The sequence below is a fragment of the Bradyrhizobium sp. Ec3.3 genome (genome assembly GCF_000472925.1).
GTDB lineage: Bacteria > Pseudomonadota > Alphaproteobacteria > Rhizobiales > Xanthobacteraceae > Bradyrhizobium.
In genome coordinates, this window is the sequence record NZ_AXAS01000047.1 from 1 (window position 1) to 56358 (window position 56358).

General features: G+C 64.7%; 53 protein-coding genes and 1 pseudogene (1 of these 54 only partly in view). 36 read left to right on the forward strand and 18 right to left on the reverse strand.

Translation table 11 applies throughout. The features are described 5' to 3' along the window. The coding region (locus YUU_RS0133120) for an ABC transporter substrate-binding protein (protein ID WP_027526203.1) at window positions 1–561 on the forward strand (561 nt) is incomplete at its 5' end. 227 nt (window positions 562–788) lie between these two features. Further along, window positions 789–1151 (forward strand): DUF4440 domain-containing protein, encoded by a 363-nt coding sequence (locus YUU_RS0133125; protein ID WP_051390016.1) that lies wholly within the window; start codon window positions 789–791, stop codon window positions 1149–1151. 131 nt (window positions 1152–1282) lie between these two features. Here the strand turns inward: YUU_RS0133125 and YUU_RS0133130 are convergent, their stop codons facing one another. After that, window positions 1283–1684, reverse strand: a complete 402-nt coding sequence (locus YUU_RS0133130) for a DUF4864 domain-containing protein (RefSeq protein ID WP_027526205.1) — start codon at window positions 1682–1684, stop codon at window positions 1283–1285. Window positions 1685–1697: 13 nt separating this feature from the next. Beyond that, a complete protein-coding gene (locus tag YUU_RS0133135; RefSeq protein WP_027526206.1) occupies window positions 1698–2333 on the reverse strand; it encodes a TetR/AcrR family transcriptional regulator in 636 nt (211 codons plus the stop codon). Window positions 2334–2572: 239 nt separating this feature from the next. Between YUU_RS0133135 and YUU_RS0133140 the strand changes: the two genes are divergently transcribed. From YUU_RS0133140 to YUU_RS0133150, 3 genes are read left to right on the forward strand one after another with little or no spacing between them, the layout of a single operon-like run. Further along, window positions 2573–3064: a (2Fe-2S)-binding protein gene (locus YUU_RS0133140; RefSeq protein WP_027526207.1), complete on the forward strand. Its 492-nt coding sequence runs from the start codon at window positions 2573–2575 to the stop codon at window positions 3062–3064. After that, window positions 3061–4110, forward strand: coding sequence for a xanthine dehydrogenase family protein subunit M (locus YUU_RS0133145; RefSeq protein ID WP_027526208.1), 1050 nt, complete (start codon window positions 3061–3063; stop codon window positions 4108–4110). The genes YUU_RS0133140 and YUU_RS0133145 overlap by 4 nt, the downstream gene beginning before the upstream one ends. Then, window positions 4103–6364 carry a xanthine dehydrogenase family protein molybdopterin-binding subunit gene (locus tag YUU_RS0133150; protein ID WP_027526209.1) on the forward strand — a complete coding sequence of 754 codons (2262 nt, stop codon included), beginning with the start codon at window positions 4103–4105 and terminating at the stop codon, window positions 6362–6364. The genes YUU_RS0133145 and YUU_RS0133150 overlap by 8 nt, the downstream gene beginning before the upstream one ends. Window positions 6365–6499: 135 nt before the next feature. Here the strand turns inward: YUU_RS0133150 and YUU_RS0133155 are convergent, their stop codons facing one another. Both YUU_RS0133155 and YUU_RS0133165 read right to left on the reverse strand, forming a co-directional pair. Next, window positions 6500–8041, reverse strand: a complete 1542-nt coding sequence (locus YUU_RS0133155) for a lysozyme inhibitor LprI family protein (protein ID WP_027526210.1) — start codon at window positions 8039–8041, stop codon at window positions 6500–6502. Window positions 8042–8345: 304 nt separating this feature from the next. Beyond that, a complete protein-coding gene (locus tag YUU_RS0133165) occupies window positions 8346–8894 on the reverse strand; it encodes a cupin domain-containing protein (protein WP_027526212.1) in 549 nt (182 codons plus the stop codon). 147 nt (window positions 8895–9041) lie between these two features. On the opposite strand from YUU_RS0133165, the gene YUU_RS0133170 reads away from it, so the two are divergent. Both YUU_RS0133170 and YUU_RS0133175 read left to right on the forward strand, forming a co-directional pair. Then, a complete protein-coding gene (locus YUU_RS0133170; RefSeq protein ID WP_035664066.1) occupies window positions 9042–10370 on the forward strand; it encodes an aspartate aminotransferase family protein in 1329 nt (442 codons plus the stop codon). 73 nt (window positions 10371–10443) lie between these two features. Then, complete coding sequence (locus tag YUU_RS0133175; RefSeq protein ID WP_027526214.1) at window positions 10444–11709, forward strand: D-amino acid dehydrogenase; 1266 nt, start codon at window positions 10444–10446, stop codon at window positions 11707–11709. A 93-nt stretch (window positions 11710–11802) separates the two neighbouring features. Here YUU_RS0133175 and YUU_RS0133180 read toward each other — a convergent pair whose 3' ends face one another. Continuing rightward, on the reverse strand, window positions 11803–12453 hold the full coding sequence (locus YUU_RS0133180; RefSeq protein WP_027526215.1) for a helix-turn-helix domain-containing protein: 651 nt from the start codon (window positions 12451–12453) through the stop codon (window positions 11803–11805). Between the two features lie 177 nt (window positions 12454–12630). Here YUU_RS0133180 and YUU_RS0133190 point away from each other — a divergent pair, with 177 nt between their 5' ends. Genes YUU_RS0133190 through YUU_RS0133205 form a run of 4 tightly spaced genes read left to right on the forward strand, consistent with a single transcriptional unit; the run spans window position 12631 to window position 16077 of the window. Next, the gene (locus tag YUU_RS0133190; protein WP_027526216.1) at window positions 12631–13383 is read left to right on the forward strand and encodes an ABC transporter substrate-binding protein; all 753 of its coding nucleotides are present in this window, start codon (window positions 12631–12633) and stop codon (window positions 13381–13383) included. A 6-nt stretch (window positions 13384–13389) separates the two neighbouring features. Next, the gene (locus YUU_RS0133195) at window positions 13390–14043 is read left to right on the forward strand and encodes an amino acid ABC transporter permease (protein WP_027526217.1); all 654 of its coding nucleotides are present in this window, start codon (window positions 13390–13392) and stop codon (window positions 14041–14043) included. After that, on the forward strand, window positions 14040–14771 hold the full coding sequence (locus tag YUU_RS0133200) for an amino acid ABC transporter ATP-binding protein (RefSeq protein ID WP_027526218.1): 732 nt from the start codon (window positions 14040–14042) through the stop codon (window positions 14769–14771). Before YUU_RS0133195 ends, YUU_RS0133200 begins: the two co-directional genes overlap by 4 nt. A gap of 13 nt (window positions 14772–14784) precedes the next feature. Next, window positions 14785–16077, forward strand: coding sequence for an FAD-binding oxidoreductase (locus YUU_RS0133205; RefSeq protein WP_027526219.1), 1293 nt, complete (start codon window positions 14785–14787; stop codon window positions 16075–16077). 48 nt (window positions 16078–16125) lie between these two features. Here the strand turns inward: YUU_RS0133205 and YUU_RS59130 are convergent, their stop codons facing one another. From YUU_RS59130 to YUU_RS0133230, 5 genes are all read right to left on the reverse strand, one after another. Then, window positions 16126–16341 carry a hypothetical protein gene (locus YUU_RS59130; RefSeq protein WP_198031871.1) on the reverse strand — a complete coding sequence of 72 codons (216 nt, stop codon included), beginning with the start codon at window positions 16339–16341 and terminating at the stop codon, window positions 16126–16128. 93 nt (window positions 16342–16434) lie between these two features. Then, window positions 16435–18024 carry a gamma-glutamyltransferase gene (locus YUU_RS0133215; RefSeq protein WP_027526220.1) on the reverse strand — a complete coding sequence of 530 codons (1590 nt, stop codon included), beginning with the start codon at window positions 18022–18024 and terminating at the stop codon, window positions 16435–16437. Window positions 18025–18287: 263 nt separating this feature from the next. Beyond that, window positions 18288–19103 (reverse strand): arylamine N-acetyltransferase, encoded by an 816-nt coding sequence (locus YUU_RS0133220; RefSeq protein WP_027526221.1) that lies wholly within the window; start codon window positions 19101–19103, stop codon window positions 18288–18290. Window positions 19104–19223: 120 nt separating this feature from the next. Continuing rightward, a complete protein-coding gene (locus YUU_RS60455) occupies window positions 19224–19400 on the reverse strand; it encodes a hypothetical protein (protein ID WP_198031872.1) in 177 nt (58 codons plus the stop codon). Between the two features lie 10 nt (window positions 19401–19410). Next, the gene (locus tag YUU_RS0133230) at window positions 19411–19644 is read right to left on the reverse strand and encodes a hypothetical protein (protein WP_027526222.1); all 234 of its coding nucleotides are present in this window, start codon (window positions 19642–19644) and stop codon (window positions 19411–19413) included. Between the two features lie 260 nt (window positions 19645–19904). On the opposite strand from YUU_RS0133230, the gene YUU_RS0133235 reads away from it, so the two are divergent. The 5 genes from YUU_RS0133235 (at window position 19905) to YUU_RS52565 (ending at window position 28910) form a co-directional block, all read left to right on the forward strand. Further along, a complete protein-coding gene (locus YUU_RS0133235; protein WP_027526223.1) occupies window positions 19905–21923 on the forward strand; it encodes a sorbosone dehydrogenase family protein in 2019 nt (672 codons plus the stop codon). A gap of 7 nt (window positions 21924–21930) precedes the next feature. Further along, window positions 21931–22821: an SMP-30/gluconolactonase/LRE family protein gene (locus YUU_RS0133240; RefSeq protein WP_245288170.1), complete on the forward strand. Its 891-nt coding sequence runs from the start codon at window positions 21931–21933 to the stop codon at window positions 22819–22821. A gap of 128 nt (window positions 22822–22949) precedes the next feature. Then, entirely contained in the window at window positions 22950–23969 is a 1020-nt protein-coding gene (locus YUU_RS0133245) for a histone deacetylase family protein (RefSeq protein WP_027526225.1), read from the forward strand. A 207-nt stretch (window positions 23970–24176) separates the two neighbouring features. Beyond that, a complete protein-coding gene (locus tag YUU_RS0133250; RefSeq protein ID WP_027526226.1) occupies window positions 24177–27623 on the forward strand; it encodes an AAA family ATPase in 3447 nt (1148 codons plus the stop codon). A gap of 414 nt (window positions 27624–28037) precedes the next feature. Beyond that, window positions 28038–28910: a phytanoyl-CoA dioxygenase family protein gene (locus tag YUU_RS52565; protein ID WP_371260532.1), complete on the forward strand. Its 873-nt coding sequence runs from the start codon at window positions 28038–28040 to the stop codon at window positions 28908–28910. A 196-nt stretch (window positions 28911–29106) separates the two neighbouring features. Here YUU_RS52565 and YUU_RS0133260 read toward each other — a convergent pair whose 3' ends face one another. Next, window positions 29107–29496, reverse strand: coding sequence for a hypothetical protein (locus YUU_RS0133260; RefSeq protein ID WP_027526227.1), 390 nt, complete (start codon window positions 29494–29496; stop codon window positions 29107–29109). Window positions 29497–29665: 169 nt separating this feature from the next. Between YUU_RS0133260 and YUU_RS56995 the strand changes: the two are divergent. The 4 genes and pseudogenes from YUU_RS56995 to YUU_RS0133275 form a co-directional block, all read left to right on the forward strand. Continuing rightward, window positions 29666–29803 (forward strand): annotated as a pseudogene (locus YUU_RS56995) (IS5/IS1182 family transposase); the annotation flags it as partial. Between the two features lie 275 nt (window positions 29804–30078). After that, entirely contained in the window at window positions 30079–30918 is an 840-nt protein-coding gene (locus YUU_RS0133265) for a shikimate dehydrogenase (RefSeq protein ID WP_027526228.1), read from the forward strand. A 13-nt stretch (window positions 30919–30931) separates the two neighbouring features. After that, window positions 30932–31774: an amidohydrolase gene (locus tag YUU_RS0133270; RefSeq protein WP_027526229.1), complete on the forward strand. Its 843-nt coding sequence runs from the start codon at window positions 30932–30934 to the stop codon at window positions 31772–31774. A 22-nt stretch (window positions 31775–31796) separates the two neighbouring features. Further along, the gene (locus tag YUU_RS0133275; RefSeq protein WP_027526230.1) at window positions 31797–32948 is read left to right on the forward strand and encodes an ABC transporter substrate-binding protein; all 1152 of its coding nucleotides are present in this window, start codon (window positions 31797–31799) and stop codon (window positions 32946–32948) included. A 29-nt stretch (window positions 32949–32977) separates the two neighbouring features. On the opposite strand, the gene YUU_RS0133280 is transcribed toward YUU_RS0133275, so the two are convergent. From YUU_RS0133280 to YUU_RS0133295, 4 genes are read right to left on the reverse strand one after another with little or no spacing between them, the layout of a single operon-like run. Beyond that, window positions 32978–33505 carry a DoxX family protein gene (locus YUU_RS0133280; protein ID WP_035664068.1) on the reverse strand — a complete coding sequence of 176 codons (528 nt, stop codon included), beginning with the start codon at window positions 33503–33505 and terminating at the stop codon, window positions 32978–32980. Continuing rightward, window positions 33502–34293, reverse strand: coding sequence for a DNA-binding domain-containing protein (locus YUU_RS0133285; protein ID WP_027526232.1), 792 nt, complete (start codon window positions 34291–34293; stop codon window positions 33502–33504). The genes YUU_RS0133280 and YUU_RS0133285 overlap by 4 nt, the downstream gene beginning before the upstream one ends. Next, on the reverse strand, window positions 34283–35200 hold the full coding sequence (locus YUU_RS0133290) for a DUF692 domain-containing protein (RefSeq protein WP_035664071.1): 918 nt from the start codon (window positions 35198–35200) through the stop codon (window positions 34283–34285). The genes YUU_RS0133285 and YUU_RS0133290 overlap by 11 nt, the downstream gene beginning before the upstream one ends. Window positions 35201–35241: 41 nt before the next feature. After that, entirely contained in the window at window positions 35242–35547 is a 306-nt protein-coding gene (locus tag YUU_RS0133295) for a DUF2282 domain-containing protein (protein ID WP_027526234.1), read from the reverse strand. Window positions 35548–35870: 323 nt separating this feature from the next. On the opposite strand from YUU_RS0133295, the gene YUU_RS0133300 reads away from it, so the two are divergent. Together YUU_RS0133300 and YUU_RS0133305 are read left to right on the forward strand one after the other, a co-directional pair. Next, the gene (locus tag YUU_RS0133300) at window positions 35871–37982 is read left to right on the forward strand and encodes an adenylate/guanylate cyclase domain-containing protein (protein ID WP_027526235.1); all 2112 of its coding nucleotides are present in this window, start codon (window positions 35871–35873) and stop codon (window positions 37980–37982) included. Between the two features lie 121 nt (window positions 37983–38103). Then, window positions 38104–39048 carry a DUF6492 family protein gene (locus YUU_RS0133305; RefSeq protein WP_027526236.1) on the forward strand — a complete coding sequence of 315 codons (945 nt, stop codon included), beginning with the start codon at window positions 38104–38106 and terminating at the stop codon, window positions 39046–39048. Between the two features lie 11 nt (window positions 39049–39059). Here the strand turns inward: YUU_RS0133305 and YUU_RS0133310 are convergent, their stop codons facing one another. Both YUU_RS0133310 and YUU_RS52570 read right to left on the reverse strand, forming a co-directional pair. Next, window positions 39060–40124, reverse strand: coding sequence for an endo-1,4-beta-xylanase (locus tag YUU_RS0133310; RefSeq protein WP_027526237.1), 1065 nt, complete (start codon window positions 40122–40124; stop codon window positions 39060–39062). A gap of 11 nt (window positions 40125–40135) precedes the next feature. After that, window positions 40136–41125, reverse strand: coding sequence for a glycosyltransferase (locus YUU_RS52570; RefSeq protein WP_051390018.1), 990 nt, complete (start codon window positions 41123–41125; stop codon window positions 40136–40138). A 387-nt stretch (window positions 41126–41512) separates the two neighbouring features. On the opposite strand from YUU_RS52570, the gene YUU_RS0133320 reads away from it, so the two are divergent. After that, window positions 41513–42949, forward strand: coding sequence for a lipopolysaccharide biosynthesis protein (locus YUU_RS0133320; protein WP_027526238.1), 1437 nt, complete (start codon window positions 41513–41515; stop codon window positions 42947–42949). Window positions 42950–42958: 9 nt separating this feature from the next. Here the strand turns inward: YUU_RS0133320 and YUU_RS0133325 are convergent, their stop codons facing one another. Further along, complete coding sequence (locus tag YUU_RS0133325; protein WP_027526239.1) at window positions 42959–44632, reverse strand: Na/Pi cotransporter family protein; 1674 nt, start codon at window positions 44630–44632, stop codon at window positions 42959–42961. Window positions 44633–45159: 527 nt separating this feature from the next. Here YUU_RS0133325 and YUU_RS0133330 point away from each other — a divergent pair. From YUU_RS0133330 to YUU_RS0133390, 13 genes are all read left to right on the forward strand, one after another. Beyond that, window positions 45160–46518 carry an ABC transporter substrate-binding protein gene (locus tag YUU_RS0133330; RefSeq protein WP_027526240.1) on the forward strand — a complete coding sequence of 453 codons (1359 nt, stop codon included), beginning with the start codon at window positions 45160–45162 and terminating at the stop codon, window positions 46516–46518. 73 nt (window positions 46519–46591) lie between these two features. Continuing rightward, window positions 46592–47566, forward strand: a complete 975-nt coding sequence (locus YUU_RS0133335; RefSeq protein WP_156944639.1) for a carbohydrate ABC transporter permease — start codon at window positions 46592–46594, stop codon at window positions 47564–47566. Further along, on the forward strand, window positions 47563–48525 hold the full coding sequence (locus tag YUU_RS0133340) for a carbohydrate ABC transporter permease (RefSeq protein WP_027526242.1): 963 nt from the start codon (window positions 47563–47565) through the stop codon (window positions 48523–48525). The genes YUU_RS0133335 and YUU_RS0133340 overlap by 4 nt, the downstream gene beginning before the upstream one ends. Continuing rightward, a complete protein-coding gene (locus tag YUU_RS0133345) occupies window positions 48522–48722 on the forward strand; it encodes a hypothetical protein (protein WP_027526243.1) in 201 nt (66 codons plus the stop codon). The genes YUU_RS0133340 and YUU_RS0133345 overlap by 4 nt, the downstream gene beginning before the upstream one ends. Before the next feature lie 10 nt (window positions 48723–48732). Beyond that, window positions 48733–49830, forward strand: a complete 1098-nt coding sequence (locus YUU_RS0133350) for an ABC transporter ATP-binding protein (RefSeq protein WP_027526244.1) — start codon at window positions 48733–48735, stop codon at window positions 49828–49830. Then, entirely contained in the window at window positions 49823–50848 is a 1026-nt protein-coding gene (locus YUU_RS0133355; RefSeq protein WP_027526245.1) for an ABC transporter ATP-binding protein, read from the forward strand. Before YUU_RS0133350 ends, YUU_RS0133355 begins: the two co-directional genes overlap by 8 nt. Window positions 50849–50858: 10 nt before the next feature. Then, on the forward strand, window positions 50859–51482 hold the full coding sequence (dhaL, locus tag YUU_RS0133360) for a dihydroxyacetone kinase subunit DhaL (protein ID WP_027526246.1): 624 nt from the start codon (window positions 50859–50861) through the stop codon (window positions 51480–51482). Beyond that, window positions 51479–51871, forward strand: a complete 393-nt coding sequence (gene dhaM / locus YUU_RS0133365) for a dihydroxyacetone kinase phosphoryl donor subunit DhaM (RefSeq protein WP_027526247.1) — start codon at window positions 51479–51481, stop codon at window positions 51869–51871. Before dhaL ends, dhaM begins: the two co-directional genes overlap by 4 nt. Before the next feature lie 34 nt (window positions 51872–51905). Further along, window positions 51906–52214 (forward strand): HPr family phosphocarrier protein, encoded by a 309-nt coding sequence (locus YUU_RS0133370; protein ID WP_063621770.1) that lies wholly within the window; start codon window positions 51906–51908, stop codon window positions 52212–52214. A gap of 1 nt (window position 52215) precedes the next feature. Next, window positions 52216–53826, forward strand: a complete 1611-nt coding sequence (gene ptsP, locus YUU_RS0133375; protein ID WP_027526249.1) for a phosphoenolpyruvate--protein phosphotransferase — start codon at window positions 52216–52218, stop codon at window positions 53824–53826. Next, window positions 53823–54248: a hypothetical protein gene (locus YUU_RS0133380; protein ID WP_027526250.1), complete on the forward strand. Its 426-nt coding sequence runs from the start codon at window positions 53823–53825 to the stop codon at window positions 54246–54248. Before ptsP ends, YUU_RS0133380 begins: the two co-directional genes overlap by 4 nt. 24 nt (window positions 54249–54272) lie before the next feature. After that, window positions 54273–55256: a dihydroxyacetone kinase subunit DhaK gene (dhaK, locus tag YUU_RS0133385; protein WP_027526251.1), complete on the forward strand. Its 984-nt coding sequence runs from the start codon at window positions 54273–54275 to the stop codon at window positions 55254–55256. Window positions 55257–55619: 363 nt separating this feature from the next. Next, window positions 55620–56358, forward strand: the 5' portion of a protein-coding gene (locus tag YUU_RS0133390; protein ID WP_027526252.1) for an N-acetylmuramic acid 6-phosphate etherase. 164 nt of this gene lie beyond the right edge of the window; only the first 739 of its 903 coding nucleotides appear in the window; the start codon lies at window positions 55620–55622; its stop codon lies off the right edge, out of view.

Consider the following 56358-nt stretch of genomic DNA (forward strand, 5'->3'; position numbering starts at 1 on the left):
GCCATGCTTGAGGTCCCTGTGGTCGCGAGGCGGCTCGATCTGTTGCATCAATTGGCACCCACTGCGGCGACTATCGCACTGCTGACAAATCCAGCAAATCCATTTGAAAAGGCGGAACGCCGGGTAGTTGAAGCTGCGGCGCGATCTCTGGGGCTGCAACTGCATGTCGCTGAGGCGACNCTTCAAGATGAAATTGATGCTTCATTTCCGGATCTGGTCGCCCTAGGCGCCCGCGCGATTGTGATTGGGGCCGATGGATTTTATTTCAACCAGCGCAGGCAAATCGCAGCTCTGGCCGTCCGGTATGCCGTCCCTTCCGTCGCGGCATGGCGCGAGTACCCCGCAGCCGGCGGCTTGATAAGTTACGGGACCAACCCCGCCGACCTTTATCGTCTGGTAGGAATATATGTCGGTCGCATCCTCAGGGGAGAAAAGCCGGCCGATACGCCGGTGCAGCAGGCGACTAAGTTCGAGTTGGTTATCAATCTCAAAACCGCGAAGGCGCTTCGCGTCGAAATCCCGTGGCAGCTTCAGCAACTCGCCGACGAGGTAATCGAATAAACGAGCCGATGCCGGCTTTTGGCCCATCAGCGAAGTGGGCACGCGCCTCGTCGAGGTCCGGACACGGCGGTATAGCGGACTAGATTTGCTCACACCGAGTTCTTCGCATTTTGCCCCGAAAGAGACATAGCGTGCCAATTTTGATAGGCTAATCTGGTTCTTGGTAAGGACGAGGGGATCGACATCGTGGGTGCGTGGCGTGTTGTAGCTTCAGCAGGAGGATCGTTATGAACTCTGATGAGCGTCGACAGGCTATTGAACTGGAAATTCGCAACTTTGGAGCCGCCGCCGCCCGCAAGGATTATTTGGGTGTGGCTGGCTTCTTTACCGAAGATGCCAAGGTTCTGCCGCCGGGTGCGCCGATCCTTTCGGGAAGGAAGGCGATAGAGGAGTTTTGGCGCGCGGCACTCGAGCGGAGCGACCTCACATTCAAGACCACTGAGCTCGAGGTCGCCGGCGACACAGCCTACGAGATTGGCGAAACCGACACCGGGCAAGCAAAGGCAAAATACCTTGTTGTCTGGCTCAGATGCCCGGATGGCCGGTGGCGTCTGCATTGCGACATCTGGAACAACATGCCGACGAGCTAGAGCCGCACGGAGTATCAGCGCGATCGTCGATACTCTTGGTAGGGAATGGCCCTTCTCGGACCTCATCCAATGGCGGCATCTGCGGCGCTGTTGAAGGTTAGACGGACATCGCAGACACGAGAGTCCACGCCCTAGACCGCCTGTCCCGCCTTCAACAGCGAGCACCCCGTGATCTTGTAGCTGCCGTCGCTCTGCTGCTCGAGCGTGTAGAGCGCGTCCCAAGCTTCGTTGTTGGCATCGATGATGTCGACGTGCTGGCCGATCCAGTCGCCATCGACCTTGGTCTCGCCGAACTCAAAACTCTTGTGCCTATAGATCGGTGCGTAGGCATTCTCCACCATCGCCATGAAGATGTCGGCAGCCGGGAAGATCTTCTTGATCTCGGGTGCGGCATAGGAATAGGCGGCCGCGGCATCGTTGCGGGCAAAAGCCTGCTCCTGGGCGCGGATCACGCTCTTGGCGGCTGCGATGTCGTCGGCCTGCGCAGCGGTAAAACTCAGGAGGAACGTGATCAGCAACACCGCAATGCGCATCTCTGGCTCCGTACTATCGTTTTTTCTTCGCCGCCGGTTTTGTCTTTTTGACGGTCGCGCGCGGTGATGGTTTGGGCTGCACGCGAAGCCCGTCGACGAACACGTCGAGCAGCCTGAGCGCGGTCGATTGCCAGCCGGGCTGGTCGTGCATGTAGCACATGCCGAAGAATGCACGCAGCAGGTCCTCGGGACTGATGTCGGCCCGCATCTGGCCGGCTGCAACCGCGCGGTCGAGCAGTGAGCCGATGGCTTTGGTCAGGCGCTCGAACGAAAAGGCATGCAGCTCCGAGCCGCTCTGCACCGCGAGCGCCAGCGCTGCCGACATGCCCTTCTTGGTCGCGACGAACTCGACGTTCGAGCGCAGCCAGCGCCGCAGCGCATCGACCGGATCCTTTGCGCTTCTGAGTTGCTCGGCGAGCTCGCCGAGCTGCTCGACCTCGCGGCGATACACTGCCTCGAACAGCGCCTCGCGCGTCGGAAAATGACGATAGAGCGTGCCGATGCCGACGCCGGCGCGTTTTGCAACGGCTTCCAGGCTCGCCTCCGGCCCGCCCGCGCTGAACACGGCTTTCGCAGCCTCCAGCACGCGCTCGCGATTGCGCACGGCGTCGGCGCGGGGTTTCCGGATGTGGTCGACCTGCTCGTCCATGCAGACCAATCTAGATCACGATCTGGTTAGATTGAACCCTTTGCGTCACTCATCGCGTTGTTTGCGCACGGGGTTTTGACGAATTCCAGGAATTTTGCACCCTCTTGCTAAGTGGAGGGTGCCTCCGTATATCCGCTGGCACGCCGGCTCGATTTGCCTTCGGGTGGCGACAGATCGACTGCGGCCACGGCGGTGGCGCGCATGCGATCGACCATGTCCATATCTGATCGGAGCCCTGTATGACCCACTCCATCAGCCTCACCGTGAACGGTGCGCGGCGCGATTTTCAACTCGACGATCCCAGAGTCACGCTGCTCGATCTCTTGCGTGAGCGTCTGCAACTGACCGGAACCAAGAAGGGATGCGACCGCGGCCAGTGCGGCGCCTGCACCATCCTGGTCGACGGCAAGCGGATCAACTCCTGTCTCGCGCTCGCCATCAGCCATGACGGCGCCGACATCCTCACTATCGAGGGCGTCGCGCGCGGCGACCAGCTTCATCCCGTGCAGGCCGCCTTCATCGCTCATGACGGCTTTCAATGCGGCTTCTGCACGCCCGGCCAGATCATGAGCGCGATCGGGATGATGCGGGAAGCGCAGGCGGGCGATGATCCCGAACGTATCAGGGAATGCATGAGCGGCAACCTCTGCCGCTGCGGCGCCTATGCCGGCATCGTCGATGCGGTGCTCGAGGTGCAGACCAGTGAAGCCAATCAGAGGCGCTCCGCATGAAGCCGTTCGATTACGTCAGGCCCGCGACCATCGCCGAGGCCGTCACCGCCGCCGCGCAGCCCGGCGCGACCTACCTTGCCGCCGGCACCAATCTGCTCGACCTGATGAAGGGCGGCGTCAGCCGCCCGGATCGTCTGGTCGATGTCACGCATCTTCAGGGACTCGATAAGATCGAACACCTCGCCGACGGTGCGTTGCGCATCGGTGCACTCGTGCGCAATGCCGATCTCGCGCATGACGCGGCCTTCGCAAAGGCCCATCCGGCGATCGCCGAAGCGCTGCTGTCGGGCGCCTCCGCGCAACTCCGCAATGCCGCGACCGTTGGCGGCAATCTCCTGCAACGGACGCGCTGTGCGTATTTCTATGACCCCACCAGCCGCTGCAACCGGCGTGAGGCCGGCAGCGGTTGCGACGCACGCGGCGGCGAGAACCGGCTGCATGCCGTGCTCGGCTGGAGCGAGAACTGCATCGCGACCCATCCCTCTGATTTCTGCGTGCCGTTGGTTGCGCTCGACGCCATCGTCGAGATCGAAGGCAAAAGCGGCCGGCGCGAGCTGCCGCTCGATGAACTGCATCGCCTGCCGGGTGCTGCGCCCCAGCGGGAGACCGCGCTCGAGCCGGGTGATCTGATCGTGGCGGTGCGCTTGCCGGCTACGGCGCGCGATTTCGCAGGCCATGCGCGCTATCTCAAGGTTCGCGAGCGCACGTCGTATGCTTTTGCCGTGGTGTCCGCCGCGGCCGCGCTGAGGATCGAGAATGGCAAGATCCGCGAGGCCCGGCTTGCGCTCGGCGGTGTCGCTGCAAAGCCCTGGCGTGCCCGCGCTGCGGAAGCGGTGCTGAAAGGTGCCGCGCCTGAGCCGTCCGCTTTCAGCGAAGCCGCGCAAGCCGCGCTTACGGATGCAAAGCCATCCGGCGACAACGCCTTCAAGATCGAGCTCGCGCGCCGCATCGTCGTGCGCGCGCTGACCCTAGCCGCTGCTGGAACGCCCGCGCGCATTCCGGCGCTGCCGGCCTCTCCCTTTGCTTCCGGAGCCCTGCATGCCTGAGATCAGCCTCACCTCCGCACCCGCTCACATCCGCCACGGCTCGAACATCGGCCAGCCGCTGACCCGCCGTGACGGCGTTCTGAAGGTCAAGGGGCAGGCCGCCTACGCCGCGGACCACCATCCGCCGGGCATGCTGTTTGCCGTGATCGCAGTGTCGAGCATCGCGCGCGGCCGCGTGGCGGCACTGGATGTGGCGGCGGCCAAGGGCCACAAGGGCGTGGTCGACGTCATGACGTCGAAGCACCGGCCTGAGCTCGCGATCGACCCCGACATCAAGACCAACCCGTTCGTGTTCCGGATGGAGGTCCTGCAGAGCGACGAGATCCGCTACGCCAATCAGCCGATCGCCGTCGTGATCGCCGAGACGCTGGAGGCGGCGACCGAAGGCGCGGCGCTGCTGGCGCCGCGTTATGACGCGCTTGCACCGCGGGTCGGTCTCGATGCCGGCGAAACCTTTGCGCCGCCCGTCGTCGGCGTCGGCAATCCTGCGGAAGTGCAGCATGGCGATATCGATGCCGGGCTCGCTGCGGCCGCAAAGCGAATTGAGGCAACCTACGAGACGCCGCCGCAATATCACAACGCCATGGAGCCGCACGCGATCGTAGCTAGCTGGGATGGCGACACGCTCTCGATCGATACGCCGAGCCAGGCCATGGTGATGGCGCGCGCCCGCGTCGCCGAGCTGTTCGGCCTCGTGCCGGAAAAGATCAGGATTTGCAGCCCCTTCCTCGGCGGCGGTTTTGGTTCGAAAGGATTTTTGACGGGACCGCAGATCCTCGGCGTCATGGCGGCGAAGCTGGTCGGCAAGCCGGTGAAGCTCGTGCTGCGCCGTGAGCAAATGTATGGCCCGGTTGGCCATCGCGCGCCGACGCGGCAGCGCTTGCGGATGGGCATCGACGCGGAAGGGCGCTTCACCGCGATCGATCACCATGCGAAGACCGTGTCGAGCAGCTACGACGATTTCTACGAGCCCGCCGCGGACGCTTCGCATACGCTCTACGCGAGCCCCGCGATCAGGAGCTCGCACGAGGCGGCGCGCGTCGACACGGGCACGCCACTGTTCATGCGCGCGCCCGGTGAGGCAACCGGATCGATTGCGCTCGAAAGTGCGATCGACGAGATGGCGCTCGCCTGCGGCATGGACCCGCTGGCGTTTCGCCTGACAAACTATGCCGAGGTCGAGCCGACCACCGGCAAGCCATTTTCGTCCAAGGCACTGCGTGCCTGCTACGAGCAGGGCGCGGCGCGCTTCGGCTGGGCGAAGCGGCCGCTTGCGCCGCGGCAGATGCGTGATGATTCCGGCCTCCTTGTCGGCTGGGGCATGGGCACCGCGACCTTCCCGGCGCTGATGTTCCAGGCGGAGGCGCGCGCGGCGATCCGCCGCGATGGTACCGGCGTGATGGAGATCGGCGCGCATGACATGGGGCAGGGCGCCTGGACCGCGCTTGCCCAGATCGCCGCCGATGGCCTTGGCCTCGACGTCGATCGCGTCGAGTTTCGCTCCGGCACCTCGGACCTGCCCGACGGCGGCATTGCCGGCGGCTCGGCCCATACCGCGACCGCGGGCAATGCGATCCACAATGCCGGCGCCGCGGTGATTGCGAGGCTCGCCGATCTCGCCACTCGCGACGAGCGTTCGCCGCTGTTCGGCGCCGGCAATGCCGGCGTGGTTGCGCGCGATGGAAAACTGTTCCGTCGCGACGACGAGAGTCGTGGCGAAAGCTATGCCGATATCCTCGCGCGGGCCGGCCTAGCCGAGATCGATGCGCGCGGCACCGGCGCACCGAACCCGACGGCGCAAACCGACTATGCCATGCATGCGCATGGCGCCGTGTTTGCCGAGGTGAAGGTCGATTCCGAGCTCGGCCAGATTCGGGTCTCGCGCATGGTCGGCGCATTCGCCGCGGGCCGTATCATCAATCCGCATCTGGTGCGCAGCCAGCTCCTCGGCGGCATGATCTGGGGCCTGTCCTTTGCGCTGCACGAGGAAGCCATCACCGACCGGCGAACGGGGCGGATCATGAATGCTGATCTCGGCGAGTACCACATCCCCGTGAATGCCGACGTGCCGCCGATGGACGTGCTGACGGTCGAGGAGCACGATCCGCACGTCAACGCGCTCGGCATCAAGGGCGTCGGCGAGATCGGCATCACCGGCAGCGCCGGCGCGGTGGCGAATGCAGTTTGGCATGCGACGGGCGTGCGCGTGCGCCGTTTCCCGATCCGGATCGAGGAGCTGCTGACGCCGCTCTAGAGCCGTTTCCGTTCCGATTGAATCGGAACGGAGCTCTAGATTCTTGTTTTGACGCGTTTTCTTCACGCGAACCGGTGTCCACTTCGCTGGAAAACGCTCCGAGGCGGCGGGCGGGCCGGAATAGTTTCGGCCCGCCTAGCGGATCTCGCCCGGCATATTGTCGATGTCTGGGGAGGACGGGGCAGGAAACAGCCGTGCGGTCGAGGAGATGTCGAGCCGCCGCTTGCATTTCTGTTCGTCGGTGTCGTTCGCTCCGCTGCGCTTTTTTGCAAAATCGTCGTTGAGCCGGTTGACAATCAGCATGGCGTGGTCGCGCTCAAGCGTATCCGGATTCTTGCGCTTCTCATCCGACCGGAATGTCCCGTCACTGACGCCGCCGCTCATCTCATAGTCGCAGCCGGCCTTCCAGTCGCCCTGGTCCCATTTCCAGCCTTTGGCCTTCAACTGGCCGTCCTTGTCGATGGTGATTTTGATGACCGCATTGTAGGCGAGCCAGACGCCGGCAAGACCCGTGCGCTTGTCGTCAAAGCCTTCGAGCAGCGCGATACGCTCGCGTTGCAGGGCGTCGACATGGTCGCGCGCGTTTGCCGTGAAATGCATCTCCGAGGTCTGCTTCTCCCAGGCGGGGTGCAGGAATTCAGGATATTCTTCGGCCTGGGCGTGCACCCAATTGCGCTGGTCGTCCGTCAGTGCATGCCGTGTCGCGTCGTCGAGCCGCGGCAGCAACGCCTTCCAGGCCCGGTTCAGTCGCTGGTCGTTCTCGGCGAGATCCGGATCGGAGCAGATCTCCTCCTCCGTCGCGGTGTCCGGGCGCGTGCAGTCGAACGTCGGGACGACGAATGACGTATCGATCTTGTCTGTCGTGCCTGATTTGCCGCTCGCGAAATAAGTGCCAGTGATCTGCCAGAGATAATCGCAATCGTCGCGGTCCTCGCTCGAGCCGTCGTCGCCGTCGATCATGACGACGCGAAGCGTATCGCCCTGGCGCCGGATCTTGATCGCCGGCGGTCTTGCCGACTTGCTATTGGCATCGCCCGACTTCGCCTTGTCTCCGGTGTCCGAGGGCTTGGCAGCGGGTGGTGGGAGCGGGCCGCTCAGCCAGCCGCCCGTGCCGGACGTCACCGTGGCCTTCAATTTGCATTGGCGATGCTTGTCGCTGCCGTAATCGGCGTTCATGTCGACGGCGAGATCATAGCCGCCGTTCGCGGCCGGCGTGACGATCAGGCCGCCGAACGCGTTGGTCCATTTGCCGGCCAGCCCGCTGTGGCCGAATCCGATGGCGATCTCGTCGAGCACCCTCGTGCGCCGGCGGAGCGTTGCGATGAAATTGTCACGGAGCTCGGCCTCGTCGACCTCCTGCATGGTATCGGCGGCCCCGAGGATCATCTCGTTGAACCAGGCCTGGTCGCGCTTGATGAGCGGCCGGATATTGCCGGGTGTTTTGGCGAGCGCGGCATCGAACGATTTATCGATCGCGGCTACGAGCTTGTCGTAGCCGGCTTTCTTGCAGGCCGCCGCCGTCTTGATGCGGCTGCCGTCGCCATTGACCGCGCCGCACAGCACGATTCCCGTGGGCGCGCTGCTGCTGGCGCGGAGATAGTCGTCCATCGCCTGGCAGGTGGCCGGGGCAAGCGAAACCATCGCGGCGAAGAGGGCGAAACGGAAGGGCGCGGGCATGGGCGGGCAGCTCTTGGGTCCAAAGGGGATCACACCTGCCCCTTTGGTCGCCTGCCTTGTGCGCGGGGTTCAGCAGGAGCCGGACCAAGACGAAGCGGCCCCGGAGTGCCTAGGAGTCCGGGGCCATAACCTCAGCACCTTTGCGCCAGGTTGTTCGGCTACGGGGCGGACCCTAGGCGAGATTCGGTGCGCGGGAATTGAGATGGCTCAAACGTGATGGACGGCGGTTGCAGTTTATCCGGCGCATCACCGCGGACTGTATTCCTTGACCCTGCGCAAGCATAGCGGCGGGTCTGCCAGCACCTCAGAAGGTCGGCGGCGTGCAGGCCGAGATCACCTCGCACGGCTTGCCGCCTACGCAGCGGAAGCGGTGCGGCCTGCGGCTTTCGAAATAATAGGCATCGCCGGGATTGAGGATGCGCCGCTCGTCCTCGACGGTGACCTCGAGCTTGCCGGAGATCACCACGCCGCCCTCCTCGCCGTCATGCACGAGCGGCACGCGGCCGGTGTCGCTGCCGGGCTCGTAGCGTTCTTTCAGGATCTGCAAGCTCCGGCCGAACAGATTGTCGCCTACCTGGCGGTAGGAGATCGGCTTCTTGCCGACCTCGGTCAGCTCCTCCGTGCGGTAGAAGATCTTGCGCCGCTTTTCCGGCTCCAGCGCGAAGAACTCGGCGAGCCCCATCGGAATGCCGTCGAGGATGCGCTTGAGCGCGCCGACGGAGGGGTTCATCTGGTTGGATTCGATCAGCGAGATCGTCGAATTGGTGACGCCGGAGCGTTTGGCGAGCTCGCGCTGCGACAGCTTGTGGCGGGCCCGGATGAATCGCAGCCGTCCACCGATGTCGACGCTCATGGTGCAAATCCCTGTTGCAGGTGTTGCGGATCGCGCAAATATGGACCGGCAGCCCCAGCTAGATCAATGGGTTGCTGGCGCACAGAAAAGGACTTGTTGCGCTTTTAAAGCCGTGGCTCTGCTAGAGGGTCAGCAAAGGAGCGGCCCGTGACCCTTCACCAGATTCCGAACACCATCAAGACCGATTCGCACTGGATGCCGTTCACGGCCAACCGGCAGTTCAAGAAGGCGCCGCGCCTGTTCTCCTCGGCTGAGGGCATGCATTACACCAGCGTCGACGGCCGCAAGGTGATCGACGGTTCGGCGGGCCTGTGGTGCGTCAACGCCGGCCACGGCCGCAAGCAGATTGCGGCTGCGGTCGAGAAGCAGCTCATGACGCTCGACTTCGCGCCGTCATTCAATATGGGTCATCCGCTTTCGTTCGACTTCGCCGAGCGGCTCGCGGAGATCGCGCCTAAGGGCCTCGATCGTATCTTCTTCACCAATTCCGGCTCCGAGTCGGTCGACACTGCGCTCAAGATCGCGCTCGCCTATCATCGCGCCACCGGCCAGTCGAGCCGCACCCGCCTGATCGGCCGCGAGCGCGGCTATCACGGCGTCGGCTTCGGCGGCATGTCGGTCGGCGGCATGGTGGCGAACCGCCGCGCCTTTGCAACGCATCTGCCCGGCGTAGATCACATCCGCCACACCCATGATCTTGCCCGCAACGCCTTTGCCAAGGACCAGCCGGCGCATGGCGCCGAGCTCGCCGACGATCTCGAGCGCCTCGTCGCGCTGCACGGCGCCGAGACGATCGCCGCCGTGATCGTCGAGCCGGTGCCGGGCTCGACCGCGGTGCTGCCGCCGCCGGTAGGTTATCTCAAGCGCCTGCGCGAGATCTGCGACAAGCACGGCATTCTCCTGATCTTCGACGAGGTCATCACCGGCTTCGGTCGCCTCGGTACGCCGTTCGCCGCCAATTTCTTCGGCGTCACGCCGGACCTGATGACGACGGCCAAGGGCATCACCAACGGCACCGTGCCCTGCGGCGCCGTGTTCGCGAGCCGCAAGGTTCACGATGGTCTGATGATCGGCCCGGAGGGCCAGATCGAGCTGTTCCACGGCTACACCTATTCGGCACATCCTGTCGCCTGCGCCGCCGGCATCGCGACGCTCGACATCTACAAGGATGAGGGCCTGCTCACCCGCGGCGCTGACATCGCCGACTACTGGCGCGATGCGCTGCATTCGCTCAAAGGCCTGCCGAACGTCGTCGACATCCGCAATTGCGGCCTGATGGGCGCGGTCGAGGTCTCGCCCCGTGATGGTGCGGTTGGTGCGCGCGGCTATGACATCATGGTCGACTGCTTCAACACTGGCCTCTATCTGCGCATGAGCGGCGACTCCTTCGCGATGTCGCCGCCCCTGATCGTCGAGAAGAGCCACATCGACCAGATGGTCTCGATTCTCGGCGACGCCATCAAGCGCGTGGCTTGATAATTGCTCTCGCGGATCTCGACCCCTTGTTCTTGCTAGCGGCGCGACAAACGCCGCGGGAGTGGTGCGAAACGTGAAAGTCCTGATCCTCGGCAGCGGTGTCATCGGTGTCACCTCTGCCTACTACCTCGCGCGGGCCGGCCATGAGGTGACGGTCGTCGACCGTCAGGGCGAGCCGGCGCTCGAGACGTCCTTTGCCAATGCCGGCGAGGTCTCGCCCGGCTATTCCTCGCCCTGGGCCGGCCCCGGCGTGCCGGTGAAGGCGATCAAATGGCTCTTGATGAAGCACGGCCCTCTGGTGATCCGGCCGAAGATCGATCCCGTGATGTGGGTCTGGCTGCTCAAGATGCTGCGCAACTGCACGTCCGCGCGCTACGCCGTCAACAAGAGCCGGATGATCCCGATCGCGGAATATAGCCGCGATTGCCTGCGCGCTTTGCGCAAGGACATCGGCATTCAATATGACGAGCGCTCCAAGGGCACGCTCCAGCTCTTCCGCTACCAGGCGCAGCTCGACGGCACGGCTGAGGACATCGCCGTGCTGAAGCAGTATGGCGTGCCCTATGAAGTGCTCAATCGCGAGGGCTGCATCGCGGCCGAGCCGGCGCTCGCCGGCGTGAAGGAAAAGATCGTCGGCGGCCTGCGGCTGCCGGAGGACGAGACCGGCGACTGCCACATGTTCACGCAGGCGCTGGCCGCGGAGGCCGAAAAGCTCGGCGTCCGCTTCATGTTCAACACGTCCATCGACGGCATCGTCACGGACGCCTCGCGCGTCACCTGCGTTGCGACCGGCGCCGGCCTGTTGCAGGCGGATGCCTACGTCGTCGCGCTCGGGAGCTGGTCGTCGCGGCTCGTTGCTCCCCTCGGGATTTCGCTGCCGGTCTTTCCGGTGAAGGGCTATTCGATCACGGTGCCGATCAAGGACGCCTCCGGCGCGCCGGAATCGACCGTGATGGACGAGAGCTACAAGGTCGCGATCACGCGGCTGGGCAATCGCATTCGCGTCGGCGGCACCGCGGAAATCTCCGGCTATTCCGACAAGCTCTATCCCGCGCGCCGCGCCACGCTCGATCACTCGGTGACGGATCTCTTCCCGCGCGGTGGTGATCTCTCCAGGGCGACCTTCTGGAGCGGTCTGCGGCCAATGACTCCGGACGGCCCGCCCGTGATTGGCGCCACGCGCTATCCGAATCTTCATCTCAACACCGGCCACGGCACGCTTGGCTGGACCATGTCCTGTGGCTCCGGCCGCGTCCTCGCGGACATGCTCTCGGGCAAGAAGCCGGAGATCGACACCAGCGAGCTGACGGTGGATCGCTACGCGCACCGGTTTGGGTGATTTGCACTGTCATTCCGGGGCGCCTCGAAGAGGCGATCCCGGAATCTCGAGATTCCGGGTTCGATGCTTCGCATCGCCCCGGAATGACTCAGATTAACTCGCTCCCGTCACGCAGTTCACCCACAGCACGACTGCCTTCGCATCATCAGCCGGATTGGAAAACCGGTGCGGCCTGCGGCTCGCAAAGCGAAAACTGTCGCCCGTCTTCAGCGACCACGTCTCCGTGTCCACCGTGAGCATCATTTCGCCTTCGAGCACGAGGCCGGCCTCTTCGCCATCATGGGTGTAGAGTTCATCGCCGGTCGAGCCGCCGGGCTCGAGATGCACCAGGAACAGGTTGAGCCGGTTCTCGGCGCCTGCGGCGCTGAGGAGCTGTTTTGATATGCCGGTGCGCCAGAGCTTCAGCTCCGGCCGTTGCATTCCGCGCGTCACCACGGAATCGGATGCGCCGTCCGTGCTCGGACTCGCGCCGAACAGCGCGGCGATGCCGACGCCGAGCACGTCGGCAAGTGTCGCGAGCACGCGCAGCGATGGCGAGGACAGGCCGCGCTCGATCTGGCTGAGGAAGCCGATCGACAGCGACGTGCGCTCGGCGACCGTTTCGAGCGAGAGTTGCCGCGTGCGCCTGAGATCGCGGATGCGGCGTCCGACCGCGACGTCCATCGCCGGCTCGACCGGCTTGGCGGCCGGTTTGGCGACGGCCTTTGCCTTCTTCACCGCCTTGGCGGCGGCCGGTTTGCGCATTCTTTTGCCACCGCTCACGTCAAACCGCTTCCTTCATGTGCATGAAAACCGCTTGCATCGTCCGCGAAAGTGTGACCAAATTTTCATACTGGTGAAAATAAGCCGAAACGGCCCGACCCGCAATATCCGTCACAAGCGGGCGCGCCGTCATCGGCCGAACCCAACAGGGGGATTGCGATGAAGCGTTTCGTTCAAGCCGCGGTCGCGGTGCTTGCCCTTGCAGCCAGCGTGCCGGCATCCGCGCAGCAGGTGCTGAAGGTCGGCTCGACCCCGACTGGTATCCCCTTCACTTTCCTCGACACCAAGACCAACACCATCCAGGGCGTCATGGTCGATCTCATCACCGAGGTCGGCAAGGACGCTGGCCTCAACGTCCAGATCGAGCCGATGCAGTTCTCGGCGCTGATCCCCTCGCTCACCTCGAACAAGATCGACATCATTGCCGCCGCGATGTTTATCACCGCGCCGCGCAAGGAGGTGATCGATTTCTCCGATCCGATCTATACCTATGGCGAAGGTCTCGTGGTGCCGAAGAGCGATACCAAGGCCTATGCGTCGCAGGAAGATCTGAAGGGTGAGGTGGTCGGCGCCCAGGTCGGCACCGCCTTCGTCGATGCGCTGAAGAAATCGGGCCTGTTCAGTGACGTGAAGGCCTATGACACCATTCCCGACATTTTGCGCGACGTGAACGCCGCCCGTCTCAAGGCCGGCTTCGCCGACTATCCGATCCTCGCCTACAACCTCAAGCAGGGCGGCTTCCCCGAGGTGCGCCTCGTTACGAGCTACAAGCCCGTGACCGTCGGCTCGGTCGGGATCGGCGTGCGCAAGACCGACACCGAGCTGCTCGGGAAGATCAACGCCTCGCTCGGCCGGCTGAAGGCCAACGGCACCGTGGACAAGATCCTGGACAAATGGGGCCTGAAGGGCTGACCGCCGATGCAGGGCTTTTGGCGCGACACCATTGAGTTCTTCCCGATCCTCCTGAACGGCGTCGCGCTTACGATCGTCGTTACCATCGGCTCGCTGATCCTGTCGACGCTGCTCGGGCTGGTCTGGGCCCTGATGCGGGTCTCCGGCATCGGCTTTCTGTCCGGCCTGAGCGCCAGCGTGATCAACGTGATCCGCGGCATCCCGATCATCGTGCTCTTGTTCTATCTCTACTTCGTGATGCCCGATCTCGGCGTCACGCTCACGGCTTTGCAGGCCGCGATCCTCGGCCTCGGCATCGCCTATTCGGCCTATCAGGCGGAAAACTTCCGCGCCGGCATCGAGGCGATCGACAAGGGGCAGATCGAGGCGGCGCAGACCATCGGCATGGGCTGGTGGCTCACCATGCGCCGCGTGGTGCTGCCGCAGGCGGTGCGCATCGTGCTGCCGCCCTACGGCAACGTCATGATCATGATGCTGAAGGATTCGTCGCAGGCCTCAACCATCACGGTCGCCGAACTCGCGCTCCAGGGCAAGTTGATCGCGTCCTCGACCTTCAAGAACACCAGCGTGTTCACGCTCGTGGCGCTGATGTATCTCACCATGAGCATCCCGCTGATCCTGCTCGTCCGTCATTTCGAGAAGCGGGCCGGCAAGCGATGATAGAGCTCGACGACGTCCACAAGAGCTTTGGCAAGGTCGAGGTGCTCAAGGGCATCACGGCGTCCGTCGAGAAGGGCGAGGTGGTCTGCATCATCGGCCCGTCCGGCTCCGGCAAGTCGACCATCCTGCGCTGTATCAACGGGCTCGAAAGCTACGACCGCGGCGACATCAGCGTCGAGGGCACGCGCGTCGATCGCAATGCATCGTCGATCGTCTCGATCCGCACACAGGTGTCGATGGTGTTCCAGCGCTTCAACCTGTTCCCGCATCGCACGGCGCTGGAGAACGTCGTTGAAGGACCACTCTATGTGAAGAAAGAGCCGCGCGCCGCGGCGCTGGAGCGTGGCCGCGCGCTGCTCGCGCAGGTGGGGCTGGCCGAAAAGGCCGACATGCATCCGCCGCAGCTCTCCGGTGGCCAGCAGCAGCGCGTCGCGATCGCGCGCGCGCTCGCGATGCAGCCCAAGGCGATCCTGTTCGACGAGCCGACCTCGGCGCTCGATCCCGAGCTCGTCGGCGAGGTGCTTTCCGTGATGCGCAAGCTCGCCGATGACGGCATGACGATGGTCGTCGTCACCCACGAGATGGGCTTTGCCCGCGACGTCGCGGACCGTGTGCTGTTCATCGACGGCGGCGTCATCGTCGAGCAGGGGCCGGCGAAAACGGTGCTCAATCAACCGCAGCATGCGCGGACGCAGGATTTCCTGCGCCGCGTGTTGCATCCGCTCTGATCCGGTATCCGCCATGACCGCGCCCGCGCGCCTGCCTCTGCCGCCCTCGCTCTATGCCGACACCGCCGTTGCGCCGGTGGCCACGCCGCCGCTCGATGCAGACAAGAGTGTCTCTGTCGCGATCGTCGGCGGCGGCTACACCGGCCTGTCCACTGCGCTGCATCTGGCCGAGCAGGGTGTCGAGGCACTGGTGCTGGAGGCGCAGGAGCCGGGCTGGGGCGCGTCCGGTAACAATGGCGGACACACCAATCCGGGGCTGAAGCACGATCCCGATCAGATCGAGGCCGATTTCGGCGCCGATCTCGGCCGCCGCATGATCGAATTTTCCTACGGCACAACGAATTTTACCCACGACCTGATCCGTCGTTACCAGATTCCTTGCGAGGCGCGGCAGAACGGCACGCTGCGCGCGGCCTATAACGAAGCAAGCGCTGCGGCGATCGAAAGCACGGCAAAGCAGTGCATTCGCCGCGGCATGCCGGTGACGCTGCTTAATCGCGAGCAATTGCGCGAGATCACTGGCACCGATCGCTACCTGTGCGCGATGCTGGATGCACGCGGCGGCGATTTGCATCCGCTGAGCTACGCCCGTGGCCTGGCACGCGCCGCGATCTCGGCCGGTGCGAGTGTGCACGGCGAAACCCCGGCGCTCGCCTTGCGCCGCGAGGGCACGCATTGGCGCATCGAGACGCCGCGCGCGGTCGTGCGCGCCGAAAAGGTGCTGCTCGCCACCAACGGGTTTACGGATGATCTCTGGCCTTCGCTTCGCCGCACCATCGTGCCGGTGTTTTCGTCGATCGCTGCGACCGCGCCGCTGTCGGACGAGGTCGCCCGCTCGATCATGCCGACACGCTCCGTGCTCTACGAAAGCGGACACATCACGGTCTACTACCGCATCGATCAGCAGAACCGCCTGCTGATGGGCGGCCGTGGCCCGATGCGCTGGATCAGCTCGCCGTCCGATGTCGCTTATCTCATGCGCTATGCCGAGCGGCTGTGGCCGCATCTCAGGGGCGTCGCCTGGACCCATGGCTGGAACAGCCGCCTTGCCATCACAAAGGATCATTATCCGCATGTGCACGAGCCGGCGGAGGACATCCTGATCTCGCTTGGCTGCAACGGCCGCGGCGTGGCGCTCTCCACCGCAATGGGCGCGCAGCTCGCACGCCGCCTGATCGGTGGCAGGAGCGCGGAGATCGACATGCCCATCACCGGCATCAAGCCGATCCCGTTGCACGCGTTCTGGCCGGTCGGGGTGACGAGCGCAGTGATTGCCGGTCGCGTACGGGACAGGCTGGGGATCTAGAAAGGCGCCGCCCGATGTGGAGCGGCGCCTGGCAGGTTGTCGGCGATATCAGCAGCGGCCCTGCTTCCACAGGCCGGGCGGGCAGCCCATACCGCGCCAGCCGACTTTGCGCCCGTGATACCAGCCCGGTGGCGTGCCATGGTGATGTCCATGGAATCCGCCGTGGCCGTGTCCGTGGCCATGACCGCCTTTGGCGGATGCCGCGTTTGGCATGGCGAAGCCAGCCGCGATGATCAATGTTGCGGCGAGCGCAAGCTTCCTCATTAGAATGGTCTCCTCTTGGACGTACGCTTCTGTCCGTTCGATGAACTGACATCGGACTGGAAGTCGCCTGCAAATGTGGAGGAGTCGTGACGCTCAGCTCTCTGCTACCGCATCGGCCCAGGGCTGGAAGATATCGACCGCGCCGGAGTTGGTGTCGCCCTCGCGCATCACCATGCTCGGGCAGGCGAACTTCATCGGCACGGACTGCACCTGCGTCTCCTCATAGTCGAAGCGCGCCGCGAGCGCCCTGCGTGCGTCCGCGGGCAACCGGCGGTCGCCGGTCACGACGGCGCCTTCGCTGGCGTCGATGCGCGGCTGGTGGATTGCGGCATCGAGGTCCATGCCATAGTCCATCGCGAAGGAGAGGAGCTGCGTCACTGCGGGCAGGATGCGGCGGCCACCGGAGGCGCCGACTGCGAGGCGCTTGCCGTCTCTGGTTTCTGCGATAACCGGCGTGATGTTGGTGAGGCAGCGTTTGCCGGGCGCCAGCGAGTTGGTCGTGCGGGGTGTCGGATCAAACCACATGATGCCGTTGTTCATGGGAATGCCGGAATGCGGCGTCACGTATTTCGAGCCGAAGGTCGACAGCAGCGTCTGCGTCACCGCGGCCATGTTGCCGTGGCGGTCAACCACGGAGAAATGCGTGGTGCAGCCGGGCGCGAGATATTCGGCGCCGAGCGACCGCTTGCCGTCGGCATCGCCCATGTCCTTGAGACGCTCGCGATAGGCCGCTTGCAGGGCAGCGGCGTATTCAGCGTAGGCCGTTGCATCGGGCGCGCCGTCCGGCCTCAGGTTCTGCTGCAAGAGGCGCAGCGTATGCGCAAGCGTAGGGCCGGCGGTGAGCTCGGGCGTCGCAAACACCTTGCCGCCGCGATAGGGAATTTTCAGCGGCTCGCGAAGATGCGCACGGAAGGCGGCGAGGTCCTCGACCGAGAGGGCGCCGCCGTCGGCCCGGATGTCGGAGGCGATGCTTTTGGCGAGATCGCCCTGATAGAAATCGCGTGGGCCGGCCGCGGCGAGGTGCGCCAGCGTTGCCTGCAATTTCCGCTGCGGCAGCCGCGTCTCGGCCTTGATGCCCCACGGTGCATTCGGCGGCAGGCCGTCGACAAGAAACGCCTCGGCGCTGGCGGGATAGCGCCGCAGGTCGAGCGCGCTGCTCGCGATCATAAGCGTGGTCCACCAGTCGACGAGCAGGCCTTCGCCGGCGAGTTTCGCGCTCGGTGCGACCAGGTCCTTCCAGGGCAGTTTGGCGTGGCGGCGATGAGCTTCCTCCATGCCGGCAACGACGCCGGGCACAGCGATCGCGCCGGGGCCGTGGATATTGCGGTCGTCCTTCACTCGCGCCCAGGGGAAGAGATCGGAGGCAGCCCCCTGGCCCGTGATCGGATAATCCTCGACCCGCAGGCTTTGCGGCGCACGCATGTTATAGTCGATCACTTCGTAACGGTCTTCGCTCGCGCGGTAGAGCACCATGATGCCGCCGCCGCCGATGCCGCTCATCCAGGGCTCCAGCACGTTGAGCGCGAAGGTTGTAGCGACCACCGCGTCAACGCAGTCACCGCCCGCGGCCAGCACCTCCGCCCCGATCTCGGCCGCCCGGCGCGACTGCGCCGCGACGATGCCGCCCTTGGCGTGGCGGGCGGGTTTGCGGGGCTGCTGGGCATAGCTGAACTGGTGAGACATGGGCCGATCTTGTTGCGTGGGATGGAATTGCGCCGGAGTGGCACGGGAGCCAACAATGGCAGATCGCGGCCGACGATCCAGACCGAAGCGCAACATGGCAGGTGTGAAGCAGGCGCGGGATCGTCCTTCTTCCTTCTCCCCTTGCGGGAGAAGGTGGCGCGAAGCGCCGGATGAGAGGTTGTATCCGCGAACACAACCATCAGAGCGACTCGCGGAGAGAGACCCTTCACCTGTCTCGCAAGGGGAGAGGGGACGCCAGCGCGCTATCCCCCAATCCTCGCAAACACCTGCTCGACCGGCACCGGGGGCTCGACGTTGAACGTCTCATCCAGCACCAGCCCCAGCTCGTCGGCGCTGTCGATCGTGCGCTCGCCTTTCACCTCGCCGTCGCGTCCTTCGATGGTCAGCCGGCGGTTGGCCAGCTTGTAGCGCGTATCGGCTGCGACGCGCTCCATGATCAGGGTGCTGGTGAAGGGTGGGATGGAGCTCGTCGAGGTGAAATAGTTGCCGAGCTCGTAGTCGGATTGAAGCTGCGGGACCTGGTCGAAGACGTACATGGTCCGCCAACCGCTGGGCTGTTTCGCGCTGATTGAGAACAGGCCATTGGTCTCGTCGATCCGATAAGTTCCCATCGCGGTGCGCTGCTCGATCTCCGTCCGGAACTGCAAGGGGCTATCCATCACGCAGGCGCCGAATCCGACATCGGCGATGTAGAGACCCTCGGGCAGGTCGACCTTGAGCAGCATATGGACCTTCGGCCCGAGCGGGCTGTCGGGTGCGGCCATCCACCGCACGCGCGCGCCAAGGCCCGTCACGGTGAAGCCGATGCGCTCGAGCGCCGCCTTGAACAGCGCGTTCTGCTCGAAGCAATAACCACCGCGCCGGGAGTCGACGAGCTTGGCCTGCACGGACGGCAGATCGAGGTGGACCGGCCGGCGCAACAGCGGATTGAGCCCCTCGAACGGGATCGCGTCGACGTGAGCGCCATGGAGTGCCGTGAGGGTCGCCAGATCCGGCTTCACCGCCCCGCTATGGCCGATGCGCGCCAGGTAATTGTCCAAATGGAATTCATTCGGCATGAAATGGCCCCTGCTGCCTGAAAGGGCGGCAAGGTAGACAAGGCTGTTCCCTGATGAAAGCCTTAAATCGGCGTCGTGGTGATGGGGAGGATTGTGCGTTTCGGCCCGGCGAGGTCGCGCTCAGAGCCGGCCATCCCTGCGGCGGTTGCCGTGCTTGGCGTGCCATTTCGGCCCCGGGCCGCGCATGTAGTGCAGCTCGGGGCGGTAGGGATTGCCCGCGGGCTTCACCAGCGTCTGCCATCGCGTGGCGATCGCGGAGACGTGGTGGCGAAGCAGCGTGAGCGAAGCGATCAGCATGGCAATGTCCTCAGTGCGGCTTGCCGAGCACGGAGCTGAACGGCACGTCGAAGATCTCCTCGCCGTCGTCGTCGCTGACGTGCAGGATCCAGTCGCGCCAGTCTTCGTCGCCGGGCACCATGATCATCGAGTGCATGATTTGCGCGGCACGGTCGCGGGCCTCGGTCAGGTTCGACACGGCGGTGCCGTGCCGGTCGATCAACATGCCGTCAGTATTCGAACAATGAAAATAAACTTGGACCATAGCCGTCTCCTCCAGGGAGCGAATCGGACGCAATCAACCCATAACACTCTGACGTTGTCGGAAATATTCGGGTTCAACCCGGTAAGGGAATTTACGGATGTTCCGATTCACGGGACGGTGAGCGCGTTACTGATTCTTAACCTTCGGCTGGACGGCGCGGCGGAGGCATGGAACTCTCGATTTTGCCGGGGGCGAGGGGAGGGGGAAACTTGCAATTCACCAGAGAAACCTGGGGCCGGCCGGGGACGTTCGCATGCATTCTGGTGGCCGCGGGGCTTGGCCTTGCGCCGCCGGCGTCGTCCGACCCGATCCGGAGAAGCGGCTATGCGATCGGCACGGATACCTGCGGCAGCGGCGATCTCGCCTTCCCGAGGCTCAAGATCGACCTCCGCCAAGGGTTTTGCGCAGGTCTCGTCGCCAGCGAAGAGGATCATCTCAAATTCCCGCGATCGATCATCCAGATTCCCGGCCACGAGCTGTTCGTGGTGACCGACATGGGCGGCTGGGGCCACACCGATGGCCGGCTGCTGCTGCTAGATCCCCGTGCAGCCGAGGGCAAGCGGATCAAGGAGCTGCTCACGGGGATCGAATATCCCTTTGGTCTGGTGATAGGTCCCGACAAAAAACTCTATGCGTCCACCGACGAGACGATTTTCCGCGTCGATCCGCTTGCCGACAATCCGCACAGCACGGTCGAGACCATCCTTCATCATCTGCCGGGCCGCCGGCTCACCTTGCCTGACGGCACCAAGGTCGAGGAGAGCGCGCATCCGCTCAAGCAGTTCGCGTTCGACCGCACCGGGCGGCTGTTCGTCAATGTCGGCTCGCATAGCGATGACTGCATCACCCAGCCGCCGATCACGCGGCCATGCGCGCCGGCGGAAGGCGCCTCGGCGCTCGCCGCGATCTGGATGTTCACGCCGCCTTCAGGCGGCGTCTTCCCTGGATTGAAGCCCAGCGATCCCAATCCGCCGCACGAGGTCTATGCGCGCGGCTTGCGCAACTCGATGGCGCTGGCGCTGCATCCGCAATTTCCTGATCCCGGCTACGCCTTCCTGCAGGGCGAGAACGGTCGCGACCTGCCCGACATCTTCAAGCCGAACGAGGAGATCAACGCGATCGAACAGGGCAAGCACTACGGCTGGCCCTATTGCTACGACCTCTCGACGGCGAGTCCGGAATTCAGGCTGGTGCTTCAATCGGGGCCTTACAAGAACCTCTGCGCCGGCAATGCCCTCTACAAGCAGCCGTTTTCGCTGCTGCCCCCGCACGGCGCGCCGCTCGGCATGCTCTACTATCACGGCGCAAAATTTCCGGAGCTGGAGGGCAGGCTGCTGATCGCCCTCCACGGCTATCGCCCGACCGGCAGCCGCCTCCTGGTCTACGATGTCGACGATCACGGCTTCCCCAAAATCAGTCCGCCGCCGGTCCGCTACCATGTAAGCTGCGCCGCCGAGCCGACGCGCAGCTTCCAGACCGACGCGGGCGAGGTCGCCGCGGCGCCTTTCGAGGAACTGGTCTCCGGCTGGCACCGCGTCAACGGCGCGCGGCCGCAGGGCGCGCCCGTCGGCATCACCGTTGCGGAGGATGGCGCGATCTGGCTGGTGGAGGACAAGAACCAGACCGTGATCCGGATCGATCGCACTGATGGCACTGGTCCGGAGCCGCTCCCCTGCGACATGCGAAGCCCTGCGCAGATCGACCAGCTCGCCGCCTTCGTTGCCAAGGACGCACAGAACAGGGACCGGCTCTCGGCACTGCGCAAGGGGCTCGTGGAGAAGCACTGTATCGGCTGCCATTCTGATTTCGGATTGAAGCAGGGCCAGTCCGACGCCGAGAAGGACCAGACCGTGCTGCGCTTCATGCTGACACAGGACGGCTGGATCTATCCCGGCGATCCCGGGTCCGGAAAGCTGCGCACGCGCCTGCGCGGGATCGGCGCCGAGAAGCTGATGCCGCCGGGCGGCGAAGCGCTGGCGAAGACCGAGCCCGGCTACGCACGCCTGCTCGACTATACGGACTCGCTGGTTGCAAACATGGTTCCGGGAACACGCATGCGCATCAAGCCCGGCCCGCCCACGCGCAAATTCGTCGCGCACAGCGGCAAGGAATGCGGCGAAATCCCGGCCGCCAAGGTCGTCGTCGTGACACAATGGACCGCTGTAGACAAAGCAGGCTTCAGCCGGTTCTACCGGCCGGCCGATCCCTATCTCAACGGCGAATGCACCGACGACGATGGCTACTACATCCAGCAGAACGATCTGGTGCCTTTGCAGTAGCATTCTCATGATGCTGGCGACGCAGCCCTCCGGCGCGCAGACCAAGCTGTTTGAAAGCGCGCAGGTGACGCCGGCTGGCGAGTACACCTTCGGCATCGAAGGGCCGGCCGTCGATCTCGACGGCAACCTGTTCGTGGTCAATCTCGGCAAGCCCGGCACGATCGGCAGATTGCCGGCGGGAGGCGCGGCCTCCGAGACTTTTGCGGAGCTCCCGCAAGGCAGCGTCGGCAACTCCATCCGCTTCGATCGCGACGGCACCATGTTCGTCGCCGACTACAAGGGCCACAACATCTTCGCGCTTCCCAAGGGCAATGCGGAGCCGCGACTCTGGTTTCACTCCGACGAGATGAAGCAGCCCAATGACATGACGATGGCGCGCGACGGCACCATCTATGCGAGCGATCCGAACTGGAAGGGGCGCGAGGGCCACGTCTGGCGCATCGCCAAGGCCGCTGACGGATCGGTGCAGGGCCAGATCATGACGGCGCCGCGCGCGATGGGCACCACCAACGGCATCGATCTCAGCCCGGACGGCAAGACCCTTTATGTCGGCGAATCCAACAGCGGCGAGGTCTGGTCTTATACGATACGCGGCACAGAGCTCACTGACGCCAAGCTGATCAAGACGTTCCAGCCCGACACCATCGACGGTCTGCGCACCGACGTCAGCGGCAGGCTCTATGTCGCGCGCATTCTCAAGGGCACGATCGCGGTCATGAAGCCCAATGGCGCGGTCCAGCGTGAGGTTGCCCTGAAAGGCAAGGAGCCGACCAACCTCGCGTTCGGCGGCGACGACGGCAAGACCGTCTTCGTCACGCAGCGCCAGGGCGGCTTCATCGAGGCCTTCCGCACCGATCAGCAGGGCCGCGAGCATTGCGTGCAACGCGGCCGTTGCTGAGCCGTGCATCGGGTGCGATCCGCGCGCCACGCAGGGCACGCGCGCAAGATGCGGCGCTGTTCTTGCTTGCATCGTAGCGCCGCCGGGATCAAGACGTCATCCGATCCCAAGGCAATGGAGCCGCCCACGTGAAAGCCCTTTATACCGAACTGCATCGCAGCCACGATCCGCAATTCTTCCTGGTGCGCGGGGTCGTCAAGCGCACGACCGAGCAGCCCGAGCGCGCGGACCGGCTGCTCAAGGGTTTGAAGGACGGTAAGCATCAACTGGTCGAGCCGACCACATTCGGGCAGGGACCGCGGGCTCGGATTCACAGTCCGGAATATCTTGCTTTTCTCTCTGAGGCCTGGGACGCCTGGAGCGCGCTCGGCGATTCCGGACCGGAGATGATCGGCAACATCCATCCCGTGCGCCATGCCGCGACCTATCCGACGCATATCGTCGGCAAGCTCGGCTGGCACACCGCCGATACCGCGGCGGGGCCTGGCACCTGGGCGGCGGCCTGCGCGGCGACGGATGTTGCGACCACCGCGGCGCAGCTCGTGATGGACGGCGAGGATGCTGCCTACGCGCTCTGCCGTCCGCCCGGCCATCACGCCTATCGCGACATGGCCGGCGGCTTCTGCTTCCTCAACAACAGCGCCGTCGCGGCCGCGCATCTGCGGCTCAGGCATGAGCGCGTCGTGATCCTCGACGTCGACGTGCATCACGGCAACGGCACGCAAGGCATCTTCTATGCGCGGCCCGACGTGTACACCATCTCGATCCATGCCGATCCGGTCGCGTACTATCCGTTCGTGTGGGGCTATGCGCATGAGCGCGGCGAGGGCGAGGGGCTCGGCACCAATCTCAACATCCCGCTGCCGATCGGTACGGGCGATGACGGCTACATGCAGGCACTCGCGCGCGCCAAGACCGCGATCGACGCATTCGCGCCCGGCGCGCTCGTCGTGGCGCTTGGTCTGGACGCCTCCGAGCACGATCCGCTGAAGGGCCTCAGCGTCACCACGCCCGGCTTCCGCCGCATCGGCCAGGCGATCGCGCGCATGGGACTGCCGACCGTGTTCGTGCAGGAGGGCGGCTACCTCTCCGATATCCTCGGCGCGAACCTGACGTCGGTGCTGGCGGGCTTTCAAGAGGTGCGGTGATCCGGCGTCGCCTCTCCCGCGCGTGGGGAGAGGCCGGATTTTGCGAGAGCTGAGTCCGAGTGAGTGACGCCGTGCCTTTTCGATCCAGTTGAGCTATTATTCAAAAAACTGTGAAACGCGTCCGGTCCGAGATGGAGTTTTGGCTCTCAAACTTTGTGGTTGAGGGCATATTCTCCTGGATGGAGTGTGCAGTCGAACGGAAGCAGCATGCTGGAGCCGGGCGCGGCGACGGAAACGGATTTGAAAGGCTGGCTTGAGGGCGCGGGGCTCGGCCAATACACCGAACTTTTTACACAGCATCGCCTCGGCCTCGACGTCATGCCCGACCTGACCGAGGCCGATCTCGCAGAACTCGGCCTGCCGCTCGGTGATCGCAAGCGGCTGCGCCGGGCGATGGCGACGCTGCTTTCGCCCGAACCGGCCCAGCCGCCACCCGCCCCGCAGACTACGGCGCGCGCGGAGGTCGGCGCCGAGCGGCGGCAGCTCACCACCATGTTCTGCGACATGGTGGATTCGACCCCGCTCTCGACCCAGTTCGACCCCGAAGACGTGCGCGACATGATCGCGAGCTTTCGCGAGACCTGCGTCCGCGTGGTCAAGCATTATGAGGGTTTTGCTGCCCGCTTCGTCGGCGACGGCATCCTGGTCTATTTCGGCTATCCGACCGCGCATGAGGACGACGCCGAGCGCGCGGTGCGCGCCGGGCTCGAGATCGTGCGGGTGCTGTCGACGGCACGCGCGGTCGAGCCGCGCGGCGCGCCGAGCCATGCACCGGCGGTCCGCATCGGCATCGCCACCGGTCTCGTCGTGGTCGGCGATCTCGTCGGCCAGGGCACCGAGGAGCGCGATTCCGCGGTCGGCGAAACCGTCAATCTCGCCGCGCGGCTCCAGGGACTGGCGCCGCCGAACGGCGTGGTCATCTCCGCCTCCACCCAGTCGCTGCTGAAGGGCAAGTTCGACTACCGCAATCTCGGCCTCCAGGCGCTCAAGGGTCTTTCCGGGAAGGTCCAGGCCTGGCACGTGGTGCGGCCCTCGCGCGTAGAGACTCGCTTCGCCGCGGCCATGGGCACGCGGCTGACGCCGCGCGTCAATCGCGAGGAGGAGGTCTCGCTGCTGACGGGGCGCTGGCAGCAGGCGAGGCGGGGCGACGGACAGGTCGTGGTGCTGTTCGGCGAGCCCGGGATCGGCAAGTCCCGCATCGTCCAGGAGATATTCGCGGCCATCGCGGGTGAGCGGCACGGGCAGATCTCGTTGCAGTGCTCTCCGTACTACACCTCGACCGCGTTCTATCCGTTCAGCGCGCAGCTCAAATTCGCGCTCGGGCTCGATCGCGAGGATGCGAGCGCGATGTCGCTCTCCAATCTCGAGGCCGCCGTGGCGGCTACGGGAAACGACGTCGCGCAGGTGACCCCGCTGTTCGCTGCGCTGCTGTCGATCCCGACGGGCGACCGCTACCCGCCGCTCGACCTGTCGCCGCAGCAGCAGAAGGACGCGACGGTGTCGGCCATCGTCAACCATCTGCTCGGGCTTGCGCGCGAGCAGCCGCTGGTGATTGCCTTCGAGGACCTGCACTGGATCGATCCGACCTCGCGCGAGGTCATCGATCTCCTGGTCGACAAGGTGCAGGGCCAGCCGATCCTCGTCGTCATCACCGCGCGGTCGGAGTTTCAGCCGAGCTGGAATGCGCATTCGCACATCACGACGCTGGTCTTGAACCGGTTGAGCCGGCAATTGCGCACGACTCTGGTCGAGCGCGTTGCCGGGCGGGAGCTGCCCAAGGAGGTCGTCGAGGAGATCATCGTCAAGACCGACGGCGTGCCGCTGTTCCTGGAGGAATTGACCAAGACGGTCCTCGAATCCAACCTCTTGACCGAACGGCACGGCCGCTACGTGCTGTCCGGCGAGTGGCGGCAGCTCGCGATCCCGGCGACGCTGACGGACTCGCTGATGGCGCGCCTCGACCGCATGGGCCCGTTCAAGAAGATCGCGCAGATCGGCGCCACCATCGGCCGCGAGTTCTCCTACGAGACGCTTCACGCCGTCGCCAACACGCCCGCCGACCAGATCGAGGCGGCACTCGATCATCTGGAGGAGGCCGGCCTGATCGTGCGCGGCGGCCATCCGCCGGATGCGCTCTACGCGTTCAAGCACGTGATGATCCAGAACGCGGCACATGCCAGCCTGTTGCACAGCGAGCGGCGCAAGCTGCATTCGCGGATCGCCCAGGTGCTCGCCGAGATGTATCCGGAGAAGACGGCGCGCGAGCCCGAGCTTCTAGCCCATCATCTGACCGAATCCGGCCAGAGCGAAGGCGCCGCGAGCTTCTGGCTCAAGGCCGGCAAGCAGGCCGCGAAGACCGGGGGCAATCTGGAGGCGATCGGGCACTTGCGTCGGGGCTTGAGCGTCGTCCAGGCCAATGCCCGCATGCAGGGCGCGGGCGAAATGGAGCTCGAGCTGCGAATTGCGCTGGGCAACGCGTTGATCGCAGCCAAGGGCTATGCGGTGCATGAGGTCGAGGAAAACTATATCCGCGCCCTCGAACTCGGCCGGGAGCTCGATGACGAGGAGAAGACGTTCGCGGCGACGCGCGGGCTCTGGGTCTGCCATTTCATCCGCGCGGATCTGACGCGCGCGCACGATCTCAGCGTCGAACTGTTGAAGTTTGCCAAGCGCGTGCGGCAGAGCGAGCGGGCGCGGCCTGCGCAGCAGACCGGCTATCTCATGGAGGCCCACCGCGCCATCGCGATGACCATGCTCTATCGCGGGCGTTTTGCGGCTGCCCAGCATCATCTGCACCGTTGCATCATTCTCTATAGCGCGGATCTGCACGCCGACCTGATGGTGCGGCACGGCACCGATCCCGGCGTCGTGTCGCTGTCCTATCTCGGCTATCTCCTGTGGTTCCTCGGCCGCTCCGATGCGGCACGCCAGCATAGCGAACAGGCGATCGCGAACGCCGAGAAGATCCGCCATCCCTTCACGCTTGCCTTCGCGCTGGTGTTCGGCGCCTATCTCTGCCAGCACCTGCGCGACGTCGAAGGCACCCGCGATCACGCCAACCGCGCGATGATCCTCGCCACCGAGCACAATTTCCTGCACTGGAAGCAGCAGGCTGCGATCCTGCGCGGCTGGGCGCTGACGCAGCTTGGCGACGTCGACGATGGATTGAGCCAGATGCGCGTCGGTCTCGACGAGTATGAGGCGATGGACTCCTGGCTCGCCGGCTGCTGGTTCAGATGCCTGTTGGCCGAGGCCTATGCGAAGGCCGGCTTCCGCGAGGCAGCCTTGCGCGCGCTCGATGGCGCACTCGCGACCGCACGGCGCACCGGCGATCACTCCTACCTCGCCGAAGTCTATCGGTTGCAGGGCGAGATCACGCTCGCCGAGGGCGGGCCGAGTTCGGCCCATGACGCCGAAGATCTCTATGAGCTCTCGCTCGACGTCGCCCGCAAGCAGGGTGCACAGTCCTGGGAGCTCAGGACAGCGATCAGCCTTGCGCGGCTCTGGGAGGACGCGGGCAAGGCCGGGCAGGCCGAACGGCTGCTCGGCCCCATCATCGGCAAGTTCAGCGAAGGCTTCCTGACGCCGGACCTAACGCAGGCGGCGCAACTGCTGAAGCAGCTCGGCAGGCAGCAGGTCGACGTGGAGCGGTAAGCGTCGCCCTTGGCTCGGAACGCGCCTCCGCGCTCGCGCTGCTAGCGCGCGTACTCATAAATCTTCGTCGATGTCCGGTTCGCCCCGACACCGACCGCCTTTGTACAACCGCAGCAAGCGTCGCGATGGGCCAGATGCGGACTCTTGATCTTTGGTCTTGCACCTATTGTCGGCCTCAAGTCGTGCATTGATCCTTCAACCTATCTGTGCCAAGCTGAATTATCATGATGATCCGCGCATCCGATATCGCTTCGGTCTTCTTCCTGAGCCGTTAACGGCGCCTGCTTCGAGCGGGCGGAAGACGAGAGCGTGCTGGGCAGCCGCCTAGCCGTCCCATCTTACATTACTGGACCAATGGGCCGCACCAACGTTGCATCGCGCAGCGATAGGTGACCAGCCTAGAGCGATATGAGGATGATCTTCATGCCTGCTGATGAGATGCGCGCGCTCAGCGACGATCAGATACAGCGATTCGTTCGCGACGGATTCGTTCGCATCGACCGAGCCTTTCCGCGCGAACTTGCCGATGAAGCCCGCGCCATCCTGTGGCGCGATACCGGCTGCGATCCTCACGATCCGGGGACATGGACAAAGCCGGTGATCCGGCTTTCCGGCTACAAGGACCCGCCGTTCCTGAAGGCCGAACGCACACCGGTGCTGCACGCCGCGTTCGACCAAATCGCCGGCAAGGGTCGCTGGCGCCTGGGGTCGCTGGGCTTCGGGGGCACGTTTGTGGTGCGCTTCCCGCATCCGGATGCGCCCGGCGACGACGGCTGGCACATTGATACAAGCTTTTCCCCCGATGGCGGCGATCCGAACGAGCGGCGCGCGAACGTGAGGTCGCGCGGCCGCACCCTGTTGATGCTGTTCCTGTTCTCCGACGTCGGCCCGCACGACGCCCCGACGCGCATACGGGTGGGATCGCACATCGACATGGCGCGCCACCTTGCGACGGCCGGCGAGGCGGGGATGTCACATGAAGATATGATGCTGGACCAGATGGGTGCCGACCGGCCCGAAGCGCTGGCGACCGGCGAGGCCGGCGATGTCTACCTGTGCCATCCCTTCCTCGTCCACGCCGGGCAACGGCATCAGGGGACGACACCGCGGTTCATGGCGCAGCCGCCGCTGCATCCGCATCCGCAGGACCCTGTCCGGCTCGACCGCGAGAACGGTGATTACTCGCCGGTCGAGATTGCGATCCGGCAGGCTCTTCAGGGAGAGGGGCTTAACGACCCAGGTCCGACCGGACCCGAAACGTCGGCCGGCGGCCAAATGAATCGCTGAGAGGCTGACTTTCCCACTGGTGCGAACTTCTTCAATTTCGCACCAGTACCGGAGCGAAGGGCGAGGTCCGCCTCGGGTCATCCTCGACGCTTCTGCCCGGGCCGGCAAGGCTGCCCATTTCTCCAGCACCTCGATAGCGGCCACGGGCGAGCGCGCAGCAAGGCGAACTTGGTCGGCTGCCCGATCGCTGCCTTCCTCAGCCGTTCATGTAGGCCTTGTAAGACAGGAAAGCCCCGATCACGAGAAACACGACGGCCTCTCCCACAATAAGCCCCGTGCTGAGGCTGAGGGTCGCAGCCATTCCAGCGAGCCAGATCGGAAACAGCATGCGAACCAGGCCGCCGATCAGCAGAAGCCAGCCGAAGATCGTGACAAGAACCGCCCAGTCTGCGGCCCAGTGATTGTGCACGCGCACGACAGCGAGCCCGGCCACGAAGGAAACGACCCCTGAGACCAGCACGACCGCCGGATCGCGCGAGACTGCCTCGACCAGTGCCGACATCGAGCCCAGATTGATGAGCAACGCGGCCGCAAGCGCGATCAGGGACGGGCCGATTAGACCAGCGATCGCTTTTGAGTTTGCCATGGGTAGTCTCCCGGCGCGGCGCCGTTGTGCACCGGTCCTGACAAAAAAACACACAGCGCGAAGCAATCCGCTCCGCCCCAGCATGATAGCCCAAAAAGCTCGGCGCCGAGGAGGCGACATACCAGTGTGGGCGGCAGCCTGTGCAGGATTTCGATCCGACCAATGTCGTCCGTATCTCCACCGCGCCCGCAACCGGGTCGAGCGGTTCTTCAACAGGATCAAACAATGTCGGAGTGTGGCGACACGCTATGACAGGCTCGCCGTAAATTACCTCGCGTTCGTACAGCTTGCTTCAATCCGGCTGTAGCTGTGTCTTAATGACTCCGCGTCCTAGCGCTTCCACGGCATTGCTCAGGGCCTGCCGAGGGACGGCTAGAGCCGGCGCTCGCCCGTATCTCACAATATGCGCGATACGCGGCCGGGCTTTGGGCCCGAGATTCAGATTGCCTGCGATTGGCGTTCCGCCTAATAGTCTTGTACAGTTGACCAAGAACAGAGATCCGCCGGCCGCTCTTCGCGCCGGCAAGGGCCGGCCGATGCGCGGAGAGCGCGTATCGCGCCAACGGAGGATGGATCGAAAGCATGTCCGCAAACGGCTTTGGACTCGCCGGTATCATCGGAATGCCGGTCGCGCATTCGCGCTCGCCGGCGATTCACAATTATTGGCTGAATGCCCACGGCATCCCCGGCGTCTATGTGCCGCTCGCGGTTCAGCCCGAGCGGCTGAAGGACGCGCTGCCGGGTCTCGTCGCGCTCGGCTTCCGCGGCTGCAACGTCACCATGCCGCACAAGCAGACGGCGATGGCGCTGCTCGCCCGCGTCAACGACACCGCGCGCCGCATCGGTGCCGTCAACACCATCGTCGTCGAAGAGGACGGCACCCTCTCAGGCTTCAACAATGATGGCAACGGTTTTGTGCAGAGCCTGCGCGATGCGCGTGAGGACTGGCGTGCCGAGGAGGGACCGATTCTGCTGCTCGGCGCCGGTGGCGCCTCACGTGCGGTGGTCGTGGCGTTGCTCGAAAACGGCGCGCGCGAGATCCTGATCGCCAACCGCACGGCGGACAAGGCGGAAGCCTTGGCGAAAGAGTTCGGCGCAAATGTCCGCACCGTCGCCTGGGCGGACCGCAGCGCTGCGGTCGCCGACAAGGCGCTGGTCGTCAACTGCACCGATCGCGGCATGGTCGGCAAGGATGCACTCGAGATCGACCTGTCGCGGCTGAAGCCGTCGACCCTGGTTGCCGATCTCATCTACACGCCGCTCGAGACGCGGTTCCTGGCTGAGGCCCGCACGCGCGGCTGCAAGACCGTGAACGGGCTCGGCCTGCTGCTCAATCAGGCACGGATCGCCTTCAAGGCCTGGTTCGGCGTCATGCCCGACGTGACGCCCGATCTCATCAAGGCCATCGAAGCGACCTTCTAGAAGTTTTTCCGCCATGACCATCCCGGCGTGTCCCAAGATCGATTGCCACATCCACGCCATTGATCCCGCGCGGTTTCCGTACGTGTCCACAACGCCCTATCGGCCGAGCGGGCAGGAGATCGCGCCGGCCGCGCAGCTTCTCAGCGTGTTCGACGTCTTCGACGTCAGGCACGCGCTCGTCGTCGCCACCAACACCGGCTATGGCAGCGACAGCCGCATCCTGCTCGACACGCTCGCGCAAGGGAAGGGCCGCTTCAGGGGCGTCGCGGTCGTCGAGAACGACGTCGATGTGAGGGAGCTCGAGCGCCTGAAGGCGGCCGGCGTGATCGGCGTTGCCTTCAACGTCCCGTTCCACGGCGCCGAATACTATCGCAACACCGCGCCGCTGCTGGCGAAGCTGACCGATCTTGGCCTGTTCCTCCAGATCCAGGTCGAGCAGGATCAACTGCTCGCTTTGCTGCCGCTGATCGAAAAATCGAACGTCAAGCTGGTGATTGATCATTGCGGGCGGCCGCCGGTCGAGCAGGGCCTGAACGGCAAGGCCTTCCAGGCGTTGCTGGCGATCGGCCGCACGCGCGATGCGCACATCAAGCTGTCGGGCTACTACAAATTCTCGCAGCAGCCGCATCCTTACGAAGACGCCTGGCCGTTCATCGCAGCGCTGGTCGACGCCTTCACGCTCGATCGCTGCGTCTGGGGCTCGGACTATCCGTTCCTGCGTGCCCCGGAGCGGCTGGATTACGGGCCGCTGCTCGCGGTGCTGAGCCGGCTGTTTCCCGATCCGGCCGATCAGCACAGCCTGTTGTGGCGAACGCCGACAAGGCTGCTCGGCTTCGACCCAGATCAATCAGCATAACGAGAAATAGAGGGAGGACGTCATGAAGGCCTTGGGAAAATGGGGTGGCATCGTCGCTGCTGCGTCGCTGTGGGCGGGCCTCGCGCAGGCGCAGACGACGGTCTACATCCCAGATGTCGTCGAGCTGTCCGGCCCCGGCGCGGTCTCCGGCACCAACTGGCGCGACGGCGTTGCGCTTGCGATCGACGAGATCAACGCCTCCGGCGGCATTCTGGGCCGCAAGATCGAAACCGAGCATCTCGACACCCAGAGCAATCCCGGCGTCTCTCGCGCCCAGGTGCAGAAGGTTTTGGACAAGGACCCGTATGTGGTGCTCGGCCCGATCTACTCCGGCTCGGTCAAGGTCAACATGGCGCTGACCCAGGCGGCCGAGATTCCGCAGATCGTCGGCGCCGAAGCCGCCGACATCACCACGCAGGGCAATCCGTTCGTCCTCCGCACCGCCTTCGGCCAGCAGTTCTCCATGCCGAAGATCGCCAACTATCTGCACGACAAGCTCAAGGTGAAGACGGTCGCGCTGGTCTGGGTCAACAATGATTTCGGCAAGGGCGGCCACGACAATTTTCTGAAGGAGATGAAGGCGCGCAACATCGACATCGCGGCCGATATCTCGACCGAGCAGGGCCAAGTCGATTTCGGCTCCGACGTCATCAAGCTGAAGAGCGCCAAGGCCGATGCCGTGTTCGTCTACACCAACGAGGAGGAGAGCGCGCGCTTTCTGATCGAGGCAAGGCGGCAGGGCCTGTCGACGCCGCTGTTCGGCGAGACCACGCTGCTCAGCCAGAAGGTCGTCGAGCTCGCCGGCCCCGCCGCCAACGGCGTGCGCGGCCATGTCGGCCTTTCCGCCGATGCGCCGGTGCCTGCGATCCAGGACTTCGCCAGGAAATTCAGCGCGCGCTACAAATACTGGCCCGACCACAACGGCATCAAGGGCTATACGGCGGTCTATCTCGTCAAGTACGTTACCGAAAAGATTGGCAAATTCGACAGCAAGGCTTTCGGTGCGGCCATGAAAGGCCTGACGCTGACGCCGGACAAGGCGCCTGGCATGCTGATGGAAGCGAGCTGGGACCAGAATGGCGACATCGACCGCGCGAGCTTCCTCGCCGAGATCGTCGACGGCAAGCAGAAGATCGTTGAGACGCTGCCGAAGTTGAAGGGCGGGAGGGAGTGAAGGGGCTGACGCGTATTGCGTCCTTGCCGTTACTCCCCTGAGTGCGCGGTCTTGGTCACCCGAACTGCGCGGCTCACCAGATGATCCAGCGAAATCGGCCCAGGTCCGTACGCCATGATTGCGAGGGCCATCGCAGCCCAGGTGATGTGCACCGGCCATCCGTCCGGCACCGTGAGCTCGACGATCACGGTCATGAACAGGAGGCCGAGCGCTGCGAACCGGGTGCCGAGGCCGAGCAAGAGCAGGATCGGAAGCAGGATCTCGCCAGATCCAGACAGGAAGGCCATCACCGTCGGCGCCGGGAAATGATAGGGCCCGCCCGGCAGGTGCAGCATGAACTCATCGCTGAACAGCGTCACGGCCGTGTCGTTGAGCCTCAGAAAGCCGCCCCATTTGAGGGTGCCCGAGCGCCAGAACGGCACCGCCAGCGCGACGCGCAAGACGAGCTGGACGAGAGAGGGCGATGCGATCGCCTGCACCAGATGATCGGCCTTGCGGGCGAGACGTCCGAGAGAAGGCAGAGTGTTCCCCGCTGCAATATCTTGGTTCGTGATCATCGTCCGTCTCCGAAAGTCGCTGGCGCGATAGAGGTGAATGCACCGGCCTCGATCAGACCGGCGATATTCGCGGCAATATCGAATGTGGGCGCCTGCTTGAGCGCCATAGCTGCGGCTTCGCCGAGCGGACATCCAGCCATCAGGCACGAGATGAAGATCGCGCCACCCGGCGGGAGCTGCCGCACCACGACCTCGACATCCGGTCGCGTGATCAATGCGTCCTCGGGCGTTGACGCATCGATGCGGCCGACGGGCTCCGCACTGCGGTTGGCGGCAAAGATCGTGACGGCTGAATAGGGCGAGCGCACCAGCCGCGTTGCCGGATGCGCGGCAAAGACGAGGCTGGCAAGCCGTTCCGGCGCGATCCTCGCCAGAGCGTGCGGCGCAAGCGGCACCGCATCGGCGGCATGATAGGCATCGAGCCAGGCGCGTTCGACGCGCGCGACATCGGCGAGCCAGGGCAAAGACTGCGCGTATTCGTAGCGTTTGATGAACGCCGGAAAGTCGCGGCCATATTCGAACAGCAGCGGCGATCGTGGCGGGCTGCTGCGGATGTAGAAGCGCGCCATGGCACGGAAGAAGTCGTTGCCCGTGATACGCAGCACGGCCGCATAGATCGCCGCGAGCGCCTCGATCAGGCTGACCGTGACGTTGTTGCGGTAGACGCCGAAGCGTTTCTCGGTCGCCTTGCCGTTCGGTCCGATGACGACGGTCGGCACAGCGCGCGTCGGATCGAGCAGCGCAGGAGCGATGGCGGCTGCGTAAGATGTGGAGGGCTCAGGCGGCATGACGATCATCCGAAACTGCGGCGGCGTGGGCACGATCCAGGATCGCCTGCGCCCGCGCGGCTTCGGCTTTGAGGACCGGCCAGTCGGGAATGCTGCTGTCCCACTCGATCAGTGTCGGAACCGGACCGCGGCGCTGGATGACGATTTCGAACAGCTTCCACACGGCATCCGCGACCGGGCCGTCATGGCTGTCGATCAGCAGCGGATCACCCTCGTCGTCACTCTGCTCCGCGTGCCCGGCAAGGTGGATCTCGCCGACCCGCGACAATGGGAAGTCGGCCAGATATTCGAGCGCCGCGAAGCCGTGATTGGTGGCGGTGACGAACACGTTATTGATGTCGAGCAGCAGGCCGCACCCTGTGCGGTCCGCCACGCTGCGAATGAAATCCGTCTCGCTCATCGTTGAGGTGGCAAAGGCGACATAGGTCGACGGATTTTCCAGGAGGATGGGCCGCCGGATCGTCTCCTGCACCTCGTCGATGTGATCGCAGACGTGCTGAAACGTCGCCGCGGTGTAGGGCAGGGGCAAAAGATCGTTGAAAAAGCCGGTCTCATGCGTCGACCAGGCGAGATGCTCCGACACCAGCGCCGGCTGGTAGCGCGCGACGAGGCCGCGAAAGCGCGCAAGGTGTGTCCGGTCGAGCGCTCGCGGGCCACCGATCGACATGCACACGCCATGCAGCGACAACGGATGATCGCGGCGCATGGCCTCGAGCGCGCGATGAGGAGCGCCGCCGGCGCCCATGTAGTTCTCGGCATGGACTTCGAAGAAGCCGCGCTGCGGCCCTTCGGCAAGGATCGCGGCGAGATGCTCGTGCTTGAAGCTGGTGCCGGCGAGCCCGCCGATCGGCGGCGAAAAGCGGAGAGGCATGGTCGCAGGCGCATCTAGCCTGATCGCAATGGTCATGATGCTCCTCCGCTCTCTGTTGTCATGATGAGCTGGCTGCCTCAGATCGGCTTGAGCGAGCCGTGCTTGCCGTTCGGCAGCTCGATATTGGCGCAGGTGCCGCCCTGGACGAATTTCCAGGCATTGCCTTGGAAGTCGGCCGTCGACGTGCCCTGACAGGTCGTGCCCGGTCCCGCGGCGCAATCGTTCTGGCCTTTCAGTGCAACGCCAAAACACTTCTCCTTCTTGGCGGCGACGGCAGCATCGGCCTCCGCCTTGGTGAGTGGTGCGGCCGCGGCGAGCGTCGCGAGCGCAGTCGAGACCGCGCCGGCGAGCATGAGCGAGCTGACTAGGGTCTTGGCAGACATGAAATTCTCCTCTCGAGGGTTGCTCCGCTTGGCAAGCGAAGGTGCATGACTTCATTCGTCGCGGCGGCCTCCGTTGTTACGGGCAACGCCGCTCACGAGTCCGTGAAACCGTTTCGATATCGCGCACGACGTCGTACGCTTGGGACGCGATTAGCGAGGAAGCGGCGGGGCAAATCCAATGCCTTGTTCCTATCGCCACATTAGCCGGCGGGCATTGGCCGGGTGCCGAGACATTTGCGAGACGTAACGGACGGCGCAGGCCCTGCGTATGTCGATATCAGCCGGCGCAATGCGCCGCGCATGGCTCGAGGGCAGAACCAAGGATGATCGCGAATCCTGGACGATATCGTCGACCGACGTCCCTGTCGGCCCTCAACCGGCTCACCGTCAGCATTCGTCTCGCGGTGTCGGCGCTGGTGCTGACCGCAATCCTTCTCACCGCCGCGCTCTCGAGCCTGTTGTGGTGGCGCACGGCGGAAGCGACCAGCCGGCAGCTCGCCAGCACCATCAACGAACAGATCGTGGCCGCCGTTCGCAAGGAAGTGTCGGCGATCGTGGATGAGGCGCGCGCCGCCCATACCGCCATTCGCACACTGTTCCTGCAAAACGTGCTCGACACCCGCGAGGCGGACAAGCGCGAATTCGTGTTCCTGTCCCAATTGCAGTCGCAGGCGACGATCTCCTGGGCGGCGTTCGGCTGGCCCGACGGCTCGTTCTTCGCCGCCCACAAGCTCGGCGACCGCCATCTGGAGATGATGGAGATTTCGCTGACCGATCATCCCGGCCAGCGGCGGGTCGACGAGTATGAGGTGGTGCCGGGCGACATCGAGTTCACGCATCGCCGCTTCGAGCCGACCGATTTTCGCGTCGCCGAGCGCGACTGGTTCAAGACCGGCATGGCCGCGGAGCAGCCGCAATGGTTCAAGGTGACCGACTACCCGATCGGCGAGCGGCCGTCGATCGCCTTTGCCGGGCCGATCGACGTCTACCAGGAACGCCAGGGCGTTCTGGCCATCGTCATCGAATACACCCGGCTTGCGAGGTTCCTGGCGCAGCTCGAGGTCGGCCGCACGGGCACTGCCTTCATCTTCGACGGCAGCGGCGAACTGGTCGCCGCGCCCGACAAGGACGCCGACGAACTGCATCCCGTGCATGGCGAGCAGCCGCTGCTGCCGTTGGCGCGGACGGCGCTGGCGAAAGCCAGCGAGGAAGGCGGGAAGGATGCATGGCGAAGCCGACTCGCCGCCGGCGGCGCGGCCTATGAAGTCGCGCTCACGCCGCTGCCGTTTCCAGGCTGGCGACTTGCGACCGTGATTCCCGAGGCGGAGTTTCTGGGTCCCGTCGAGACGACGTTGCGACGCCTCATCGTCGGTCTCGCGGTGGGAGCGGTGCTGGCGGCGCTCGCGTCGGCCGTGCTGGCGCGGTCGGTGATCGCAGCGCCCCTATCCCGCGTCGTGGGCGAGCTCCGCCACGTCGAAAGCTTTGCGTTGGAGCAGGTTCGGCGGCATCCCTCGCGGCTGAAGGAGATTGCGAGCCTGTCGGGCGCAATCGCCGAGATGGCCGCGGGCTTGTCCGCCTTCCGCAAGTTCATTCCGGCCGATCTCGTCCGCTCGCTCCTGCGCCAGGGTGTCGAAGCAAAACCCGGCGGCTCCATTCAGGAGCTGACCGTGATGTTCATCGACGTTGCCGGCTTCACACGACTCTCTGAACGCATGGGCGACCGCGTCGTGCCGCTGCTGTCAAGCTATCTCGATCTTGCCTCCGAGATCATCGTCGCTCACGGCGGGACCATCGACAAGTTTATCGGCGATGCCGTGATGGCGTTCTGGGGCGCGCCCCAGCCGCAGGTGGATCACGCGCTGCTGTGCTGCCGGGCCGCGCTCGCCTGCCGCCGCGCGATCGAGTCCTCCGGTCTCATCGACGATCTCGGCCATCCCCTCCAGATCCGCATCGGAATCAATTCCGGCCTCATGCTGGTCGGCAATATCGGCTCCGAACTGCGCCTCAACTACACCGTCATCGGCGATGCCGTGAACGTCGCAAGCCGCCTGGAGAGTGCCAACAAGCATTACCTGACGCAGATCCTGATCGGCGAGACGACGGCGCGCCTCGCGCGAGGAGACGTCGTGACCCGCGAGATCGACAGCATCGCCGTCTATGGGCGCGAGGAAGGGCTCGCGGTGCATGAACTGGTAGGGCTGACGGGAGAGGCCGACGCGGAGCGTCAGGCGGCGAGCTGGATTGCGCGCTACGAGCAGGGGCTCTCCAAATACCGCGCGCGCGATTTCGCCGGCGCTGCCGCCGATTTCGAAGCGGTGCTCGGGGAACGGCTGCGCGATCGTCCCGCGGAACTGATGCTGGAGCGTTGCCAGCAGTTGCTGCGGTCGGGTCCGGATCAGGCGTGGCGCCCAGTCGCCACGCTGAACTCGAAATAGCCCTCGGTGTCCCCGGGATACAGCGGGGCTTTACCTTGATTTGGAATGTGAGTTCCCCGCCGTAGGCGGCCCCGCTAAGTTGACCCGCGATGCCCCCTGACAACCCGGCCTGAGCGCGTTCATGCATTCTGTTGCACTGCTGACAGCCAGCTACGCCAAGGATATCGAGCGCTTCTCGCTGCTCGCCGAGAGCATCGACACGTGGTTAACGGGATACACCAGGCACTACGTCGTCGTTAACGACGAGGACGTTCCGCTATTCGCGCAGTTCGCCTCCGACAAGCGCGTCATCGTGCCGGTGTCGCGTTATCTGCCGCGATGGTTGTTTGCCGCGCCGTCGTTCCTCCAGCGGGGCAACCGGAAGGTCTGGCTCTCGCTGTTGTCCTCTCCGGTGCATGGCTGGCACATCCAGCAGATCGTCAAGATCGCGGGCGTGCTTGGCGCGTCCGAGCAGCGCGTCTGCATCCTGGATTCCGACAATCTGTTCTTCCGCGAGTTCGACGTGGGCCAATATGCAGGCTCCGCGAAGGCACCGCTGTTCGTTACGCGCGGTGCGATCGGCGCCGAGACGCCGTTGCACTGCCTTTGGCTCCGCACCGTCGATCAACTGCTCGGCATGCCCGATACGCCCTTCCCGGCGGACGACTATGTAGGCAATGCGCTGGTCTGGGATAAGGATTCCGTGCAGGCGATGACCGACGCGATCAAGTCGGCGACGGGAACGAACTGGATTCTGGCGCTGTGCCGCCGCAAGAAATTCTCCGAATACCTGCTCTACGGCCATTTCGTCGCCAGTTCGCCAAAGCATCTGGCGGCGCATGAGATCACCGAAGACAGCATCGCGGTGTCGCATTGGGATGACAGCCGGCTCGATCGCGCGGCGATCGAAGCGATGATGCGCGCCGCTTCGCCCCGGCAGGTCGCGCTGTGCATCCAGTCCTACTCGTCGACCTCGATCGAGGACATCCGCGACGTCTTCCGCCTGCGCTCACGCGCGCCGAGCCTTGCGCCCGGCGATCACGTCGGTGATGGCGCAGGGATCGAAGCGTCGAAAATGGCGCGATAGCCGGTCGCCGCTCAGGCGGGCTTCAGGAATTTGCTGATCACGTCCATCAGCGGCTTCGGCTGAAAGTTGCCGTCGAGCGGCAGCGGCCGGTTCGGCTGCTTGTCGGGTCGCTTGAACGTCCCGTTGATCCAGCTGTAGCGATCCGAGATGCCCCAGCTCAGGATCGAATTGAGCGGGCCGCTCGCGGTGATCGCCGTCAAGAGGTCGTCCACGCGCTTCGCCACGATGGCGTCGCGCTGCGCCGGATCGCCGGACAGTTTCTGGTCGTCGACGTCGAGCTCGGTGACGAGGACCTCGAGCCCCCACGAGCGTAGCTCGGCGACGAAGGCGGCGAGCCCGTCCTTGTCGATCTCGAGCTCGGCATGCAGATGCGACTGCAATCCGACCGCATGCAGCGGAACGCCCTGATCGAGCAGGTCCTGGATCAGGTTGCGGTAGGCCGCGCGCTTGGCGATGAAGCTGTCCTTGGCGGACTCGATGTCGTACTCGTTGATCGCGAGCTTCACGAACGGATCGGCGGCCGCGGCGGTGCGGAAGGCGAGGGGTATCCAACGCTCGCCCAGCATGCTCGACCAGTAGCAGTCGCGCCGATCGGTGATCTTGCGCGGATTGTCGGGGATCGGCTCGTTGACGACGTCCCACGAGGTCAACTTGTCCTTGTAGTAGGCGACGACGGTCGAGATGTGATCGACGAAGGCCCGCTCGGCCGCCTTCGTCTCCTTGATCTGCTTCGTCCAGTCCGGGATGTCGTGGTACCAGGCGAGCGCGTGGCCGCGCATGGTCAGGTCATTTTGCCGCGCGAAATCCAGGATCGCATCGGCGCGCTCGAACGCGAAGGTGTGCGGATCCGGCCGCAGCATCGGCCATTTCAGTTCGAGGACCGGAACGACCTGCGTGCAATACGTGCTGATGGCCTCGCCGAGCCGCGGGTCGGCCTGCAAATCCCACAACGTGGCCGCGGCGCCATAGCCGGGGCGGCGGCTGAGCTGCTTTGAGGTCTGGGCACCCGCCGAGGAGCTAGCTGCAAGCGCGGCCGTCGCGCCCAGGAGAAATTCGCGTCTGTCGAGGCTCGCCATGTTGCGTAGTCCTAACGCGCCGATAGACGCTGCATCACGGCTTGTGCGATCTCGTAGTAGTGCAGCGCCCCTTTCTCGAGCGTGAGATTGTCGAGGACGTAATCGCGGGGCTTGAAGTCGCCGGCTTCGCTGTGTGCCCAGAACTCCGCCCAGCGCGACTTGAAACCTTCCGCGTTGGCGAACTTCATGCCGCAGCGCTCGTCCCAATAGGGCACCGAGGTGACGCCGCCTTCAAAGCGGACCTTGTGCGGAAAATAGCCGGGGTCCTGCCACGCGCCGCCGCGCTCCCAGGCGAGGACGGGAACGTTGCTCGCCAGTGCCTGCTGGCAGGCGATGCCCTGGCTCTCGTGCTCGCAGAGGAAGATCATGGTCCGGCAGCGCGCGAGCGCGGCCTTGTAGTCGTCCTCCTTGTAGCTGCCGTAGCGAACCTCCTCGAAGGAAAGACCGCTCGCCTTCAGATGCGCGCGGATCGGCTCGATCAGTTCGGTCTCGTAGCGGTCGTGCTCCCAGCGGACCTTGTCGTAGAGCAGCACGTCGACGCTCTTTTGTTCAGCAGGCAGCGACGTCCAGACATCGGTGTCGATGCCGACCGGCCAGGCCTCGACATTCGGCCAGCCCGGCCGGCACATCTCGACATACCACTGGCAGGGCACCACGATGTGCTTGATCGGCGCGCGCTTCAACAGGTCCGGATCGTCGATCGGGTGATTGTACATGGCAACGCCGAGCAGGATCGGATTCTTCCACGCGATGCGATCGAGCACGAAAGGCCGCCCGATGATGCAGGCGAGTTCCTCGGGGTGCTTGCGAATGTGGCGATAGTCGTTGACGCGATAGCGGATGCCGAGCCTGTCGAGCCCTGCGCACAGATTGAGGAACACGCGTTCCTGCCCGCTGATCCACGGCTTGCCGAACAAGAGGCGCCTGAGTAGCGGCCGCAGATGCCGGTCGCCGCGAAACCAGCGATCGTCCCTCTCCTCGAAGAAGAGGTTGAGCACCATCCGCTCGCCGCGCGCGATTTCCGGCTGTATCGGGGGCAACGCTGCACTCTTGCTCAGGCCGGCTCCCCTGCGGCCAGCCTCGGAGAGGCACACATCGGCCCGAGCACGTTCAACAACTTCCATGTCAGTCGGATCCACACCTGGCGACGATCGGCGACGCTCGAAACCACTGTTTCTATTGGGTGATCGAGCCTACGAGTTCAAGGCAACCGCAAATTTAACGCTAACGTACGAAATAGAGCCTAACGGGGAATTCGCCGGTCCGATTAGCCCGTTTATGTGAGTATTCTCGGACATGCTGCGGCGCAGTCGTCAACATAGCCCAACCAAGGTCCGACTGATTAACGAAGCGTTAATTGGCTGGAACAGTCACGCTCCCGTGCTCGCATGCTGAATCGCCATTTCTCCATCTATCTCGCGGCCTACATCCTGCCGGCGGCCGTCGGCTTTTTCGCGATCACGACCTACACGCGGCTCCTGAGTCCGGCGGAATATGGCGTCTACGTCGTAGGCCTCAGCATCGCCAGCATCCTGGGCGCGATCTTCTTCGCCTGGATCAAGCTGTCGGTCTCGCGCTACCAGGCGATGTCGCCGGAGGTGGATTTTCGCGGCACGGCGATGGTTGCCTTCGCGCTGACCGTCTCCGCTCTCTGCGCCGCGGCGCCGCTGACGTTCCTCTTCCATCGCGACGTCAGCTTCGAGTTGCTGCTCGCCAGCGTGTTCGTCGCCATCACCGCGAATGCGGTCGATGTCGGTCAGGAATTCGAGCGCGCCAAATTGCGCCCGTACAGGTTCGCGGCAATTGCGATCGTGCGCAGCCTGGCGAGCGTCGGCTTCGGGCTGCTCGCGATCTATTTGGGCTGGGGCGGGCTGGGTCTGCTCGCGGCGTTCGGGCTCGGCTCGCTGACCGGCATCGTTCTCAATCTCGCGGGCGACCAGACCAGGATCGCGCCCTGGGAGAAGAGCCAGCTCACGCAACTCGCCCGCTACGGCTTGCCGCTGACCATCGGCGGCCTCTCGGTCGCGCTCTATTCGACCAGCGACCGGCTGATCGTCGCCTATCTTCTCGGCAAGGATGCCGCCGGAATTTTCGGCGTTGCCGCCGATCTGCCGCGGCAGTTTCTGGTGATGCTGGCCTCGAGCGTCGCTGCGGCCACCGTGCCCATCGTGTTCCGGACGTTGAGCCAGGAGGGCCATGCCGCGACCCGTGAACGACTCAACGAAAGCCTCGAGCTCCTGCTCGTCGTGATCATGCCGGTCGCGATCTGGCTTGCGCTCGCTGCGGACCAGGTCGCCGGAACGCTCGTCGGCGTCGACTTCCGCGCCGGCGTGTCGGCGCTGCTGCCGATGCTGGTCGTCGCGCGGATGCTCGGCATCGCCAATCAGTTCTATGTCCAGATCAGCTTCCAGCTCGCCGAGCGGCCCTTCATCCTTGCCGCGCAGTCGTTCCTCACGCTGGTGCTGAGCATCGCGCTGATGTTCGCGCTGATTTCGGGCTTCGGGCTGTATGGCGCAGCGCTGGCAACGTTCGCGACCGAAGCCATCGGCTTCGTGGCCGCGGTCGTCCTGATGCGCCGCGCCTATGTGCTGCCGTTCGATCCGGGCCGGCTCGCGGGCGTGGGCGTTGCTTCGGCGATCATGGCGGCGGCGATCCTTGGCGTGCGGTCCCAGGTCAACGGCACCGGCCTGTTGTCGCTGATCGTGGTGAGCTTGGCCGGCGGCGTTGCTTATGCCGGCGCAGCCTGGCTGCTCAATGTCGCGAACGCCAGAACGCTGACGCTGCGGCTGTTGCGAAACTTCAACCGGAAGGCTCTCGGCGTCTAGCCGATACGACTAGCCGCGACCGACGAGATGCGCCGCGGAGCGCCAGGCATGATGCGACAGCACCTGGAGGCTGCGGACCGTTTCGACGCGAACGAGTGCGGTGTCGGTGGTGAGCGTCGCATTGGCGACTGCGCCGAGTGTCGCGCTGCGGTGGCGGCGCAGCACTTCGCCAAGTTCCGTCGTGCAACGCTCGAGCTCGGCGATGGCCTCGTCGGTCTGGATCGCGCGCGGACCGGCCATGGCGTCGACGCCATGCGGGACTGGCACGACCGGCTGCGATGGTGCGGCCACGCCGCGGGCGAGCGCAGCTGCGCTTCGCATCACTTCGGCGCAGAGTTCTCCTGCGCGGACGTCCTCCGGTCCATCCCTCACTGAAGCGAAATTGATTCCGCCATTCGCCACGTCCGTCAGCCGAGACGCATGGTCGAGTGCGTGCAATGTGCTGGTCAGACTCCGTTGCTCGTCCTCGGTGTCAGGCGGTCCGGCCACCTCCGACAAAAATATCTGTGCCTGTCGCAGGGCGTCGGCGGCGTCCTGCAGCGATACGGCGGCTCTCCCGAGACGGACTGGTGCAGCTCGGCCAGCCAGTGCCGCCTCGACCCAGGCGCAGACCGTTACGAGCACGCGCGCGATCGTTCGGCGTACCGCTTCGACGGCCACGATTGGGGTCACGAGCGCCGAGGGATCGAGACACCGCGTGAGCGGCGAGCCGCGCTCGGGCAGGATACGCTCGACCAGGCGCGTGAACTGGTTGATCAGCGGCAGCAGGACCACCACGCCGACGACATTGTACGCGGTATGATATCCGGCCAGCAGCGTGACGCCATCGATGCTGTTCGAGGCGCGCACGAGCAGTGGGATGGTGACAGGAAAGAGCACGAGCGCGATGACGGCGGCGATCAGCTTGAAAAGAACATAGGCAATGGCCAGCCGCTTGGCGGTGATGCTCGCGCCAATCGCGGCGAGGGCGGAGCTCGTCGCCGTTCCGATATTCTGGCCGATGATCAGCGCACAAGCCTGGTCCAGCCCGATCGCACCGGCGAAGTGACCGGACAAGGTCACCGCGACGGCGGCCGTTGACGACTGCATCAGGGCGGTCATCACCAGTCCGATCACGACGAGCACCAGCACGCCGAGCAGGCCCGACCACCACCGCCCGTCGGGACCCGCGAGAACGGCAGGAAGGTCCGCCGGGTGCAATCGTTCGGCGAGCCCGCCCATGCCCTGCTGCAAGGTCGTCAGCCCGAAAAGCACGAGCCCGAATCCGGCGAGCGCTGCGCCTGCGCCGGATATTCGCCCGCGCGCCAGAAGCTTGGTCAACGCGCCGGCGAAGATCATCGGCAGTGCCGCGGCGGTAAGCGAGACACGGACGCCAATGAGCGCGACCAGCCAGCCGGTGCCCGTGGTGCCGATATTGGCGCCGAACACCAATCCCAAGCCTTGCTGGAACGTCAGCAGGCCCGCGCTGACGAGGCCGATCGTCGTCATCGTCGTTGCACTCGACGACTGCACCAGGAGCGTGACGACGGCGCCCCAGAAGGAGCCGTGCAGCGGCGTCGCAGCGGCCTTGCCGAGCACGGTGCGCAGGGCGGAGCCGGCCAGCGCCTTCAGGCCTTCCGTCATCACGGTCATGCCGAGCAAGAAAAGACCGACGCCGCCGAGTACCGAGATTGCCGTAGACATGCGGGCTCCCGAAGTGAACGACGATCAGCCAGCCCCCTCTGACTGTAGCGCAGTTGCCGAAGTGAAGGCAGTTGACGACACAGCGTGGGAACTACGCGGCATTGAACGTTCAGTAAAACAATTTGCTAAACAAATTCGCTTGGCTTCGATCGCGTTGGCGTCGCGGTGATTGGCAGGTCTGCGTTCAATGGCGAGAAGCAAATTCACCGAAATCACGGCTCTTGTGCTGCGTTGCAGCAGGCTCCCGGCGAATGCGGCCGCGGACGAGCTTTTTTCCGGGCGCGCCAGAAACCGGCTTGACGGCTTCGAGAATTTAGTAATAGGTTTAGTACTACAAAAAAATAAACATCGCGCATCGAGCTGATGTGTGGGAGGAGCCCAACCCGTCCGGACCCGTTTCCGGGCGCGGTCCGTCTCGTTCTCCATCATCTCATCGCTCATCAACTCGGTTTCAGGGTCTTGGCGTTGCTCCGGAAAAGGCGCGCGCCGGGCGGGTTCGGTGGTTCAACGATAGAGAGGAAACGGACATGCGAAGACTCAAATGGCTAGGTGGTGCAGTGACGTCTGCGGTCCTCGGGGCCGCCGCGCTGGTGGCCGCGGGCGGCGGTGAAGCCGCGGCGGAAGGGAAGCAGCTCACGCTGTGCTGGGCGGCATGGGATCCGGCCAACGCCCTGGTCGAACTCGGCAAGGACTTCACCAAGCAATCCGGCATCGAGATGAAATACGAGTTCGTCCCCTGGACGAGCTATGCCGATCGCTTCCTGAACGAGCTCAACTCGCACGGCAAGCTCTGCGACCTGATCATCGGCGACAGCCAGTGGATCGGCGGTGCCGCCGAGAACAAGTGGTACGTCAAGCTCAACGACTTCTTCGACAAGGAGAAGATCTCGATGGACGATTTCGTCCAGGCGACCGTCGTCGGCTATTCGCAGTGGCCGAAGAACTCGCCGAACTACTGGGCACTGCCGGCGATGGCCGATGCGGTGGGCTGGACCTATCGCAAGGACTGGTTCTCGCGTCCCGACATTCAGTCGGCCTTCAAGGCCAAGTATGGCCGCGATCTCGCGCCGCCCAAGACCTTTGACGAGCTGAAGGAGATCGCCGCGTTCTTCCAGGGCCGCGAGATCGACGGCAAGAAGGTCTACGGAGCCTACATCTTCACCGAGCGCGGCTCCGAAGGCATCACGATGGGCGTGACCAACGCGCTCTACAATTACGGCTTCAACTATGAGAACCCAAAGAAGCCGTACCAGATGCAGGGCTTCGTCAATTCGGCGGATGCCGCCAAGGGACTCGAGTTCTACAAGGAGCTCTACAAGTGCTGCACCGCGCCGGGCCTGACCAACGCCTACATGCAGGAAGGTCTCGACGCCTTCAAGTCCGGCCAGGTGGCGATGCAGATGAACTGGTTCGCCTTCTTCCCCGGGCTCTACAAGGACCCGAACGTCGGCGGCGACAAGATCGGCTTCTTCGTCAATCCGGCCGGCCCAAACGGTCACTTCACCCAGCTCGGCGGGCAGGGCATCTCGGTCGTCGCGACATCTGACCACAAGGAAGATGCGCTCGCCTACATCAAGTGGTTCGCGCAGCCGACCGTGCAGCAGAAGTGGTGGCAGCTCGGCGGCTACTCGGCGCTGAAGGCCGTCGTCAACGCGCCTGACTTCCCCGCGAGCGCGTCGTTTGCTCCGCAGTTCCTGGAGTCGATGGCGATCGTAAAGGACTTCTGGGCCGAGCCGTCCTACGCCCAGCTGCTCCTCGACATGCAGAAGCGCGTGCATGACTACGTCGTCGCCGACAAGGGAACGGCGCAGCAGGCGCTCGATCTCCTGGTGAAGGACTGGACCAAGGTCTTCAAGGAGCAGGGCAAGCAGGTCGCCTCGCAATAAACGAGACTGCCCGCATCGACCTCACTGGTTTCCCCGGGGCGAAGTGTCCCGGGGAAGCCGAACCAGCCAGCCGATGGACAAGATGACCACCATTCTCCAACCCGATCATGTTACGATCCCCGGCGTGAGCGAGCCCGCCAAATCTCGTGCCACGCGACGAGTCCGCGGCCTGTCGGACCGGGCCATCGCCTGGCTGTTCGTCGCGCCGACGATCGCGCTTCTGCTCGCGATCAACATCTTTCCGCTGGTCTGGATGATCAGGCTCTCCTTCACGAGCCTCAACCTCAGCATGTCCTATCTGCCGCTGCGGTTCGTCGGCCTGGACAATTTCACCGACATCTTAACCGACGAGGATGTCTGGTTCAGGCTCCAGACCACGGCGCAGTTCGTGATCTCGTCGGTGGCGTTGCAGGTGGTCATCGGATTTGGGCTCGCGCTGCTCATCAACCGCCAGTTTCGCGGTCACAGCTTCTGGACCACGATGATCCTGCTGCCGATGATGCTGTCGCCTGCGGTCGTCGGCAACTTCTGGACCCTGCTGTTCCAGCCGCAGATCGGACCGTTCAATTACCTGATCAGCCTGTTCACCGGCGTGCCGCCGAGCTCGTTCAGCATGACCGGCGAGGTCGCGCTGGCACCGTGGACGATCGTCCTCGTCGATACCTGGATGTGGGCGCCTTACGTCATGCTGATCTGCCTCGCAGGGCTGCGCTCCATTCCCGACTACATCTATGAGGCCGCCGAAGTCGATCGTGCCTCGGCCTGGCGCCAGTTCTGGTCGATCACGCTGCCGATGACGGTGCCGTTCCTGATGCTCGCCGTCCTGTTCCGTGCGATCGAGAACTTCAAGATGTTCGACATGGTCAACCTCCTGACCTCGGGCGGACCGGGATCGACCACCGAGCTGGTCTCGATCACCCTGAAGCGCGCGGCATTCGAGAAATGGCGCACCGGCTATTCCTCCGCGCTCGCCATCATCCTGTTCGTGACCGTGTTCGGTGCAGCCAACATCTACGTCAAGGTGCTCAACAAGGTGAAGCAACGATGACCGCCGCTATCGCCAAATCCACCGCTCACTCCATCGTCGAATCTACGCCGCGCGCAAAGGCGGTGGCCGGCAGCCTGGTCATCCTCTATGCGGTGATCACGATCCTGCCGCTCGTCTGGATCGTCGCCACGGCGTTCAAGTCGCAGAGCGATGCGATTGCCTATCCGCCCAAGGTGCTGTTCCAGCCGACGCTGGAGGGCTATGTGAACCTGTTTACGGTGCGCACGCGGCAGACGCCGGACTTCATCGCAAAGCTGCCGCCACCGGAGACCTGGTACGACAAGCTCGTGCGCCAGCACGACATGGTGATCGCCGGTCCCTCGAAGGTCGTGCCGCGCTTCGTCAATTCGCTCATCATCGGCTTCGGCTCGACCTTCCTCGCCGTCTTCCTCGGCACGCTCGCGGCCTATGCATTCTCGCGGTTTCGCATTCCGCTTGCCGACGACCTCCTGTTCTTCATCCTGTCGACGCGCATGATGCCGCCCGTTGCGGTCGCAATCCCGATCTATCTGATGTACCGCCAGCTCAACCTGACCGACACCAGGCTCGGAATGATCCTGCTCTACACGGCGGTCAATGTCTCGCTCGCGGTCTGGCTGCTCAAGGGGTTCATCGACGAGATTCCGCGCGAATACGAGGAGGCTGCCCTGGTCGACGGCTACACGCGACTGCAGGCGCTGCGAAAGGTGGTGCTGCCGCAGGCGGTGACGGGCATCGCGGCAACGGCGATCTTCTGCCTGATCTTCTCCTGGAACGAGTATGCCTTCGCGGTCCTCCTCACCAGCGGCGAAGCCCAGACCATGCCGCCCTTCATCCCCTTCATCATCGGCGAAGGCGGACAGGACTGGCCGGCAGTTGCTGCCGCGACCACGCTGTTCGTCGTCCCGATCGTTCTGTTCACCGTTCTGTTGCGCAAGCATCTGTTGCGCGGCATCACCTTCGGAGCTGTACGCAAATGAGCGGTTCTGCGATTGCCAATGGCGGCTTGATGCGCTGGTTCCGGCGCGGTCCCTGGGAGGCCGGAGCGACGATCCTGATCGGCGTCGGCATCGTGATGCTGGTGCAGCCGTTCTCGCTCGATCTCTACAGCTATTCGTTCGTGACGATCCTGGCCGGCACGCTCGGCTACGTCATCGTGAGCCATTTTCCGGAATAGGACGGCAGACATGGCACAGATCCGCGTCGAAAACCTGCGCAAGTCGTTCGATCAGTTCACCGCCGTCGAAGGCTCGAACTTCACCATCGATGACGGCACCTTCTTTGCGATGCTCGGCCCCTCCGGCTGCGGTAAGACGACGACGCTGCGCATGATCGCCGGCCTCGAGCTGCCGACCGAGGGCAAGATCCTGCTCGATGGCGAGGACGTGACCTTCGAGCGGGCATCCGCCCGCGACATCGCCTTTGTGTTCCAGCTCTTCGCGCTCTATCCGCACATGAACGTCGCAGGAAACATCGGCTTTCCACTGAAGTGCCAGGGCATGGGCCGCCGCGAAATTCGCCAGCGCGTCGAGGAAACTGCGCGGCTGCTGCGGATCGAGCATCTGTTGTCGAGCAAGACGTCAAAGCTGTCGGGCGGTGACCGCCAGCGCGTGGCCCTCGGCCGGGCGATGGTGCGGCGGCCGAAGGCCTTCCTGATGGACGAGCCGCTCGGAGCCCTCGATGCCGAGTTTCGCCATCTGATGTGCGGCGAGCTCCGTGATCTCCACGATCGCATCGGCGCGACCACGATCTACGTGACGCACGACCAGCTCGAGGCGATGTCGATGGCGGACCAGATCGCAGTAATGAATAGGGGACGCGTCGAGCAGATCAGCTCGCCGCAGGAGATCTATGATCGGCCCGCGAGCATGTTCGTTGCCGACTTTATCGGCTCACCGTCGATGAACTTCCTGCGCTTTGAGGGCGGCCTGCATTGCGGCGACCGCGCGGTCAGTTTCCATGACACCGACATTGCCGTGCCGGAGATACGCGAGGACCGTGCCAGCGCCCCGCTGGTGCTCGGCGTGCGCCCGGAACATATCCGTTTCACCGATGCTGCGCCGGTTCGCGGCGAGGTGTTCGGCGCGGAATATCTCGGCACCAACCAGATCGTCACTGTCGACACCGCGCATGGGCGCGTTGCGGCTCGGCTGCCGTCCGCCACGCCGGTGCGGATCGGCGAGACGGTCGGTCTCGAATTCCACTCCGAACGGCTGGCGCTGTTCGATGCCGGCAGCGGCCTTGCGATCCGCACCGCGAACGGGGGAGGCGCTCGCCATGGCTGACGTCATTCTGCGTAACATCAGCAAGCGTTTTGGTGCTGTCGAGGCCGTGCGCGAATTGTCGCTTGCGGTCAACGACGGCGAGTTTCTCGTCCTGCTCGGCCCGAGCGGCGCCGGCAAGACCACGACGCTGCGGCTGATCACCGGGCTCGAGCAACCCGATTCGGGCTCGGTCATGATCAACGGCCGCGACGTCACGCTCGATCCTCCGGGGTCGCGCGACATCGCGTTCGTCTTCCAGCAATATTCGCTCTATCCGCATCTGTCGGTTTACGACAATCTGGCGTTTCCGCTGCGCTCGCCGGCGCGGCGCGTTCCGGAACCGGTCATCCGCCAGCGCGTCGAACAGACCGCGGAGCTCCTGCATATCGCCAGCAAGCTGAACAATCGCGCCACCCGCCTGTCCGGCGGCGAGATGCAGCGGGTCGCCATCGGACGCGCCCTGGTGCGGGATCCGTCGATCTACCTGATGGACGAGCCGCTGTCGTCGCTGGATGCGAAGCTGCGCGCCGAGCTTCGCCTCGAGCTCAAGCGGATCCAGGTCGAGCTCGGTGCAACCATACTCTATGTGACACACGATCAGGTGGAAGCCATGACCATGGCCACGCGCATTGGCGTGATCAAGGACGGCCAGCTTCTCCAGCTCGGCACGCCGCGGGAGATCTACGAGAGCCCGTCCAGTACGTACGTCGCGTCACGGCTCGGCACGCCCCAGATCAACCTTCTTCCGGCTCGCCTTGCTTCGGAGATAGTCCTTCCACCCGGGACCGAGACCATCGGCATCCGCACCGAGCATCTGCAGATCGCCGCGCGCAATGGGGGGCGATTGATCGGCCGCGTGCATCGGGTCGAGCACCTGGGTGAGCAGAATCACGTACACCTGGACTACAAGGGCCAGACGCTGGTGACGCTTGCGGACCCGCGCCAGCCGCTCCAGGTCGGTCAGGAGGTTGAATTGCACCTGAAGCATCCGCTTTACTTCGACGGCGTCGGGCAACGCATCAACGCCATGGTTCACTGAGGATAATTCAATGTCGCTGCAACCCGAGACATTCAAGTCGCTGCTCAAGGTGGCCGCCGAACAGGTCATCGCCAGCGCGCCGGAGCTCACGACGCTGGATCAGGCGATCGGCGACGGCGATCACGGCACGAACATGAAGCGCGGTTTCGAGGCCGTGCTCGGCAAGCTCGATGCGATCTCCGCGCAGCCGTTCGACGAGGCGCTGAAGACCATCGGCAAGACGCTGGTGATGACCGTCGGCGGTGCCTCGGGGCCGCTCTACGGCAGCTTCTTTCTTGCCGCGGGTGAAGCGCTGTCGCATGACAAGCATCTGCCGGACGATCTCGCGGAAGTTTTTGCGAGCGGGGTCGACGCGGTGAGCAAACGCGGCCGCTCGCACGCCGGCGAGAAGACCATGCTCGACGTGCTCGTTCCCGTCCTGGAGGCCTTGAAGACCGATGCCGGGCGACCCGACATCGTCGAGCGCATTCGCACCACGGCCGCCGAAGCCGCCGAGCGGACTGCGCCGATGCAGGCGACCAAGGGACGCGCGTCGTTCCTCGGGCCTCGCAGCGTTGGACATGTCGATCCCGGTGCACGGTCGAGCTGCGTCCTTCTGCAAGCGGTGTGCGCGAGCCTGGAGGGGCGGCCGTGAACGACACCGTGAGCATCGTGATCGTCTCGCATTCCAAGGACATCGCCAAAGGCACCGCCGACATGGTGCGGCAGATGGTCGGCAGCGAGGTCAAGGTCGCCTTCTGCGGCGGCAACCCCGAGGGCGGACTGGGGACCAGCGTCGCCCTGATCGTCGATGCCATCAATGACGCCTGGTCGCCGAAGGGTGTTGCGATTCTCGTCGATCTCGGCGGCGCCGAGACCAACAGCGAAATGGCGGTCGAAATGCTGGACCCCGAGCGGCGTGATCTTGTTGTCGTCTGCAACGCACCGATCGTCGAAGGCGCCGTGATGGCGGCGACTGAAGCCGCGGGCGGCAGCTCGCTGGCCGAGGTGCGGGCCGTGGCCGAGGAACTCTCTGCCGACTGACAACAGTTCGGCGAAGCGAAGATGGAATATGACGATGCTGGAAACCTCAAATGTGAACGGACAGATCTTCACGGGCAACGTGCAGCTGGTGCACGCGGTCGGCATGCATGCGCGTCCGGCGGTCAAGCTGACCAAGCTCGCCAAGAAGTTCGAGGCGCAGATATCGGTCCGCGTTGCCGGCGCGGCCGAGTGGATCAATGCCAAGAGCGTGGCCAAGATCATGGCGATGCGCGCCGCCCACGGCAGCATCATCGAGATCAAGGCGCTGGGCAGTGATGCGGAAGCTGCCGTCGCCGCGCTGATCGATCTGATCGCGACCGATTTTCCGGATGGGACCGCTTAAAATGCGAGACAGCGCTTCACGACTGGCCTACCGCGGCAGAACCGCCTCGATCGGTTTTGCCCAGGGCCCGTTCGTCCGGGTCGACGCGGGCGCGAACGGCGAACGGGTCGCCGGCACCCTGGTCGATGAAGCGCTTGCGCTGCGAAGTGCGATCGATACCGCGAGCCGGCAGATCGCCGAGCTCGCCGCAATCGCCGGCGGCGAAGCCGCGCAAATCCTGGAATTCCAGGTCGCGCTGCTGGAGGACGAGGATCTGGTCAGCGCGATCCTCGCGGCGATCGGCGAAGGCGAACCCGCGGACGCCGCCTGGCGCGCGGTGCTCGACGAGCAGATCGCGGACTATAATTCGGCGCCGGACGAATATCTGAAGGCGCGCAGCTCGGATCTTGCCGACCTTCGCGATCGCGTGTTGAACATCTTGCGCGGCGGCGGGGGCCATGCGTTGAGAATTCCGAGCGGTGCGGTGGTCTGCGCCGACGATCTGCCGCCCTCGCGTTTCCTGGAGATCGACTGGTCTGATGGCGGCGGCCTGGCGCTGCTGCGCGGCAGTCCGACGAGCCACGTCGCGATGCTGGCGCGCGCCCGCGGCATACCGATGGTGGTGCAACTCGGCGCGGTCCCGGCAGGCAGCACGGCGCTGCTCGACGGCGAGGGCGCAACGCTCGAGCTCGATCCCAGCATCGAGCAGATCGGCCTGTTCGAGAAGCGGCGGGAGATCCACCGCAAGAGCAGGGCTTCTGCGCGAGCCATCCTGCGGCGGCCGGCGGCGTCCTGGCGCGGCGATCGGATCAAGCTCCTCATCAACATCCAGCGCGTCGAGGACCTCGACTATCCGGATGCGCAATATGCCGACGGCGTCGGCCTGATGCGCACCGAGTTTCTGCTTTCGGAGCGCGGCCTGCCTGACGAGGAGACGCAGTTTCAGGTCTACGACCAGGTCCTGCGCTGGGCCGAGCGGCGTCCGGTGACGATCCGCACCTTTGACGCAGGCGGCGACAAGCCGGTGCCGGGCTTCACGCCGGATGGCGAGGCAAACCCCTTCCTCGGCGTACGCGGCCTTCGTCTTTGTCTGGCTCGGCCCGAGATCTTTGCGGTCCAGCTCCGCGCTCTGGCGCGTGCGGCGGTGCGCGGAAATCTCAAGGTCATGTTCCCGATGGTCACCTCGGCCCACGAGGTCGAGGCGGCTCGAAAGCTGTTTGCCGACATCGTGCAGGACTTGCAGGGGAAAGGCACTGCCGCGATGCTTCCCGACCTCGGAATCATGGTCGAGGTGCCCGCGGCGGCGCTTTCGATCGCCAGTTTCAAGAGCGCCTTCTTCTCGATCGGGTCGAACGACCTTGCGCAATACGTCCTTGCCTGCGACCGCTCAAATGGAGCTCTCGCACCCCTGGTGGATCCCTTGCATCCCGCTGTTCTCGAACTGATCACGCGGACCGCGGAGCACGGCCGGCGCGCCGGAATTCCCGTGAGCCTGTGCGGCGACATGGCGAGCGATCCGCGCTGCATTCCTGCGCTGCTCGATTGCGGGCTGCGCGAGCTCTCGGTGAATGTTTCGGCGCTTGCGCAGATCAAGCAAACGATCGATCGTCTAGGCAGCGGAGGTGGGACTTGACTGACGCCGTTGTCGATGAACCGGCGGAAGCCGGTGCCGTTGCCGTCTACAAGCGCATTTTCAAGGAGGTGCTGGACAAGCGCCCCTCGGGGATGCGGCTGCGGCTCGCCCATGCCATGGGAAAGAACCGGAGCTTCGTCAGCCAGATCTCCAATCCGGCCTATCCGGTGCCGATCCCGGTGCAGCATCTCAACACGATCTTCGACGTCTGCCACTTTCCTCCGCAGGCGAAGGCAGCCTTTCTGCGCGCCTATGCGCGCGCCCATCCGCGCAGGATCAGCCGGCTGACCGAGGGACCGCACGAGCGGACCTTGACGCTGCATCTGCCCGATCTCGGCAGCGGCAAGCGGAATGCTCAGCTCGACGCGCTGCTCCAGGAGTTCGCGCGCCGACTGATTGCCATCATGCAGGAAAAAGAATGAGGCATAAGTGATGGGGAGGGTCGCATGAAGAAGTTCATCAATTCCGTCGACGACGTCCTGGCCGAGAGCCTGGACGGGTTTGCCGCGGCGCATGCCGATCTCGTGACGCTGGGATCCGAACGCAAATTCGTGCGCCGCCGTGAGCTCAACCCGAAAAAGGTGGCGCTGGTCTCGGGCGGCGGCAGCGGGCACGAGCCGCTGCATGCCGGCTTCGTCGGCTATGGCATGCTCGACGCCGCCTGTCCGGGGCAGGTCTTCACGTCGCCGACGCCGGACCAGATCGTCGAGGCTGCCCAGGCTGTCGCTGGTGACGCCGGCGTGCTGTTCATCGTGAAGAATTATGCCGGCGACCGCATGAATTTCGAGATGGCGGCGGAGATCGCCGAAGGCCGGATTGCTACCATCGTGACGGATGATGACGTCGCGGTTGAGAACTCTACCCACAGCATCGGCCGCCGTGGCGTCGCCGGGACGCTGATCGTCGAGAAGATCGTTGGCGCGGCCGCTGAGAAGGGCCTTGATCTCGCCGGCTGCGTTGCGCTCGGCGAGCGCGTCAATGCGAAAACGCGCTCGATGGGCGTGGCGCTGACGAGCTGCACCGTCCCGGCCGCGGGCGGGCCGACTTTCGCGCTCGCCGAGGACGAGATGGAGATGGGCGTCGGCATTCACGGCGAGCCCGGGCGCCGCCGCGTCAAGCTGGAGCGGGCCGACGCCATCGCCTTCGAGATGACGACGGCCATCGCGGAGGATCTCGACGCACGGGAGGGGGCCGAGGCGCTCCTGCTCGTCAACGGCTTCGGCGGCACACCCACGATCGAGCTCTATCTGATGTACCAGGCGGCGCGAAAGCTGCTCGAGAAGCGCGGCCTGCGCATCACCCGCTCGCTGGTCGGCAGCTACGTCACCTCGCTCGACATGGCCGGCTGTTCGCTCACGTTGAGCCTGCTCGATGCCGAGACGACGGCGCTGTGGGACCACCCGGTCCGCACCGCAGCCCTCAAATGGTGAGCCTCGCCTGATATGGACCACTGAGCGATCCTGAACTCCGCCGCGATGGAATGCCGGCCCCGCTAGCGGGCTGTCCATCGCGCCGGTTTGCTCCCTGAAACTGGCCGTGCCATCAGGCACGGCATTTTTTTGCGAAACGCTCGCGACTCAATTTTCCGTGTTTTTTTAGATTTTTGTTGGGAGCTCGATCGGACTGCCTGCGCGGCCGGTTGCGTCTACCGAACTGGAACCCATGTACCAGGATCCATGTTAGTTTGCCGGTCGCGCTGGCATTCCCAAGGATGCGATGAACGGCGACCTGCCCTTGGCTAGCGTCAGGCCGGCTACTGGCAACTCAGCGTCACGCTACGGTGGTACGAGCCCATGAAACGAACGGATCGCGCCAATGCAACTGAAGCCGTCGATCCCCGCTTCACGGATTTGGACGCTTGGTCGGGGACCGCGGCATTGGAAGCGATGTGGGAAGGTCAGCTCGCGGCCGTCGCGGCCGTCGGCCAGTGTCTTCCCGCGCTCGCCGCGGCGACGGCTGCCGCGGCAGAGGCCCTCGGAGATGACGGGCGCCTGGTCTATGTCGGCGCAGGAACGTCCGGCAGGGTGGCCATCCAGGACGGCGCCGAGCTGACGCCTACCTTCGCGTGGCCTCAACAGCGGGTTCACTTCATCATCGCCGGCGGAGAGAGCGCGTTTGTCACCAGCGTCGAAGGCGCGGAAGACGACGTCGATGACGCAATCGCCCAGATCGATGCCGCAAGGCTGTCGTCACACGACGTTGTCATCGCGGTTGCGGCGAGCGGCACGACCCCGTTCACCGTAGCCGCATTGCGCCAGGCCGGCCGATACCAGGCCGTGACCGTCGGCATCGCCAATAATCGCCAGGCCCCGCTGCTTGCAGCCGCGAAATATCCGGTCCTCGTCGAGACCGGGCCCGAGCTCATCGCCGGTTCGACGCGGATGAAGGCCGGCACGGCCCAGAAGATCGTCCTCAACCTGATGTCGACCGGCATCATGCTGCGTCTTGGTCGCGTCTACCGCGGCATGATGGTCAACATGCTGCCCACGAACGCGAAGCTGAAGCGCCGTGCCGAGGCGATGGTCGCCCACA

What these genes read in the sequence shown, in the direction of transcription:
- YUU_RS0133125 (WP_051390016.1), top strand. Translation starts at nt 789, where the DNA reads ATGAACTCTGATGAGCGTCGACAGGCTATTGAACTGGAAATTCGCAAC.
- YUU_RS0133130 (WP_027526205.1), bottom strand. Translation starts at nt 1,684, where the DNA reads ATGCGCATTGCGGTGTTGCTGATCACGTTCCTCCTGAGTTTTACCGCT.
- YUU_RS0133135 (WP_027526206.1), bottom strand. Translation starts at nt 2,333, where the DNA reads ATGGACGAGCAGGTCGACCACATCCGGAAACCCCGCGCCGACGCCGTG.
- YUU_RS0133140 (WP_027526207.1), top strand. Translation starts at nt 2,573, where the DNA reads ATGACCCACTCCATCAGCCTCACCGTGAACGGTGCGCGGCGCGATTTT.
- YUU_RS0133145 (WP_027526208.1), top strand. Translation starts at nt 3,061, where the DNA reads ATGAAGCCGTTCGATTACGTCAGGCCCGCGACCATCGCCGAGGCCGTC.
- YUU_RS0133150 (WP_027526209.1), top strand. Translation starts at nt 4,103, where the DNA reads ATGCCTGAGATCAGCCTCACCTCCGCACCCGCTCACATCCGCCACGGC.
- YUU_RS0133155 (WP_027526210.1), bottom strand. Translation starts at nt 8,041, where the DNA reads ATGCCCGCGCCCTTCCGTTTCGCCCTCTTCGCCGCGATGGTTTCGCTT.
- YUU_RS0133165 (WP_027526212.1), bottom strand. Translation starts at nt 8,894, where the DNA reads ATGAGCGTCGACATCGGTGGACGGCTGCGATTCATCCGGGCCCGCCAC.
- YUU_RS0133180 (WP_027526215.1), bottom strand. Translation starts at nt 12,453, where the DNA reads ATGCGCAAACCGGCCGCCGCCAAGGCGGTGAAGAAGGCAAAGGCCGTC.
- YUU_RS0133190 (WP_027526216.1), top strand. Translation starts at nt 12,631, where the DNA reads ATGAAGCGTTTCGTTCAAGCCGCGGTCGCGGTGCTTGCCCTTGCAGCC.
- YUU_RS0133195 (WP_027526217.1), top strand. Translation starts at nt 13,390, where the DNA reads ATGCAGGGCTTTTGGCGCGACACCATTGAGTTCTTCCCGATCCTCCTG.
- YUU_RS0133200 (WP_027526218.1), top strand. Translation starts at nt 14,040, where the DNA reads ATGATAGAGCTCGACGACGTCCACAAGAGCTTTGGCAAGGTCGAGGTG.
- YUU_RS0133205 (WP_027526219.1), top strand. Translation starts at nt 14,785, where the DNA reads ATGACCGCGCCCGCGCGCCTGCCTCTGCCGCCCTCGCTCTATGCCGAC.
- YUU_RS59130 (WP_198031871.1), bottom strand. Translation starts at nt 16,341, where the DNA reads ATGAGGAAGCTTGCGCTCGCCGCAACATTGATCATCGCGGCTGGCTTC.
- YUU_RS0133215 (WP_027526220.1), bottom strand. Translation starts at nt 18,024, where the DNA reads ATGTCTCACCAGTTCAGCTATGCCCAGCAGCCCCGCAAACCCGCCCGC.
- YUU_RS0133220 (WP_027526221.1), bottom strand. Translation starts at nt 19,103, where the DNA reads ATGCCGAATGAATTCCATTTGGACAATTACCTGGCGCGCATCGGCCAT.
- YUU_RS60455 (WP_198031872.1), bottom strand. Translation starts at nt 19,400, where the DNA reads ATGCTGATCGCTTCGCTCACGCTGCTTCGCCACCACGTCTCCGCGATC.
- YUU_RS0133230 (WP_027526222.1), bottom strand. Translation starts at nt 19,644, where the DNA reads ATGGTCCAAGTTTATTTTCATTGTTCGAATACTGACGGCATGTTGATC.
- YUU_RS0133240 (WP_245288170.1), top strand. Translation starts at nt 21,931, where the DNA reads ATGATGCTGGCGACGCAGCCCTCCGGCGCGCAGACCAAGCTGTTTGAA.
- YUU_RS0133250 (WP_027526226.1), top strand. Translation starts at nt 24,177, where the DNA reads ATGCTGGAGCCGGGCGCGGCGACGGAAACGGATTTGAAAGGCTGGCTT.
- YUU_RS52565 (WP_371260532.1), top strand. Translation starts at nt 28,038, where the DNA reads ATGATCTTCATGCCTGCTGATGAGATGCGCGCGCTCAGCGACGATCAG.
- YUU_RS0133260 (WP_027526227.1), bottom strand. Translation starts at nt 29,496, where the DNA reads ATGGCAAACTCAAAAGCGATCGCTGGTCTAATCGGCCCGTCCCTGATC.
- YUU_RS0133265 (WP_027526228.1), top strand. Translation starts at nt 30,079, where the DNA reads ATGTCCGCAAACGGCTTTGGACTCGCCGGTATCATCGGAATGCCGGTC.
- YUU_RS0133270 (WP_027526229.1), top strand. Translation starts at nt 30,932, where the DNA reads ATGACCATCCCGGCGTGTCCCAAGATCGATTGCCACATCCACGCCATT.
- YUU_RS0133275 (WP_027526230.1), top strand. Translation starts at nt 31,797, where the DNA reads ATGAAGGCCTTGGGAAAATGGGGTGGCATCGTCGCTGCTGCGTCGCTG.
- YUU_RS0133280 (WP_035664068.1), bottom strand. Translation starts at nt 33,505, where the DNA reads ATGATCACGAACCAAGATATTGCAGCGGGGAACACTCTGCCTTCTCTC.
- YUU_RS0133285 (WP_027526232.1), bottom strand. Translation starts at nt 34,293, where the DNA reads ATGCCGCCTGAGCCCTCCACATCTTACGCAGCCGCCATCGCTCCTGCG.
- YUU_RS0133290 (WP_035664071.1), bottom strand. Translation starts at nt 35,200, where the DNA reads ATGACCATTGCGATCAGGCTAGATGCGCCTGCGACCATGCCTCTCCGC.
- YUU_RS0133295 (WP_027526234.1), bottom strand. Translation starts at nt 35,547, where the DNA reads ATGTCTGCCAAGACCCTAGTCAGCTCGCTCATGCTCGCCGGCGCGGTC.
- YUU_RS0133300 (WP_027526235.1), top strand. Translation starts at nt 35,871, where the DNA reads ATGATCGCGAATCCTGGACGATATCGTCGACCGACGTCCCTGTCGGCC.
- YUU_RS0133305 (WP_027526236.1), top strand. Translation starts at nt 38,104, where the DNA reads ATGCATTCTGTTGCACTGCTGACAGCCAGCTACGCCAAGGATATCGAG.
- YUU_RS0133310 (WP_027526237.1), bottom strand. Translation starts at nt 40,124, where the DNA reads ATGGCGAGCCTCGACAGACGCGAATTTCTCCTGGGCGCGACGGCCGCG.
- YUU_RS52570 (WP_051390018.1), bottom strand. Translation starts at nt 41,125, where the DNA reads ATGGTGCTCAACCTCTTCTTCGAGGAGAGGGACGATCGCTGGTTTCGC.
- YUU_RS0133320 (WP_027526238.1), top strand. Translation starts at nt 41,513, where the DNA reads ATGCTGAATCGCCATTTCTCCATCTATCTCGCGGCCTACATCCTGCCG.
- YUU_RS0133325 (WP_027526239.1), bottom strand. Translation starts at nt 44,632, where the DNA reads ATGTCTACGGCAATCTCGGTACTCGGCGGCGTCGGTCTTTTCTTGCTC.
- YUU_RS0133330 (WP_027526240.1), top strand. Translation starts at nt 45,160, where the DNA reads ATGCGAAGACTCAAATGGCTAGGTGGTGCAGTGACGTCTGCGGTCCTC.
- YUU_RS0133335 (WP_156944639.1), top strand. Translation starts at nt 46,592, where the DNA reads ATGGACAAGATGACCACCATTCTCCAACCCGATCATGTTACGATCCCC.
- YUU_RS0133340 (WP_027526242.1), top strand. Translation starts at nt 47,563, where the DNA reads ATGACCGCCGCTATCGCCAAATCCACCGCTCACTCCATCGTCGAATCT.
- YUU_RS0133345 (WP_027526243.1), top strand. Translation starts at nt 48,522, where the DNA reads ATGAGCGGTTCTGCGATTGCCAATGGCGGCTTGATGCGCTGGTTCCGG.
- YUU_RS0133350 (WP_027526244.1), top strand. Translation starts at nt 48,733, where the DNA reads ATGGCACAGATCCGCGTCGAAAACCTGCGCAAGTCGTTCGATCAGTTC.
- YUU_RS0133355 (WP_027526245.1), top strand. Translation starts at nt 49,823, where the DNA reads ATGGCTGACGTCATTCTGCGTAACATCAGCAAGCGTTTTGGTGCTGTC.
- dhaL (WP_027526246.1), top strand. Translation starts at nt 50,859, where the DNA reads ATGTCGCTGCAACCCGAGACATTCAAGTCGCTGCTCAAGGTGGCCGCC.
- YUU_RS0133370 (WP_063621770.1), top strand. Translation starts at nt 51,906, where the DNA reads ATGCTGGAAACCTCAAATGTGAACGGACAGATCTTCACGGGCAACGTG.
- ptsP (WP_027526249.1), top strand. Translation starts at nt 52,216, where the DNA reads ATGCGAGACAGCGCTTCACGACTGGCCTACCGCGGCAGAACCGCCTCG.
- dhaK (WP_027526251.1), top strand. Translation starts at nt 54,273, where the DNA reads ATGAAGAAGTTCATCAATTCCGTCGACGACGTCCTGGCCGAGAGCCTG.